This window comes from Chondromyces crocatus, from assembly GCF_001189295.1.
GTDB classification, from domain to species: domain Bacteria; phylum Myxococcota_A; class Polyangia; order Polyangiales; family Polyangiaceae; genus Chondromyces; species Chondromyces crocatus.
Genome location: NZ_CP012159.1, coordinates 6,852,485 through 6,910,155 on the forward strand (window position 1 = coordinate 6,852,485; position 57,671 = coordinate 6,910,155).

The 57,671-nt window shown below is 69.2% G+C and carries 45 protein-coding genes and 1 pseudogene (1 of these 46 cut by a window edge); 24 read left to right on the forward strand and 22 right to left on the reverse strand.

What is annotated here, in order from left to right:
* Window positions 1-52, forward strand: the 3' end of a protein-coding gene (locus tag CMC5_RS24980; protein ID WP_050432778.1) for a 1-acyl-sn-glycerol-3-phosphate acyltransferase. It extends 890 nt beyond the left edge of the window; only the last 52 of its 942 coding nucleotides appear in the window; its start codon lies off the left edge, out of view; the stop codon is at window positions 50-52.
* Here the strand turns inward: CMC5_RS24980 and CMC5_RS24985 are convergent.
* Window positions 18-1,310, reverse strand: a complete 1,293-nt coding sequence (locus tag CMC5_RS24985) for a DUF2341 domain-containing protein (protein ID WP_156338856.1) — start codon at window positions 1,308-1,310, stop codon at window positions 18-20. The two genes, CMC5_RS24980 and CMC5_RS24985, sit on opposite strands and share 35 nt — an antisense overlap.
* A 95-nt stretch (window positions 1,311-1,405) precedes the next feature.
* Between CMC5_RS24985 and CMC5_RS43015 the strand changes: the two genes are divergently transcribed.
* The 3 genes from CMC5_RS43015 to CMC5_RS46625 are packed head-to-tail and all read left to right on the forward strand — an operon-like array spanning window position 1,406 to window position 5,390.
* Window positions 1,406-3,046 (forward strand): serine/threonine-protein kinase, encoded by a 1,641-nt coding sequence (locus CMC5_RS43015; protein ID WP_050432780.1) that lies wholly within the window; start codon window positions 1,406-1,408, stop codon window positions 3,044-3,046.
* A complete protein-coding gene (locus CMC5_RS24995; protein WP_050432781.1) occupies window positions 3,043-4,203 on the forward strand; it encodes a hypothetical protein in 1,161 nt (386 codons plus the stop codon). Before CMC5_RS43015 ends, CMC5_RS24995 begins: the two co-directional genes overlap by 4 nt.
* Window positions 4,197-5,390 carry an NHL repeat-containing protein gene (locus tag CMC5_RS46625; RefSeq protein WP_050432782.1) on the forward strand — a complete coding sequence of 398 codons (1,194 nt, stop codon included), beginning with the start codon at window positions 4,197-4,199 and terminating at the stop codon, window positions 5,388-5,390. The genes CMC5_RS24995 and CMC5_RS46625 overlap by 7 nt, the downstream gene beginning before the upstream one ends.
* 150 nt (window positions 5,391-5,540) lie before the next feature.
* On the opposite strand, the gene CMC5_RS25005 is transcribed toward CMC5_RS46625, so the two are convergent.
* From CMC5_RS25005 to CMC5_RS25025, 4 genes are all read right to left on the reverse strand, one after another.
* Window positions 5,541-6,353, reverse strand: a complete 813-nt coding sequence (locus CMC5_RS25005; RefSeq protein WP_218920057.1) for a hypothetical protein — start codon at window positions 6,351-6,353, stop codon at window positions 5,541-5,543.
* A 15-nt stretch (window positions 6,354-6,368) separates the two neighbouring features.
* Window positions 6,369-7,127: a DUF2914 domain-containing protein gene (locus CMC5_RS25010; RefSeq protein WP_050432784.1), complete on the reverse strand. Its 759-nt coding sequence runs from the start codon at window positions 7,125-7,127 to the stop codon at window positions 6,369-6,371.
* Window positions 7,128-7,984: 857 nt separating this feature from the next.
* On the reverse strand, window positions 7,985-9,367 hold the full coding sequence (locus CMC5_RS25020; protein WP_050432786.1) for an OmpP1/FadL family transporter: 1,383 nt from the start codon (window positions 9,365-9,367) through the stop codon (window positions 7,985-7,987).
* Window positions 9,367-10,692 (reverse strand): OmpP1/FadL family transporter, encoded by a 1,326-nt coding sequence (locus CMC5_RS25025; protein WP_156338857.1) that lies wholly within the window; start codon window positions 10,690-10,692, stop codon window positions 9,367-9,369. Before CMC5_RS25025 ends, CMC5_RS25020 begins: the two co-directional genes overlap by 1 nt.
* Window positions 10,693-10,761: 69 nt before the next feature.
* On the opposite strand from CMC5_RS25025, the gene rlmN reads away from it, so the two are divergent.
* The 3 genes from rlmN to tatC are packed head-to-tail and all read left to right on the forward strand — an operon-like array spanning window position 10,762 to window position 13,532.
* Window positions 10,762-11,925 carry a 23S rRNA (adenine(2503)-C(2))-methyltransferase RlmN gene (gene rlmN, locus CMC5_RS25030; RefSeq protein WP_050432788.1) on the forward strand — a complete coding sequence of 388 codons (1,164 nt, stop codon included), beginning with the start codon at window positions 10,762-10,764 and terminating at the stop codon, window positions 11,923-11,925.
* Window positions 11,926-11,934: 9 nt separating this feature from the next.
* Window positions 11,935-12,531, forward strand: coding sequence for a Sec-independent protein translocase protein TatB (tatB, locus tag CMC5_RS25035; RefSeq protein WP_050432789.1), 597 nt, complete (start codon window positions 11,935-11,937; stop codon window positions 12,529-12,531).
* Window positions 12,532-12,545: 14 nt separating this feature from the next.
* Complete coding sequence (tatC, locus tag CMC5_RS25040; protein WP_245677737.1) at window positions 12,546-13,532, forward strand: twin-arginine translocase subunit TatC; 987 nt, start codon at window positions 12,546-12,548, stop codon at window positions 13,530-13,532.
* Window positions 13,533-13,835: 303 nt separating this feature from the next.
* Here tatC and CMC5_RS25045 read toward each other — a convergent pair whose 3' ends face one another.
* From CMC5_RS25045 to CMC5_RS43020, 5 genes are all read right to left on the reverse strand, one after another.
* Entirely contained in the window at window positions 13,836-14,792 is a 957-nt protein-coding gene (locus tag CMC5_RS25045; protein ID WP_050432790.1) for a prolipoprotein diacylglyceryl transferase, read from the reverse strand.
* Between the two features lies 1 nt (window position 14,793).
* A complete protein-coding gene (lspA, locus tag CMC5_RS25050; protein ID WP_063796345.1) occupies window positions 14,794-15,471 on the reverse strand; it encodes a signal peptidase II in 678 nt (225 codons plus the stop codon).
* 119 nt (window positions 15,472-15,590) lie between these two features.
* On the reverse strand, window positions 15,591-16,430 hold the full coding sequence (lspA, locus tag CMC5_RS25055) for a signal peptidase II (RefSeq protein ID WP_082362772.1): 840 nt from the start codon (window positions 16,428-16,430) through the stop codon (window positions 15,591-15,593).
* A gap of 92 nt (window positions 16,431-16,522) precedes the next feature.
* A complete protein-coding gene (locus CMC5_RS25060) occupies window positions 16,523-16,951 on the reverse strand; it encodes a hypothetical protein (protein ID WP_156338858.1) in 429 nt (142 codons plus the stop codon).
* 155 nt (window positions 16,952-17,106) lie between these two features.
* Window positions 17,107-17,385, reverse strand: a complete 279-nt coding sequence (locus CMC5_RS43020; RefSeq protein WP_218920059.1) for a DUF4398 domain-containing protein — start codon at window positions 17,383-17,385, stop codon at window positions 17,107-17,109.
* A 266-nt stretch (window positions 17,386-17,651) separates the two neighbouring features.
* Between CMC5_RS43020 and CMC5_RS25070 the strand changes: the two genes are divergently transcribed.
* From CMC5_RS25070 to CMC5_RS25105, 8 genes are all read left to right on the forward strand, one after another.
* The gene (locus CMC5_RS25070) at window positions 17,652-20,012 is read left to right on the forward strand and encodes a DEAD/DEAH box helicase (RefSeq protein WP_050432793.1); all 2,361 of its coding nucleotides are present in this window, start codon (window positions 17,652-17,654) and stop codon (window positions 20,010-20,012) included.
* Window positions 20,013-20,146: 134 nt separating this feature from the next.
* Window positions 20,147-20,677 carry a hypothetical protein gene (locus tag CMC5_RS46630; protein WP_179955478.1) on the forward strand — a complete coding sequence of 177 codons (531 nt, stop codon included), beginning with the start codon at window positions 20,147-20,149 and terminating at the stop codon, window positions 20,675-20,677.
* Window positions 20,678-20,998: 321 nt separating this feature from the next.
* The gene (locus CMC5_RS25080; protein ID WP_050432795.1) at window positions 20,999-22,291 is read left to right on the forward strand and encodes a monooxygenase; all 1,293 of its coding nucleotides are present in this window, start codon (window positions 20,999-21,001) and stop codon (window positions 22,289-22,291) included.
* Between the two features lie 68 nt (window positions 22,292-22,359).
* The gene (locus tag CMC5_RS25085; RefSeq protein WP_050432796.1) at window positions 22,360-23,514 is read left to right on the forward strand and encodes a trans-sulfuration enzyme family protein; all 1,155 of its coding nucleotides are present in this window, start codon (window positions 22,360-22,362) and stop codon (window positions 23,512-23,514) included.
* 10 nt (window positions 23,515-23,524) lie between these two features.
* A complete protein-coding gene (locus CMC5_RS25090) occupies window positions 23,525-24,235 on the forward strand; it encodes a hypothetical protein (RefSeq protein WP_050432797.1) in 711 nt (236 codons plus the stop codon).
* Window positions 24,232-25,359: a hypothetical protein gene (locus CMC5_RS25095; RefSeq protein ID WP_050432798.1), complete on the forward strand. Its 1,128-nt coding sequence runs from the start codon at window positions 24,232-24,234 to the stop codon at window positions 25,357-25,359. Before CMC5_RS25090 ends, CMC5_RS25095 begins: the two co-directional genes overlap by 4 nt.
* A 22-nt stretch (window positions 25,360-25,381) precedes the next feature.
* Entirely contained in the window at window positions 25,382-26,152 is a 771-nt protein-coding gene (locus CMC5_RS25100; protein WP_063796346.1) for a Uma2 family endonuclease, read from the forward strand.
* 8 nt (window positions 26,153-26,160) lie between these two features.
* Window positions 26,161-27,030 (forward strand): class I SAM-dependent methyltransferase, encoded by an 870-nt coding sequence (locus tag CMC5_RS25105; RefSeq protein WP_050432799.1) that lies wholly within the window; start codon window positions 26,161-26,163, stop codon window positions 27,028-27,030.
* Between the two features lie 872 nt (window positions 27,031-27,902).
* On the opposite strand, the gene CMC5_RS25110 is transcribed toward CMC5_RS25105, so the two are convergent.
* Together CMC5_RS25110 and CMC5_RS25115 are read right to left on the reverse strand one after the other, a co-directional pair.
* A complete protein-coding gene (locus CMC5_RS25110; RefSeq protein WP_169796651.1) occupies window positions 27,903-29,267 on the reverse strand; it encodes a GspE/PulE/PilB domain-containing protein in 1,365 nt (454 codons plus the stop codon).
* A gap of 59 nt (window positions 29,268-29,326) precedes the next feature.
* Window positions 29,327-29,626 (reverse strand): FtsB family cell division protein, encoded by a 300-nt coding sequence (locus CMC5_RS25115; protein ID WP_245677738.1) that lies wholly within the window; start codon window positions 29,624-29,626, stop codon window positions 29,327-29,329.
* A 244-nt stretch (window positions 29,627-29,870) separates the two neighbouring features.
* On the opposite strand from CMC5_RS25115, the gene CMC5_RS25120 reads away from it, so the two are divergent.
* From CMC5_RS25120 to nth, 4 genes and pseudogenes are all read left to right on the forward strand, one after another.
* The gene (locus CMC5_RS25120) at window positions 29,871-35,168 is read left to right on the forward strand and encodes a serine/threonine-protein kinase (RefSeq protein WP_050432801.1); all 5,298 of its coding nucleotides are present in this window, start codon (window positions 29,871-29,873) and stop codon (window positions 35,166-35,168) included.
* Window positions 35,169-35,436: 268 nt separating this feature from the next.
* Window positions 35,437-36,204: pseudogene (locus CMC5_RS47810) on the forward strand (histone H1-like repetitive region-containing protein); the annotation flags it as partial.
* Window positions 36,205-36,264: 60 nt separating this feature from the next.
* Window positions 36,265-37,536: a Fic family protein gene (locus tag CMC5_RS47815; protein ID WP_245678586.1), complete on the forward strand. Its 1,272-nt coding sequence runs from the start codon at window positions 36,265-36,267 to the stop codon at window positions 37,534-37,536.
* Window positions 37,537-37,579: 43 nt separating this feature from the next.
* On the forward strand, window positions 37,580-38,446 hold the full coding sequence (gene nth, locus CMC5_RS25130; protein WP_082362776.1) for an endonuclease III: 867 nt from the start codon (window positions 37,580-37,582) through the stop codon (window positions 38,444-38,446).
* Between the two features lie 68 nt (window positions 38,447-38,514).
* Here the strand turns inward: nth and CMC5_RS25135 are convergent, their stop codons facing one another.
* A complete protein-coding gene (locus CMC5_RS25135; RefSeq protein ID WP_082362777.1) occupies window positions 38,515-39,303 on the reverse strand; it encodes an arginyltransferase in 789 nt (262 codons plus the stop codon).
* 370 nt (window positions 39,304-39,673) lie between these two features.
* On the opposite strand from CMC5_RS25135, the gene yhbY reads away from it, so the two are divergent.
* Window positions 39,674-40,000: a ribosome assembly RNA-binding protein YhbY gene (gene yhbY / locus CMC5_RS25140; protein ID WP_050436115.1), complete on the forward strand. Its 327-nt coding sequence runs from the start codon at window positions 39,674-39,676 to the stop codon at window positions 39,998-40,000.
* Between the two features lie 17 nt (window positions 40,001-40,017).
* On the opposite strand, the gene CMC5_RS25145 is transcribed toward yhbY, so the two are convergent.
* Entirely contained in the window at window positions 40,018-43,803 is a 3,786-nt protein-coding gene (locus CMC5_RS25145) for an FAD-dependent oxidoreductase (RefSeq protein WP_050432802.1), read from the reverse strand.
* A 666-nt stretch (window positions 43,804-44,469) separates the two neighbouring features.
* On the opposite strand from CMC5_RS25145, the gene CMC5_RS25150 reads away from it, so the two are divergent.
* A complete protein-coding gene (locus CMC5_RS25150; RefSeq protein ID WP_156338859.1) occupies window positions 44,470-44,907 on the forward strand; it encodes an RNA polymerase sigma factor in 438 nt (145 codons plus the stop codon).
* Window positions 44,908-44,926: 19 nt separating this feature from the next.
* Here CMC5_RS25150 and accC read toward each other — a convergent pair whose 3' ends face one another.
* From accC to CMC5_RS25165, 3 genes are all read right to left on the reverse strand, one after another.
* Window positions 44,927-46,273 (reverse strand): acetyl-CoA carboxylase biotin carboxylase subunit, encoded by a 1,347-nt coding sequence (gene accC / locus CMC5_RS25155; protein ID WP_050432804.1) that lies wholly within the window; start codon window positions 46,271-46,273, stop codon window positions 44,927-44,929.
* A gap of 13 nt (window positions 46,274-46,286) precedes the next feature.
* On the reverse strand, window positions 46,287-46,751 hold the full coding sequence (accB, locus tag CMC5_RS25160; RefSeq protein ID WP_050436116.1) for an acetyl-CoA carboxylase biotin carboxyl carrier protein: 465 nt from the start codon (window positions 46,749-46,751) through the stop codon (window positions 46,287-46,289).
* A 356-nt stretch (window positions 46,752-47,107) separates the two neighbouring features.
* A complete protein-coding gene (locus CMC5_RS25165) occupies window positions 47,108-47,467 on the reverse strand; it encodes a roadblock/LC7 domain-containing protein (RefSeq protein WP_050432805.1) in 360 nt (119 codons plus the stop codon).
* A 419-nt stretch (window positions 47,468-47,886) separates the two neighbouring features.
* On the opposite strand from CMC5_RS25165, the gene CMC5_RS25170 reads away from it, so the two are divergent.
* The gene (locus CMC5_RS25170; protein WP_050436117.1) at window positions 47,887-49,731 is read left to right on the forward strand and encodes an aconitase family protein; all 1,845 of its coding nucleotides are present in this window, start codon (window positions 47,887-47,889) and stop codon (window positions 49,729-49,731) included.
* A 133-nt stretch (window positions 49,732-49,864) separates the two neighbouring features.
* On the opposite strand, the gene CMC5_RS25175 is transcribed toward CMC5_RS25170, so the two are convergent.
* Together CMC5_RS25175 and CMC5_RS25180 are read right to left on the reverse strand one after the other, a co-directional pair.
* Complete coding sequence (locus CMC5_RS25175) at window positions 49,865-51,952, reverse strand: hypothetical protein (RefSeq protein WP_050436118.1); 2,088 nt, start codon at window positions 51,950-51,952, stop codon at window positions 49,865-49,867.
* A gap of 39 nt (window positions 51,953-51,991) precedes the next feature.
* Complete coding sequence (locus tag CMC5_RS25180; protein WP_245677739.1) at window positions 51,992-53,092, reverse strand: hypothetical protein; 1,101 nt, start codon at window positions 53,090-53,092, stop codon at window positions 51,992-51,994.
* Between the two features lie 78 nt (window positions 53,093-53,170).
* On the opposite strand from CMC5_RS25180, the gene CMC5_RS25185 reads away from it, so the two are divergent.
* Together CMC5_RS25185 and CMC5_RS25190 are read left to right on the forward strand one after the other, a co-directional pair.
* Window positions 53,171-54,595 carry a sulfatase family protein gene (locus CMC5_RS25185; RefSeq protein WP_050432806.1) on the forward strand — a complete coding sequence of 475 codons (1,425 nt, stop codon included), beginning with the start codon at window positions 53,171-53,173 and terminating at the stop codon, window positions 54,593-54,595.
* Between the two features lie 233 nt (window positions 54,596-54,828).
* The gene (locus CMC5_RS25190; protein WP_050432807.1) at window positions 54,829-55,131 is read left to right on the forward strand and encodes a hypothetical protein; all 303 of its coding nucleotides are present in this window, start codon (window positions 54,829-54,831) and stop codon (window positions 55,129-55,131) included.
* Window positions 55,132-55,236: 105 nt separating this feature from the next.
* Here the strand turns inward: CMC5_RS25190 and CMC5_RS25195 are convergent, their stop codons facing one another.
* The 3 genes from CMC5_RS25195 to CMC5_RS25205 form a co-directional block, all read right to left on the reverse strand.
* On the reverse strand, window positions 55,237-56,298 hold the full coding sequence (locus tag CMC5_RS25195; RefSeq protein WP_050432808.1) for a hypothetical protein: 1,062 nt from the start codon (window positions 56,296-56,298) through the stop codon (window positions 55,237-55,239).
* Window positions 56,295-56,672: a hypothetical protein gene (locus tag CMC5_RS25200; protein WP_050432809.1), complete on the reverse strand. Its 378-nt coding sequence runs from the start codon at window positions 56,670-56,672 to the stop codon at window positions 56,295-56,297. The genes CMC5_RS25195 and CMC5_RS25200 overlap by 4 nt, the downstream gene beginning before the upstream one ends.
* A 98-nt stretch (window positions 56,673-56,770) precedes the next feature.
* Complete coding sequence (locus tag CMC5_RS25205) at window positions 56,771-57,490, reverse strand: hypothetical protein (protein ID WP_050432810.1); 720 nt, start codon at window positions 57,488-57,490, stop codon at window positions 56,771-56,773.
* Between the last annotated feature and the right edge of the window lie 181 nt (window positions 57,491-57,671).

Consider the following 57,671-nt stretch of genomic DNA (forward strand, 5'->3'; position numbering starts at 1 on the left):
GCGCCGGGAGATGGGGATCAGGGCGCTGGGCGCTGCTCCACGGGGCCGCTGAGGGTGGCCATCTGGGCGCGCATGGAGCGGTACTGCGCCAGGATCCAGCCGGCGCTGCGCGCTGCGTTCGCGATACGGATCTCGTCGAGCTGACCGTTGAAGCGATCCACGGGGCCGAACGCTGCACCGATCCAGCCGGTCTGGGCTTCGGCATTCAGGCCCTGATTGATTCCAGTCCGCTCATTTCTGAGCACACCATCGACGTACAGACGCATGAACCCGGCATTCCGGTCGATCACCAGGGTGGCGTAATGCCACTGGTTGTCGCGCACCATGCCGGGGCTGACGCCGGTGGAATGGAGTTCGTAGGGTGTTTTCTGCCCAGGGCCACAGCCATTCGCCGCCGCGGTGAAGGTACCGGTGACGCCAGCAGGAGCGTCTCTCAACTCCAGCGCCCAGCCACGACACGCATTCTCTTGATTGATGAGGGTGATCACGCCGGTCGCGTTGGTTTGAAACCAGGCCTCGATGGTCCGGGTTGCACCTTGAAAAGCGCTGATCCCGTTGATGTTCTCCAGGATGAGGTGCTGGTTGGTGCCGTTGAACGACATCGCGCGCGCCATGGGACCATTCGTGGTGGTCGGCCCGCCGTTCTCGAGCGCATTGTAGACGCCCCGGCTGTCACGCAATTCATTGTCCTCTTTGAAGTGGTAGACGCCCAGGAACCCCGCCCAGACCTCGGGAGGAGCCTGCACGTTGGCGGCGCTGTCGTTGCCGTAATACAGCCAGATGCGGCTTTGCCCCGGCTCGATGCGGGGCACCCGAACCCAGAGCACCGCCGACTCGTCGCTGTCGAGGTCGTCGTCCCACTGCTCGATCTCGTACGGAAGGGCAGCTTGCTGGCCCTCCACGACGAAGCGCAGATCGCGCCCGTCCTCACGCACCTGCCCGAGCGAGCTGATCGCCTGCGCGCTGATGCGCACCATCAGCGGGAACTCCTCCAGCACCTCGTTGCCCGTGTGGTTGATCTCGATGCGCACCCGCCGTGCGTAGGCGTTGTCCCACCACGGCACCACCGGCCCACCACCGGCGCCCCCCGTCCCACCCTCGCCTCCCACGCCACCTGCGCCACCCGCACCACCAGGCGCATCCTCGCCGCCCGTTCCAGGCTCTCCTGCGCCGCTGCCAGCACCGGATCCACCGCCCCCTGAAGCGCTCGTACTCGTTCCGCCGCTCGCTGACGGTCCTTCGCCTTCCACCGACAGCACGCAAGCAACCAGGAGGGGTAGAGGAAGCAAAAGCCAGGTGCGCGTTTTCACGATCCCGATCTTAACGCAGCTCCGTGCTCTCGGGGTCCAGCAGGTCGGCGTGCTCTGGAAAACCTCACCTGTTCAGGTAGTCTCCGGGCATCACCGTGCCCCTTCCGCTCACCCCGCTGGCCCAACCCGGAGATCTCGTTGCCGGGAAGTACCGCATCGAGCGCATGGTCGCCGTGGGCGGGATGGGCGTGGTCATGGCCGCCCGTCACGAGGATCTCGGGCAGCCGGTGGCCATCAAGCTCCTGCGTCAGGAGTCGCTCTCGAACGCCGAGGCGGTGGCGCGGTTCCTGCGCGAAGCGCGCACGGCAGCGAGGCTGTCCGGGGAGCACATCTGCCGGGTCTTCGACGTGGGAACGACCGGCGAGGGCATCCCGTTCATGGTCATGGAGTACCTGAACGGGCAGGACTTGCAGCAGGTGCTGGAGCGAGAAGGTCCGCTGCCGGTGCGCGATGCAGTCACGTACGTGCTGCAGACGCTGGAGGCGGTGGCCGAGGCGCACGCGGCGGGGGTCATCCACCGGGATCTCAAGCCGTCGAACCTGTTCCTGTCGACGCGAAGCGATGGGTCGCGGAGCATCAAGGTGCTCGATTTCGGCATCTCGCGCGGCCAGGGGCTCGACGCGCCGACGGACGGGCAGCCGCTGACCCACACGCGACAGGTGATGGGATCGCCTGGGTACATGTCGCCAGAGCAGATGACGCGGCCGCGCACGGTCGATGGTCGGAGCGACATCTGGTCGATTGGCGTGGTGCTGTACGCGCTGCTGACCGGGGAGCAGCCGTTCCTCGGAGAGACGGTGGCGGCGGTGATGGCGAGCATCCTCCACGAGCCGGTGCCCAAGGTGCGGGCGAAGCGGAGCGAGGTCCCCGCGGGGCTGGAGCGGGTGATCGAGCGGTGTCTCAACCGGGATCTGAGCGCGCGGTTCACGAGCGTGGCGCAGGTGGCGCGCGCGCTGGCATCCTTCGGGCCGGAGCACGCGAAGCTGTCGGTGGAGCGGGTGGAGAGCGTGCTGGCTGCGGCGAGTCCAGCAGGGCTGACGCTGCTGCGCATGGCCGAGACGAAGACGGATGACTCGGAGGCGTTGCCGAGCGCGGCGTGGTCGGGGGCCGTGCTGAGCGATCGCTCGCGGAAGCGGGTGCTGGTCGTGCTGGGGGCAGCGGGTGCGCTGGCGGCTGCGCTGGCAGTCGGGGTGTGGCTGGGGGGGCGGCAGCCGCGCGGGACCGAGGCGGCGTTCGGGAATGAGGTGGCCACGGACAAGGCGGCGTCGGGCCAGGGTGAGGAGGCCGAGGCGAGGCCCGCCCATGCTGGCGGGGTTCGAGGAGACAGCGCGCCAGGGATGGAGAGTGCCACGGACGACGCGCCGCCTCGCGCTGGCGTGCCCACGGTCCCCGAGCCCGAGCGCGAGGTGGCGGACGGCGCCGAGCCGACGACGCAGCGCGGGAGCGCCGCGGGCGGGGCGACAGACGACAGCGTCCAGGGCTCGCCCACGAAGGAGCCGCTCGCTGGAGAAAAAGGCCCGGGAGAGGGGGTCGTGGTGGGCGTGGGATCGGCGGCGCCAGGCACGACGACGGCGGCGCCTGCGCTCGGTCCGAGCACGTCGAGCACGCCGAGCGCGCCGCAATTGACGGCGCCGGGGACGACGGCGGTGAAGCCCCCCGGGGCAGGTTCCACGTCGACGAAGCGGCCGGTCACCGCGCCGAAGAACGAGGCGGAGTTCTTGATGGAGCGCAAGTGACCCTCCCGCGATGGCGCCACGCCGCCGTGGCGCTGGTCGCGCTTTCGCTGCGGGCGTCTGTGGGGTTTGCGCAGGCGCCAGCGCCCTCGCCCCCTGCACCGGCAGGTCCGTCTCCAGGGGTGACGTCCCGGGCCCCTTCGCCAGCCGACAAGGCGCTCGCCGAGGCGCTGTTCCTCGATGGTCGCAAGCTGATGGATGCTGGCGATCCGAAGGCGGCGTGTCCGAAGTTCGAGGAGAGCCACCGGCTCGACCCGTCCGGAGGGACGCTGCTCAACCTCGCCGTGTGCCACCACAAGGAGGGGAAGACGGCGAGCGCCTGGGTGGAGTTCAAGGAAGCGGCGTCGATGTCCGAGGACGCCGGCAAGCCCGACAGGGCGGCCTTCGCACGACAGCGCGCGACGGAGCTGGAGGCAGAGCTGTCCCACCTGGTGCTCACGCTGATCGCTCCTACGAGCGGGCTGAAGATCCACCTGGACGGGGCGGCGCTGAGCGCGGCGGCCACGATCGGGACGGGCATCCCGGTCGATCCCGGAGAGCACCAGCTCGAGGCGAGGGCGACCGGCAAGAAGACCTGGTCCGAGCGGGTGCTCATCGAGCCAGGACCGAGCACACGCGCGGTGACCATCCCCGCGCTCGAGGACGAACCGGTGGCCTCGCGCCCCTCGGGTGCGCAACGCGCCACGCCACGACCCCCCACCGAGGCGCGCGGAGGCCAAGGGCGCGCTGGAGGCGTGGGCGCTGAGGGAGATGGGAAGCTCGGCGTCCCGGACCCGGGGAACGGGGGGAGACCGGGAGGCACTGACGTGGGCTTGATGCGGACGCTGGGCTTCGTCGCCGGGGGCGTCGGTCTGGTCGGGGTGAGCGTGGGCTCGGTCTTCGGCTTGATGACGTTCAGTCACGCCGCCGAGGCCGGCAAGGGATGCATGGCAGGCGATGTGGTCTGCGGCGAGACGCGGCAGCAGGCCTACGCGCGAGGGCGCACGACGGGGCTGATCTCGACCGTGGGCTTCGGGGCGGGCGTGCTGGGGGTGGGCGCGGGGGTGGCGTTGCTGGTGGTGTCCAGCCGCTCCGCGTCGGCCAACAAGAGCGGGGGGCTGTGGGTGACGCCCGAGATCGGCGCCGGGGGAGCTCACATGACGCTGGGGGGCCGGTGGTGAAGTGGCGGCTGGAGCTCGCGCTGGTGCTCGCCACGCCCGTGATGAGCGCGTGGGGGTGCGCCTTGCTCGCGGGGCTGGAGGAGCCGCCGGTGGTGCATGCGACGACCGGCGTGGGCGCAGGTGGTGGCGGGGCCGCCGGAGAAGGCGGCACGGGAGGCGGCACGGGGGGCCACACGGACGACGGGGGCGCTGGAGGGACGGCGGGGGAAGGCGGCATGGGAGGCTCGGGCGGTGCGCCGTGCGTGCCCGTGACGTTCAGCGTCGTGGAGGCGATCCCGGACACGGACACGCGGCGGCCCATCGCGATCACGGGCGATGCGACGGCGCTGTACTGGGTCGACGAGGGCGAAGGGAGTGACGAGCCGGCGATCCGCAAGCTGGACCGTGCAACCGGCCTGGCCAGCACGCTGGCCGTGACGACGCCGAAGCGCCCCGCGGCCACCATCGTGCTCGACGATCTGTACGTCTACTGGGCCGACAGCGAGCAAGAACCGCCGTGCAGCGGGAACCCGCCTCCGGCGCGGGACCGTGTGATGCGGGTGCTCAAGACGGGCGGGGGCGGGCCGCTCCCCGTCTGGGTGAACTGTGGTCGCGCGGAACAGCTCGCGCTCCTGGGGTCGAAGCTGCACTGGACGCGGCCGTCATCCCATCAGGTGCGGCGCAGCAACAAGGACGGGACGGGAGTCATCGAGTTCCTCCACGACGATCCCTCCGATCTCGATGAGCCCTTCAGCATGGCGCTGGACGACACGCACATCTACTGGAGCGACGTGTTCACCGGGAAGATCATGATCCGCGCGCATGACGTGAACACGTTGACCGAGTTCGCGGACGCGCCGGTGAATGCCAGCATTCTCAAGGAGAGCTGGGTCGCGCTCGACGACACCGCCGTCTTCTGGTCGAGCAGCGAAGGGATTTACCGGAAAAGCAAGGGGCCGCAGGCGAGCACGCCCACCCGGATCGCACCAGCCAACGTGGCGGCTACGGTTCGAGGGCTCGCACTCCACGAGGACACCGTGTACTTCACGGAATCCATCAACGGCGCCGTCTGGCAAGTCTGCAAGGGGGGTGGCCAGCCGCAGTCCATCGTCGCTGGCCAGAGCCAGCCCCGTGGGATCTTCGCGGATGGGACTGGCGTCTACTGGGTCAACCGCGGCAACGGCACGTTGATGCGTGCGCTGAGGTAGGGTGGTCCCCTCAACGCCCCCGTCGAGCAGCGCCCATCCCCCTGATCCCCGGCCCATTGCCGCGTGCTTCGACGCAGCCCACCCGCTCCCATCCCCCGATCTTCAGCGCGCGCAGCGCATCCAGCCGCCCGTCCGCGCGCCCCCTCCCCGTCAGTCCACCTGCAGGTGGTAGTGCGGCGGCTTCGTCTCTTCCAGCGCCGACACCCCGTCCACCTCGAGCACCGAATCCAGCAGCGCCCGCTTCTCGTTCGCGCTCATGTCCCGGTTCCGCACGTCGACGGCGCCGGCCCGGAGATGCGCCGAGATGTACACCCCGCTCTCCACCTGCCGCCGGATCACTTCGCCCATCGCTGCGACCACCGAGCCTTCCGACCTCGATGCCGCACGACCTTCCTCGTACGCCCGCTGGATCTCGCGAAGCGCGCCCTTGTTCCGGTACAGACCGGCCACGTCCGCGCCCAGCTTGAACAGATCGTACATCGCGTCGGCTTGCGACAGCGCGTCACGCACCCCGCTCGTGATCACCAGTTCCTTGCCGGTGCGGCGATGGTAGCTCTCGGCGATCCTCACCACCTTCTCCTTCACCGGCGCCGGCAACGAGACCCCGGGGAGTAAAGACAGGTGCGCTGAGCTTCCCTCCTCGGCCTGCGAACCCGCGAGCGGCACCACCGGTGAAAGCGAGGGGCTCGGCAAGAGCGCAGGCGCGAAAGGCGCCTCCGGGCCGGCGACGGGCGGCAGCAGGGGTGCCTGCTCGGAGCGGCCTCGCAGCGCGCTCAGGTTCGGCCCCATGGCCACGCCTCTCGCAGCCGCAGCTCCCTTCCCAGGGGCAGCCAGTGCCCCGTGGATGCCGGGTTCCAGCGTGCTGGAGCAGCCAGCCGCCAGGATCCCGGCCAGCGCCGCCAGCGAGAGCCGGAGCCGCCGCGAGGCGAGGCCCGACCTCACCACGTGCTCGTTCGTCCTCATCGACGCCATCTCACCTCACCTCGTCACCGTGAACGATGTCCGCCCCAGCACCGCGCCCGTCGCGTCGGTGATCACCACACCCCAGGTCCCCGGCGTGCGCACGCGGCGCGTGGACGCCCAGGTGCGCCACCGTCGCTCGGCTCCGACGTCGAGCTTGATCTTCGGCGAGCCGCTGCCACTCGGCGGTGTGAAGGTCACGAAGATCTCGCCGGCCGCGCGCGCGTCGTTCGTGAGCTCGACGAACACGTGGAGCTTCTCGGCGTCGCTCAGCGTGAACGAGCGCGCGACGCCCACCGGCTCGCGCCCTGCCACCGTGCGGGCCACCTGGAGGCGAGCCAGCTTGTACGGCACTGCAGCGACGTCGGCATGCTCGGCGCTGCCATCACCCGGTTCAGCGGCGTTCTCGGCCGCAGCGCGCTCTGCGGAGGCCGAGCGCCGGCGGCGCTGAGGCGTCCGGGCGACGGCGCGTCGCTTGCCCGACTCGCTGGCTTCGGCAGCCTCTCCCTCGCTCGCAGCGAGATCGTCGATCACCGGAGCGGCAGGGTCATCGTGGGTGTCGGGCCGGGCCTTGGGATCCGGCATCGGCTTCGCGGGCGCCTGTGTCGGCCCTTCACCGGGTCGGTTGTCTGCGCCGCGGTTGAGCGCCGCCGGCTCCTCCCGCGCGATGTCTTCTGACGCTTTTTCGAGGGCATTGCAGCCGAGCGCCGCTCCGCCGCAAGCGACGACGAACAGCGCCCGCGCCAGCGCGCCCCGTGTGTTCCGAAGGGGTTCCACAGGTGCGGTGGTGCCACGAAAGAGCGGGGCGAGTGAAATTAGTGGCGGCTTGTCAATGCCAGAGAAGCCGGATCATGGCTGGACCCGCTCAACCGACACGAAAGATCGCTCCTGGAGGAAACACAGGCAGCGTGCGCACGGGGGGTGCGCCGAAAGGGAGGGCAGCGGCTGGGGTGCTCAGCGCGGCAGAGGGCGCCGCGGTGTGGTGCGGCGGACGCTCTGAGCGCGCTCTTCCGTGGCAGAGGAGCTGAAGACCCCGGCTTTGGTGCCATCGTCGATGTTGAGGATCAGCAGACCCCCGTTGGCGCCCCTCGACGTCGTCGGCCGGCATGCACCTTGGCTCCCACGCGCCGGCCGCTCCGGGTTCTGAGCTGCGCTCTGTCTCATCGCCGATTCCCTTTCAGAAGCACCAGGGTTCGCGACCCTGCCTCGACCCCGCGGGCTCGGCTCCACCCACATCGGTTCATCGAACCGACACCAGGGTAAGCTCGGGGGTGGGCATGCTGCAGATTAGTCATGCGTCCGCAAAATTGTCACCGGCAAATCGCGGAGCATGATCACTTTGTTCCCTGGTCCTGTCGTGACGCTGGTTGGTTACCGCGCGGTGGGTCGCTCCAACCGCCGGGCGGGTGTTCTTACGCTGCTCACCCAGGGCCGCAAGCGTACCTTGCACCGAGGGTCGCGCAACCGTGACGGAAGCGGATGAGGCGGGCGGCAGCTGCGGGCCGCCCAGACAGGCCCGGATCATCAGGGGCGGTCCCGTGTGTCAGCCGGCCGGACGGGGTCCATCCAGCACCGCAGTCGGTTCGGCCAGAAGAAAATGACCGGGAGTGTGGAATGGATTGCAGTCCCACCGCTCAGAACGCCGCGGTGAGCGTGCCTCCGCCGCTCACCATGGTCCCGCGTGCCCGGTAATCGCCTACGAAATCGGCGGCGCTCGCCTTCTCGATGATGCGCTCGGGCAAGAGGGATAGCTGCGCGTGGAGATCGAGCTTCAGGGCACCTGGCAACACCTCGCCTGGGTGGTTCCACCAGACGCCGGCGCCGATCGAGAACGTGTGCCGATCGGTGTCCACGTAGTTGGTGACGCCGGTCTGCGGAGGGATGGGGGATCGCTCGTAGAGGTAGCCGACACGGAGGGGCACCTCCAGGGCGCGACGCGGTGTGGTCTCACCAGCGACGTCGCGAAGGGGTCCGGCCGCCGCCCAGAGGTACTCCACGCCGAGGCGCGGCACGATGCGGTCGACGAAATCGAGCGGGATGGGCACCGTCGGTCGGGGATCGTCCGGCAGATCGATGTCGAGGCCAGGGGGCGTCTCGGCGTCGAGGTGGGCGCGCGTTTTCGCCACGGGACTCTCGTAGGCCGACCAGTTCACCCAGGTCAGGTCGAGGTTGATCTTCAGCCGCTGGATGCGCTGGAAGCTCAGGCCCAGGACGAGCTGCTGCGGCAGGAAGCCGTCGATGGTGCGGGACTCCAGCTCGTACGCGAGCGGCACCTCGATGCCGGCGAAGTCGACGATCCCGTTCAGATTGGCGTCGATCGCCAGGGGAAGCTGCGCCTGACCGCGGTAGGTGAGGCCGATGAACCCCAGGTCCCCGGCCCGGGCGCGCACGCCGAGCTGGGGATAGCGGATGGTGGTGAGGTCGGCGTCGACCTCGTGGGTCAGCTTCGACTCGTAGGGCGAGAGCACGTTGGCGCGTCCCTTCACCTTGAAGCCGCCGCGCGTGGACGCGAGGAACGCGAGCCCACCGCCCACCTCGAGCCAGGGGAGCGGTCGGATGGCCAGGTTCGCGGCGAGGAACAGGATCGAGAGGCGATCGTCGTACAGCTCCCAGCGCGGCGTCTCCTGCCGGAGCGCCTTGATCCTGGAGAGGCCATCGTCGGGCAGGAACGTGGACAGGCCGAACGCGAAGGGGATCCCCGCCAGCGTTCCGGGAGCGACCAGGCCTCCGGAGAGGCCATGCACGTCGCGCGTGCCGCTGGGCTGATCGTTCATGCGCAGGTCGTTCGACGAGTACGCATAGCCGAGGGAAATCGACAGCCCGGGCGCCCCCACGAGGCCCGCCGGGTTGTAGTAGCCCGCGGAGAAATCGACGGCGTCGGCCGCGACGGCGCCGCCCATGGCCGCCCCCCGCGAGCCGAAGCCGTACGTGCCTGGCGCATGCGCAGAAGCACGGCTCGGCGCGAGCAGCATCGCGCTCGTGCCGGCGAGCAACGCGAGGAGCCCAGCGCGCCGCATCAGAACGCCACCCCCGCGGTCAGCCCGCCGGCGATGATCACGCCGCTGGTCTCGACGGACGGCGCGCCCGGGTTCGAGGCGGGCACGTCGGCCACCTTGTCGTGCGAGCGCGGGAGGAGCAGGTGCGCTTGCCCGAACAGATCGAGGTCGACGGGGCCGGCAGAGAGGCCGTACCCGAGGGTGAGCGCCAGGCGGTGGCTGTCGAAGAGGTTCGCCTCACCCGTCTGCGCAGGCGCTGGCGAGGGCTCGAAGAACGCGCCGCCTCGCAGCTTCGTGGTGACGCTGCGGCTCAGCGCGTGGCTGTGCTCCACCCCGGCGCGCACCACCACCGTGTCACTGTACCCAGGATCGAGGGGGACGAGCGGATCGCAGGGCTTCGAGAACGGCTCACCGCTGTCCGGATCGGTCTCGGGGCAGCGGACGGTGGCTTCGTTGGGCCCGGGGTAGCCCGACCAGCGTTTGTAGGTGGCGCCGAGGGCCAGCCGGAAGGGGCCGACGGTGCGCGCCGCCTCCAGGGCGAGCTGGAGCGGGTCGTACTGGGCGATCCCCGAGATGTTCAACGGGGGCACGGTGATCGCGCCGAGATCGCGGACGGTGATCACCACGTTGAAGCGCCCCACGAGCTCGCCCCGGAACGTCGCGCCGAAGCGCCAGGGTCCGCGCTCGTAGCTGGCGCCGATCACGGGCGCGTAGCTCGCCACGAGCGAGTTCTCGACGACCGTGCCCACCCGGCCGGAGGCGTCCGTTGCCACCAGCACCGAGCCGCTGAGCGCCGCCAGTGCGGCGAAGCCGCCGCCGATCCGGATCCCGTGACCGATGTCCACGCCCAGACCAACTTGCACCGCCACGGACTGCACCCGATCGGCCATCAAGAACTGCGGTCGCTCGGGATCGAGGATCCGGCCGCGCACCACGATGTCGAAGGGGGTGAAGAAGCCCAGACCCAGCGTGACGCGATCCTTCAGGAAGCCACCGAACGGGATGGGCAGGGTCGCGCCGATGACGCCACCGCGCAGCGGTCCGTACGGGAGCCGACCCAGGGCCGCGTTGGCCCCGCCGGATGCAGGCTCGGCCCGCAGGTCGAAGATCGCGCTCGTCATGCCCACCGTGAGCCGACGCTCGTGGGTCGCGGAGAGCAGCGCAGGGTTGCCGTAGACGGCCTCGTAGCCCTCGGCGACGGCCGCGCCAGTCGCGCCCATCGCCTGGGTGCGGGCACCATAGCCGAGCACATCCTGAGGCGAGGCGAGCGCTGCGGCGGGAGCGGTCAGGATCAGCGCTGCCATCGCGGCAGCAGCCAGGCCCCCTTCCCTCCCCTCGCCCCTCATCCAGCCGCGACCCTAGACCGGACGGCGCTGCCGCGCTAGTAGTGCGGCGAATCCGAGCCGAACTTGGCCATGGCCGAAGCGCCCCTCCCCCCGCCGACGGCCTTGCAAGGCCTCACCCCCGACGAACTCGCCGACGCCTGCGGGATCGAGATCGCCGACGCGCGCCGCATCGTCTCCCTCGCCCACCGTCGGGGTGAGCTGCCCGAGCGCGCCCCCGCCACGATCCGCCGCGCCGCCCTCGATGCGGTCCGCGCCCGCTGCCACCTGCCCACCCTGGAGGTCGTGGAGCGAACGCCGAGCGCGGTGGACCCGTTCGTGAAGTACGCCTTCCGCCTGCACGACGGCGCGGTCATCGAGACGGTCCGCATCCCGCTGGAGAAGACCGGCCGCTTCGCCGTGTGCGTCAGTTCCCAGGCGGGCTGCGCCCTCGCCTGTGCGTTCTGCGCCACGGGCCGCATGGGGCTCACCCGCAACCTCGAGACCTGGGAGATCGTCGAGCAGATCCGCATCGTGCGGCGCGATCTGGAGGCGGAGCACCCGGGCGCCCGGGTTCACGGTGTCGTTTTCCAGGGCATGGGCGAACCGCTCGCCAACGCGGACCGCGTCTTCCGCGCCATCCGCGTGCTCTGCGAGCCGAGCGCTCAGGCCATCGACCGCCGGAACATCACCGTCTGCACCGCCGGCCTCCCGGCGGGCATCCGAAGGCTCGCCCAGGAGGCCCCCGGCGCACGGCTCGGCGTCTCCCTGGGCTCGGTCCGGCCGGGTGCGCGCCGCGCGCTCATGCCCATCGACAATGTCCACCCCCTCGGCGAGGTCCTCGCCGCAGCGGGCGAGCACGCGCGCGCGACGGGCTACGCCCCCATGTGGGCCTATACCTTGCTCGCTGGCCAGAACGACGCCGACGAGGACGCCGCCCACCTCGCCGCGCTGGTGAAAGATTTCGCTCAGGCTCACGGCATCACGCCGCGCCTCAGCCTCATCCCCTTCAACTCCATCGGCGACGACGCCCTGCGCCGCTCGGACCGCCTGGAGGCCTTCCGCACCGTGCTCTTCGGTGCCGGAGTCGGGTCGATCGTCCGCTACTCCGGCGGTGGCGACGTCGGCGCGGCGTGCGGCCAGCTCGCCCGCAGCGGCGCCCCCAGACGAGGGGCCCGCGCGCCTGGGCCCCCTGGAGCGCCCGTTGCTGCCGGGGGGGCGAGGGTCTCGATGGATCCCAGCGTCCCGTCGCGCTAACTTGCGCCCGTGTTCGGCTTCAGTTTCGGCGAGATCCTGGTGCTCGTCATCGTGGGCATCGTCGTCGTGGGTCCGCGCAAGCTCCCCCAGATGATGCGCACCCTCGGCCAGTGGGTCTCCAAGATCCGCCGGATGAGCACCGATCTCCGCGCGCAGAGCGGCATCGACGACCTCATCCGACAGGAAGGCCTGGAGCGCGAGCTGCGCGAGCTGCGCTCCTTGTCGCGGGTGAACGTCATCGAGACGCTGGTCAACCCGGTGAGCGGTGCGGCGACGGCCGGGGCCGTGGCGAGCGCGGCCCCCCGGCTGCCCACCCCGGCTGCCCCCCCGATCCACGACGCCACCACGTACGAAGACGACGACGACGAAGACGACGGCATCAAGCCGATCCGCGAGCGGGAGTACCCCGCCCTCGGCTGCGATGCCTACGGCGCCTTCCCGGACGACGCCGAGCCGTACACCGGCGCGTTCGGTGAGGCATCACCGCCTGCCCCTGCAGCGCCGCCTCTCCAGGCCGACGCGGGCACCGCGGCGACGACGGACGAGAATGCCGCTGCGGCGCCCACCCCCAGCACCACCGCCGCACCGGACAGGGCAACGACGTGAGCGAGGATCGCAGCGTGCCGACCACGACCAAGCCTTCCGGCGCCACGAGCCCCCCGAAGATCGTCCCCGCCCAGGGGACCCAGCCCGCCACACCGCCGCTCGGCGGCGCGCCCAAGGTCGCCGCGCTGCCCGCCGTGGCGCAGCGCCCTGCCCCGAAGGCTCCCGAGGAGAACGAAGAGGACGACGCCGACGGCGACAAGCCCATGAGCTTCTGGGAGCACATGGACGAGCTGCGATCGCGCCTCGTCCGGAGCCTCATCGCGTTCTTCGTCGCCACGCTGGTGACGTGGAACTACCACCAGGAGCTGATGCACCTGCTCTCCACGCCCTTCAAGGTCGCGTGGGCCGAGCAAGGGCTCCCTGGTGAGGGCACGCTGCACTTCGGCGCGCCTGCCGTCCCCTTCGCCGTCTACTTCAAGCTCTCGATGATCGGCGGCGCGCTCGTCGTCTCGCCCTACCTCTTCTACCAGCTCTGGTCGTTCATCGCCCCGGGCCTGTATGCACGCGAGAAGAAGTTCGTCATCCCCTTCGTCGCCTCGTCCACGATCCTCTTCGTCGGCGGCGCCGTCTTCGCCTACTACACGGCCGTCCCCCTCTCCCTCAGCTTCTTTCTCGGCCTCTCCGGTCAGCTCGGCGAAGGTGGCATCACCATCACCCCCACCGTGATGATGGGTGATTACGTCGAGTACATCGGCCTGATCCTCCTCGGGTTCGGCCTCGTCTTCGAGCTGCCGCTCCTGCTGCTCTTCCTCTCCATCGCTGGCGTGGTGAACTACCTGCACCTCCTCCGCTTCGGCCGGTGGTTCGTGCTCGTGGCCTTCATCGTCGCCGCGATCCTGACGCCGCCCGAAGTCATCAGCCAGCTCGTGATGGCCGGACCGATGTGCGTCCTCTATCTCCTGTCGATCGGCCTCGTGTACCTCTTCGGCAAGCCGCCGACCGAGGAACAGAAAGCCGAGTACCGAGCCGCACGCGAGCGGGACAAGGCCAAGGCGACCTAGCCCCGCGCCCCCTGAACCAGGGGCCCATCGGCCCCAGCGGGTGGAGCTTCTCGGTCACGTCAGCCTCTTGGCGCCAGCCCCTCGGCACCGTTCGCATCGCGGCTCCACGCCGTGGCGCACGATGGACGCGGCGCACACCCACCTCAGCGCTCCTCGATGAGCGTCACCAGCCCGAACTCGAACGACACGCCTTCACACGGCAACCGCGCACACGGCAGCCGCGCACACGGACGGCTCCTCGCGGCTTTTGACGTGACGGCCGCCGCGTCGAGCAACGGCCTCAGAACGTCGATGCGGTGGGGGTCAGGCTGCTGCGGTGGCGACGCGAGCCTCTCGCTTCGCGGACAGGCGCCGGTGGATCAGCAGCGCCACCCCGACGAGCCCCAGCCCGATGAGCTGCGACGTCGACAGCCCGAGGAGACCTCCACGATCGTCGGCCCGCAAGAACTCCAGCGCGAACCGCCCCAGCGCGTACAGCGCCAGGAACGTCACGAACACCTGGCCGTCGTACCGCTTCCGCCCGTGAACCCACAGCAGGCACACCGCCGCGATGGCGAACGACACCGCTGACTCGTAGATCTGCGTCGGGTGCACCGGGTGCGACGGCAACCGCGCCGCAGAGAGCTCCTGGAGCTTCCACTGCGCCTCGCTCGCGGGGCTCCCCGGGGGGAACGAGAGCCCGAACGGCCCCTCGGTCCGCAGCCCGAAGCAGCACCCGGCCAGGAGGCAGCCCATCCGACCGAAGCCCAGGCCGAGCGGGATGGCGAAGCCTGCCATGTCGGCCGCTTTCCAGAACGGGAACCTGTCCCGCTTGAGCAGCCACCACGCCGCCGCGGACGCCCCGATGAACCCGCCGTAGTACGTCAACCCGCCCGCCCAGAACTTCGCCCAGGCGAAGCAGTCCCGGTTCGTCGGGTGACACACCCCCTTCACCTCGTCCCATACGCCGGGATAGCGCGTCGACCCGCAGACCGCGCGCTCCAGCTTCCAGTCGACCAGCGAAGGATCCGTGCAGAGGTGGACGTAGTCCCAGAAGTACCCGTCCGCGATCACGTGGAGCAAGCGCCCACCGATCACGCCGGCCAGGATGCAAGCCAGCCCCAGATCGACCACCACGTCGGGATCCTTCCCGATCCGCCGCGCCCACATCGCCCCGATCGCCGTGGCGAGCAGGAACCCCGAGACGAGCAACAGGAAGTAGGCGGGGAAGCCGACTTCCCCCCACTCGATGGTGTCGATCCGGAACAGCTCGGGGCGCATCTCAGCCTTCGTCCGCCGACGGCTTCTGCTCCACGGCCACCCCGGCCGGCGCTCCCGGCGCTCCCGGCGCATCCGCGCGCGGCTCCGTCGCCTGCGCCGAGGTCTCCGTCGTGCGGTGCTTCCGCGCGATGAACATGTCGATGAACATCAGCGCCACACCGACAACGATGGCGATGTCCGCCACGTTGAACGTCGGCCAGGTGTATGTCTTCGTCACGTGGATCTGGATGAAATCGACCACGATCCCGTGACGGATCCGGTCGGCCAGGTTCCCCAGCGCGCCGCCGAGCACCAGCGGGAGGCCCCACTTCAGCGTCCACTGCCAGGGCTCCGTCTTCCGGTACAGCGAGACGATGAACGCCACCGCGGCCACCGAGATCAGGACGAAGAACGGCCGGCGCAGCGACTCGTGCTCGTCCTGGAGCAGACCGAACGCGCCGCCTGGGTTCTCCGCGTAGATCAGGTTGAAGTGCCCCTTGAGCACCTCGATCTTCCGCTCCACGAACGGTCTCGGCGGTCCGAGCCGGAACCTCGCCCACTCCTTGGTGCCGAGGTCGGCCACCAGGGTGACGGCAGAGAGGATGATCAGGAACAGGTATCCCGGGTGCCGGGGCGCGGGGCGGGTCGCCCCCCCGGCGTCGGCCTTCTGGGGCTCTCGCGGCGTCGCGTCGTCGGACATTGGAAGGCTCGTTCAGTACGACAAACTCGACGGCGGCGCCAGGCACGCCCGCAGCACAACGCACCCGACCGCGAAAGCGGGGCCCCTGGGCCGCGACGGGAGCCTCCGGGCGGCAGGCCCTACGCGGCGGCCGGGGGCTCTGGCGGCGCCTCCCGCTCGACCGTCCCGGAGGCCCTCTCGGTGCTCACGACGGCAGGACTCGGGCTCCCTTGCCCGGCCGCCCCCTCCAGCGCCGGTTCCGGGGCCAGCACTGGCTGTGCCGCCGCTTCCTCGGCGCGTGCGCGCCGGGTCGCGGTGAACATGTTGAGCCCCATCAGCACGACGCCCACCACGATCGCCACGTCGGCGACGTTGAAGGTCGGCCAGTGATGCTCACGCCCACCGCGCGAGACGTACACATCGATGAAATCGATCACCCAGCCGAAGCGCATCCGATCGACCAGGTTGCCGATCGCGCCGCCCAGGGCGAGCGGCAGCCCCCACTTCATCGCCGTCTGGCTGCGGTGGACGCGCCGGTAAATCGCCAGAATGAACACGATCGCCGCGGCCGAGACGAACAGGAAGAACGGCCTCCGCAGCCCCTCGGGCAAGCTCCGGGCGAAGCTCCAGGCCCCGCCGGGGTTCTGCGCGAAGATGAAGTCGACGTAGTTCTCGATGACCGTGATGCTCTTGCCCACGGGTCGTCGGCCGTCGGCCCCGGCGAGCTGCGCCTGGGCCCACGCCTTGGTCGCGAGATCCGCGACGGCGGAGAGCCCAGCGACGATCACGAGGAACAGCGTCGACGCCCGCTCCCCCGGCGGAAGCTCGTCGTCGTCCAGCCCCCCGACCTCGGACTCACCGACCGACGAAGCTCCAGGGAGCAGGCCGGCAGGGCCCGCAGGCGCGCTCGGCTCGGCCGTGAAGTGGAGAGCGCCACCTGGCCTCTCGGCGCTCTCGCGCACATCGGGCTCCGTCGACATATCCCGCGCGTTGTACGCGAAGGGAGCAGTCAGAGCAAACGTGGGCCGCTCGCGCGCACCCTTCCGTCGTGGCTCATCTCCGTCGCGCTCGACTAGCGGGGCGGGATCATGCCCGGCAGCTCCACGTCCTGCTGTCCCGGAGCAGGCACCTCGATACGCCCAGGGGGCTCCTGGATCTCCGGTGTTCGCCCTGGAAGCCCAACATCAGGCTTCGCGGGTGGGATCACCTCGGGCGTGCGTCCAGGCAGCTTCTCGGGCTTCGCGGGTGGGATCACCTCGGGCTTGGGATGAGGCGGGCGTTCCACCTCCGGCTTGGGCGCGCCAGGCGGCTCCTCCACTTCCGGCTTTTCCGGCGATCCCGGCGGAACGGCGGGCTCCTCGATCTCCGGCTTCGGCTTCGTCGGCTGCACCTCGGGCTCGTGCGGTACCGGCTGCACCTCGGGCGTCGTCTGCCCAGGCCCGGTGCCTCCCGGGTTCGGATCGGTGCTCGACGCCACGGCAACGGCTGCTCGTTCTCCCATGATTTCTCCTGTGGCCTCGACAGTGGCCAGCTCCGACGCCTCGAGAGGCGTCATCTCCCCGCGCATCCAGTCGCGCGCCTGCAGAGCTTGGATGGCAGAGCGCCTCGTTCCGTCTCGCGCGCTCCGCTCGGTGACACCGCCTGCGTCACCGCGGCTCAGCGCCCTTGCTGCCCCATCACGGGCTTGCTCTGCGGCGCCTGCTTCAGATCCCACTGCTCCTGTTCCCGCTGCGCACGCGCGATCTGGAGCGATCGCTGCGCATCCTGCTTGGCGTGACGGAGCACCGCCGTCGCCTGCTTGTCGTCCCCCTCTTCCAGCAGCTTCCTCGCCTGGTAGAGCTGCTCGCGCGCCATCCGGAGGTGCAACGCCGCGCGCTCCGACTGCGCGGCGCCGGCTTCCTCGGCCAGCCCGATCGCCGATTTGGTCTCCGTCATCTGCTGAGACGCCAACCTCGCCGTGCTGCTCATGCAGCCGGCGAGCCCTGCGACCAGCACGACCCCCGCTGCGAGTATGCCCCTCATGGTCCCTCTCCCGGTGGTTCTGGCCCTCGGTGGGCCCTCGATGCGGCCCTGCTGAGCGCAAGCGAGACGCCGCACACGGCACCACCCACGCTGAAGCAACCCCCGCACCAGCCCCCCTGATCCCCAGCGATCCGCCCACCTTGAGGACGCACCGGACATCTGTTTAGTATCCCGCCCCCATGCCTGCGCCCCCCTGGAAGGTGGAGACCGGTGTCGACGCCGTGATCCACCGCTGGCTCGCGTCCGGCGCGGTCCGACCGTGCTTCACCGCCGACCGCGAGCTACCGCCTGTCGAGCCCCACCACGCCCCCTTCCCGGACGACCTCTCCCCTGCCCTGCGCGGCGCGCTCGAAGCCCGCGGCATCCAGCAGCTCTACGCCCACCAGGCCCAGGCCATCGCCGCGGCGCGCGCAGGCCGCCACGTCGTCGTCGCCACCCCGACCGCCAGCGGCAAGAGCCTCTGCTTCCATCTGCCGGTGCTCGAAGCCATCACCCGCGACCCGGGCGCGAGCGCCATCTACCTCTACCCGACCAAGGCTCTTTCCCGGGACCAGGAGGCGGGCGTCCACGCCCTCATCCGCGAGGCGGGCCTCAGCATCCCTGCCGTGGTCTACGACGGCGACACCCCTGGCGACGCCCGGCGCGCTGCCCGCGAGCGCAGCCCCATCGTCATGACCAACCCGGACATGCTCCACGCCGGGATCCTCCCGCACCACGCCCACTGGGCCCGCACCTTCCAGAAGCTCAAGTACGTCATCCTCGACGAGCTCCACACGTACCGCGGCGTCTTCGGCTCCAACGTCGCCCACGTCCTCGCGCGCCTCCAGCGCATCGCCGCCTTCCACGGCTCGACGCCCGCCTTCCTCTGCGCCACCGCCACCATCGGCAACCCCCGCGAGCACGCCGCCCGCATGCTCGGCGTGCCCGAAGGGGACCTCGAGATCGTCACCGAGTCCGGCGCCCCCCGCGGCGAACGCCGCTTCTTCCTCTTCAACCCCCCCGTGGTGAACGAAGAACTCGGCATCCGCGCCAGCACCCCCAAGAGCGCCGTCCGTCTCGCCGCCGATCTCGCCCGCGCCCGCGTCCCCACCATCATCTTCGGCCAGTCCCGCAACAGCGTGGAGATCATGCTCAAGTACCTCCGCGAGGAGGTCGGCAAGGAGGTCGGCGAGGACGCCATCATGGCCTACCGCGGCGGCTACCTCCCCGAGACCCGGCGCCGCGTCGAGCGCGGCCTGCGCGATGGCGAGATCCTCTGCGTCGTCGCTACCAGCGCCCTCGAGCTGGGCATCGACATCGGGGATCTCGACGCCGTGATCTGCGCCGGCTACCCCGGATCCATCGCCGAGACCTGGCAGCGCTTCGGCCGCGCCGGCCGCCGCGGCGAGCGCAGCGTCGCCGTGCTCTGCGCCTCCAGCGCGCCGGTCGACCAGTACCTCGCCAGAAACCCCGAGCTGCTCCTCGACAGCCACGCCGAGAGCGCGCGCATCGATCCCGGCAACACCGAGATCCTCATCCAGCACCTCAAGTGCGCCGCCTTCGAGCTCCCGTTCCTCATGGGCGAGCGCTACGCCGTCCTCGCCCCGGAGGACACCACCGCCGCCCTCCGCTTCCTCGTCGATCACGGCGTCGTCCACGAGTCCGGCGACCGCTTCCACTGGGCCACCGACGCCTACCCCGCCAACCACGTCAGCTTGCGCGCCATCGGCTGGGACAACTTCGTCATCATCGACAAGGCCCACGGCCGCACCATCGCCGAGCTGGACTGGCGATCGACGCCCACCATGCTGCACGAGCAGGCCATCTACCAGCACGACGGCGAGCAGTACCAGGTGGAGCGCCTCGACTACGAGAACCACAAGGCGTACGTCACCCGCGTCGTCCCCGACTACTTCACCCAGGCGATGACCAACCGGAAGGTCGCCGTGCTCGACGAGAGCGCGAGCGCCTCGCTCGGCCGCGCCCAGGCCGCATGGGGCGAGGTGAGCATCGTGGAGAAGATCGTCGGCTACAAGAAGATCAAGTTCTACACCCACGAGAACGCCGGCTATGGCGACGTGCGCCTCCCCGACATCCAGAAGCACACCACCTCGTTCTGGCTCACCGTCCCCGAGGCCCTCTGCGAAGCACTCGGCATGGGCCGCCCCGCCGCCATCGAGGGGCTCCGCGGCATCGCGCGGGCCCTGGAGACCGTCTCCACCATCGCCCTCATGTGCGACCCGCGCGACATCGGACAGACCCTCGGTGACGCCGAAGGCGCAGGCCAGAACGGCGACCGCCCCCCGACTGGCGGCCACGGCCCGCAGCCCGGCTACGACCCGACCCTCTTCCTCTTCGACAACGCGCCCGGCGGCATCGGCCTCGCCGAGCGCATCTACGAGCGCCGCGAAGAGCTGCTCGCCCGCGCCCGCAAGCTCCTCACGGGCTGCGGCTGCGCCGCGGGTTGCCCTCTGTGCGTCGGCGCCGTGGAGCAGACGGCAGGTGCCGTGCGCAAGAACGCGACGCTCGGCTTGATCGCCCTCATCCTGCACCAGGCCTGACCCGCCGACCCCAGGCGCGGCGCCCCCTCTCCAGAACCCGGACACCAGCGCGCCGCCCCCTGCCGCAAGATGGACACCAGGCGCAGCGCCATGCCATCGTCCGTCGCACAGCTTGGTCAAAGGAGACGATGTCGATGAAGCTCTGGTTCGGACTCGCCGTGCTCACCCTGGGGTTCGCTGCGGCGTGCGATGACGGCGGCGACGGTGGCAGCGGCGGCAACGGCGGCAACGGCGGATCGAGCACCCCGCCGACCGGGTGCAACGCCGACCCCTGGAGCTGTCCCGCAGGGCAGACCTGCTGGCCCGACCAGACCGGCTCGTTCCAGTGCCTGAACAGCGGCCCAGGCGCCCTCGGCGCGTCGTGCCAGCTCTACAAGGGCCAGCCCACCTGCGGTGATGGCCTCGTGTGCTTGATGCTCGTGGGCCAGGCCGAGGGGATCTGCACCACCTACTGCGACCCCGCCGATCCCGCGCGGGCTTGCTCCGACGACGCCATCTGCGGACAGATCCAGCTCCAGGAGAGCGGCGAGCAGTTCCGTGCGTGCGTACCGCAGGGCGGAGGAGGTGGCGCAGGGGGCACCGGCGGTGCCGGCGCAGGTGGCGCGGGCGGTGATGGCGGCGATGGCGGCATGGGCGGCGACGGCGGTGGTGACGGATCCATGTGAGCCGAGCTGACGGCCACCCGAAGGTGGCGGTCGCATACCTCGCGCCCTCGCCCCCACGCCGCCCCTCCCCCACGACCTGTCTCTTCGCACCACCCCGCCCGCACTGCGTCCAGCGCATCAGCCCTGCGTCCAGCGCACGGCGATGTGTCCAGTCGCCTGCAAGTTCTTCAGCCACGCCCCATCTCGCAGATCATCCAGCGACGCACCGCTTCAGCCCGCCGGACACGGCCTCGCCGAACGCCGCATCGGACCCACCTGCGCCACGAAGCGTGGCACCATGACGGCACGTCACCTTCCTGAGGGGGCGAAGGAGGAACGGGAATGCTCGGATGGCGTGTCACGATCACCTTCGCAGCGGCCTTGCCGCTCGCGCTCCTCGCGAACGGCTGCAGCGACGACGGCGAGACGTCGACGGGTGGCAACGGGACCACCACGACCGGCACCACATCGACGGATCCTCCGGGCAATGCGCCGACTTATTACAAAGACGTCGCGCCCATCCTCATGGACAACTGCGCGAGCTGTCATCGCGCCGAAGGCATCGCCCCCTTCTCGTTCTTGACCTACGAGGACGCGAAGATCGCCGCGTACTCCATCCGCAACACGACGGAGCAGCGGCTCATGCCCCCCTTCGTCCTCGACAACACCGGGGACTGCAACACGTACAGCGACGCCCGCTGGCTCACCGACGAGCAGATCAAGACCATCGGCGACTGGGTCGAGGCCGAGATGCCCGAGGGCGATCCCGCAGACGGCCCCGAGATCCCGCCGCCTCCCGTCGGCCTCGATCGCGTCGACGTCACCTTCGACATGGGCGTCGAGTACACCCCCGATGCGTCCCTCACCGACGACTACCGCTGCTTCATCATCGATCCACAGCTCGCCAACGACGCCTACATGATCGCGTCGGAAGTGATCCCTGGCGACCAGCGTGTCGTGCACCACGCCATCCTTTACGCACTCGACGACGAGAGTGCCGAGCAGGCTGCCGCCGACAAGGACAACCAGGACAACCGCCCTGGCTACCCCTGCTTCGGCGGCGCGGGCGTCAACGCCCGGTGGCTGGTCGGCTGGGCCCCGGGCGGCCGGGCGACGACGTACCCCGAGGGCACCGGCATCAAGCTGGAAGCCGGTCGCAAGGCCGTGCTCCAGGTGCATTACAACCTCTCCAACGGCCCCATGCCCGACCGCACCCGCGTCGATCTCAAGCTCGCGCCGAGCGTCGACAAGGAGGCCGCCGTCACCCCCCTGCCCGCGCTGAACCTCAACCTCCCGCCAGGTCAGGAGCGCGCCGAGGCCAGCTTCCAGTTCACGCTCCCCGCGCAGACGCCCGAGATCACCATCTACGGCGTGGGTCCCCACATGCACACCCTCGGCAAGACGATGGACGTCTCGGCCGTGCGCGGCGACGACGAGACCTGCCTCGCCCGCGTCACCAACTGGAACTTCCACTGGCAGAGCAACTCGTTCTACACGACCCCGATCCGCGTTCGTGGTGGCGACACCCTCAAGATCACCTGCGGGTTCGACACCACCCGCCGCACGGAACCCACCACCTGGGGTGAAGGCACCGAGGACGAGATGTGCATCGCGTTCCTCTACATGACGCGGTAGTCCCGATGACGCGGTAGTCCCGCCGAGACCATTTCCCTCCGCACGCGGGCTGGCGTACGGCTCGCTCCATGAGCGAACCCGACGATCGCCTCGAGACGCGGCTCATCCACGCCGGTGAGCCGCAGCCACGCTTCGGCGGCGCCGTGGCCATGCCCGTCTTCCAGTCGTCGACCTTCGCGATCGACGGCGACGCGGGCTACCACGATCTCCGCTACATCCGGCTGAACAACACCCCCAACCACCTCGCCCTCGCGGAGAAGCTCGCTGCAATCGAGGGGGCCGACGCCGCGCTGGTCACGTCGAGCGGCATGGCCGCGGTCTCCACCACCCTGCTCTCCCTCCTCGGCGCGGGCGGCCACCTCCTCGCCCAGCGCGAGCTCTACGGCGGCACGCACGGCTTCATCACCCGCGACCTCCCCCGCCTCGGCATCACGCACACCTTCATCGACGCCGGCGACCCGAGCACCTGGGCCGCCGCCTTGCAGCCCAGCACCCGCGTGCTCTACGTCGAGGCCATCTCCAACCCCCTGGTCCGCATCGGCGATCTCGCCGCGGCCGCGACCTTCGCGCGCCAGCACGGTCTCGTGTCCATCATCGACGCCACCTTCGCCACCCCGGTCAACCTCCGCCCGCTCACGCTCGGTTTCGACCTCGTCCTCCACAGCGCCACCAAGTACCTGAACGGCCACACCGACATCGTCGCGGGCGCCGTCGTCGGACGCGCCGCGCTGATCGAGACGATCAAGCACCTGCTCGATCACCTGGGCGGTTCGCTCGATCCCCACGCCTGCTTCCTGCTCCACCGCGGCCTCAAAACGCTGGCGCTCCGCGTCCGCCACCAGAGCGCGTCGGCCCTCGCCCTGGCCCGCTGGCTCGAGCGCCACCCGGCCGTCGCCGCCGTCCACTACCCCGGCCTGGAGACCCACCCCGACCACACCCGCGCCCGCGCCTGGTTCTCGGGCTTCGGCGGGGTGCTCAGCTTCGAGCTGCGTGGCGGCGTCGAGGCAGCGGATCGCCTCATCGCGCGCACGCGCTTGATGACCCACGCGCCGAGCCTCGGCGGCCCGGAGACCCTGCTCACCCGACCGGCCACCGCCTCCCACGCCGGCCTCACTCCCGACGAGCGTCAGCGCACCGGTGTCACCGAGGGCCTCCTCCGCCTCTGCGTCGGACTCGAAGCGACCGAGGATCTCATCGCGGATCTCGAACGGGGCTTGGAGTAACCTCCCGCGCATGTCTTTGACCGGCGCCCTGCGCGCCCGCATCCCGGAGCGGTGGATCCAGCGATGGCCCACGATCCGCGCGGTGCTCGTCACGTACCACGTGATCGCCGTCTTCGTTCTCGCGTTCCCCACGCCCGGCGGCGTGATGCAGCGCTCGTCGTGGGAGAACCCCACCACGCAGAACGAGTTCCGTCTGTGGACCGAGCGGCTCCGGAACTTCGGGATGGAGATCACCCAGAAGGAACTCGAGACCGAACTCTGGGATTTCGCCGAGCGTTACCTCGACGTCCGCCGCACCACCGACGCCCCGTTCCGCCCTTACGCGGAGTACCTGGGTGTCCGTCAGAGCTGGCGCCTGTTCGTCGCCCCGCAGCGCTACCCGGTGCGCGTCGAGGTCTCCATCCGCGAGGGGGGCACCTGGCGCCTGATCTACCAGAGCCGCTCTTCCGAGCACACCTGGCGCGCCACGCAGCTCAACCGCTACCGCTTGCGCCGCGCCATGTTCCAGACGGCGTGGGAGCGCGAGCGCGCTGCGTTCAAGACCTTCTGTGACTGGATCGCCGACCAGGCCGCGGCCGACTTCCCCGAGGCCACCGAGGTGATGGTGCGCCAGCTCCGCTACCGCACCCCTGCCCCCGCCGAGGCGCGCGCCGGCGAGACCATCCTCGAGCCCACCTACCTCTCGCGAGAGGTCCGCAAGCTCAAGGAGCACCGCAAGTGAGCCGCATCGCCGCCATCTGGAAGGCGTGGGTGCGCCTGCTCGACCGACGCGAGCCAGGGGACACCATCGCCCTCTTCCGCATCGCCGTCGCCGTGGTGATCCTCTCCTCGCTCGGCGAGGCCATCGCGTACGACCTCGTCGACGCGGTCTGGGTCGACCGGCAGTGGGGTGGCTACCGCTCGCTCGGGAATGGCCCCTACCTGATCGCGCTCCTTGGCGGCCCGCGGCCCGACGTCGTGTGGAGCGTCCTCATCGCGACCGTCGTCCTCGCCGTGCTGCTCGGTGTCGGCCTCGGCGGACGCGTCACCTCGTTCCTCTGCCTCCAGGGCTACATCGCGCTCCACCGCCTCAACCACAATTCGAGCGGCTCCTCCGACATCCTCGTCACCAACGCCCTCTGGCTGCTCACCCTCGCGCGCTCGACGGCCACGCTCTCCCTCGACTGCCGCATCCGCACCGGCAAGTTCCGCTCCGACGAAGCGATCAGCGCCTTCCCCCGCTACCTCGCCATCGCGCAGCTCGTCACCGTGTACACCACGACGGGCCTGCAGAAGGTGAGCGTGTACTGGTTCCCCGCGGGCTACTACTCGGCGCTCTACTACATCCTCCAGCAGCCCGCCTGGCAGCGCTTCGACATGGCGTGGGCGGCGAAGTTCTACCCGGTCACCCAGCTCGCCACCGCGGTCACCTGGCTCTGGGAGGTCACGGCGCCACTGCTGCTCCTGGTCTTCTACTACCGCTACACCGCCGATCGCGGCGGCCGGATGCGGCGATGGATGAACCGCTTCGACCTGCGCAAGCCGTGGGTGCTCACCGGCATCATGCTCCACCTCGGCATCCTGATCGCCATGGACGTGGGGCACTTCTCGACGATCACCATGTGCTTCTACCTGTGCCTGTGGCAGCCCGAGGAGCTACGCGAGGGGGCGCGCTGGGTGCGCGCGAAGCTCGGACTGCGTGACGCAGTCCGGGCGACGAGCACGACGCGCGAGGAGAAGCAGATGGAGAGCACGGCGCCCGACGAAGCGCACGCGGAGACCGCGACGAGAGACGACGAGCAGAACGGCACCGACCGACCGGAGCCGGGGCAGCAGGTGGAAGGGACTGCCATCCCGTCCCGATGATGGTACTGTTGGGTTCGTTACCATGTCGGGGGCCGCAGCAAAGCAGATCGAAGACGACCCGACAGTCTACCCCATCGAGGACGACGTGGGCGAAGGGTCTTTGCAGCGCTTCATCTCCGAACTGCTGCGAGGCCTCATCGCTCAGTGGCTGGCCTCTCGCGGCCAGGTAGCGTTCGTGGGGGCGGACCAGTTCTTCTACTGGGAACAGTACAACCCCTCCGAAGGAATCGCGCCGGACGTCTACGTGTTGCTCGGCGTGTCTCCGAGCACGCGCGTTAGCGCCTGGAAGGTCTGGGAGACGCAGCAACGACCGTCCTTCGCGTTCGAGGTCGTCTCGCACGACGTCCAGAAGGACCATCTCGGTGCGCCCGCCAAGTATGGCCGCCTCGGCGTCGAGGAGCTGATCGTGTTCGACCCCGATCACCGCGACAGCAGCTCCCGCGTACGCTGGCAGGTGTTCCGCCGCTCGCCTCGGGGTTTCTTGCGGGTGGAGGCCACCAGCGCCGATCGGGTCCACTCCGAAGCCCTCGGCTGCTGGCTGCGCGTCGTGGGCGAAGAGGGGAATACGCGCGTACGCCTCGCCATCGGCCCCGACGGTGACGAACTCTTGCCCACGGACGCCGAAGCGCGGACGGTCGCGGAAGCGAAGCAGCACCGGCTCGAAGATGCGCTCGAAGCAGAACGGCGTGCCCGGGTGGCGCTGGAGATCGAGCTGGCTCGGCTGAGGTTCGAACGCGATCCGACGCCGCCGCCTGCATCCACCGACCGTGAGGTACCGCGGAAGACGTGGTAAGCCGCGGCATGCGCGTGCCGCGACACTTCCTCGCCGCCCTCCTCACCACCGCGATCACCACGATCGCCGCGTGTACGCCGACAGGGCGACCGGAGCCCCCCTTGGTGGACGCGGCACCGCCGGCCACCACGACGACGGCCGAGCCCACCGTGAGCACTCCCGCCACGGCACCAGCACGCGTCGAGCAGGTCACGATCACCCCCGCCGTCCGCGCCGCCGTCGACGCTGCCGACCGCAGCGCCACCGATCGCGCCCTCGACCCGGGACGTCATCCCGCCGAGACCCTCTCGTTCCTCGGCATCACCCCTTCCGCCAAGGTCGCCGAGCTGGGCGCAGGTGGCGGCTACACCGCGGAGCTTCTCGCCCGCATCGTGGGCCCCTCGGGCACCGTCTACGGCCAGAACTCGGCCTTCATCCTGGAGCGCTTCGCCGAAGCGCCGTGGAGCGAACGCCTCACCAAGCCCCTGATGAAGCCCGTGGTTCGCGTGGATCGACCGTTCGACGATCCCCTGCCCCCCGAGGCGAAGGAGCTCGACGCCGTGCTCATGCTGTTCTTCTACCACGACACCTTCTGGATGGGCGTCGACCGGGACGCCATGAACCGCGCCGTGTTTCGTGCCCTGAAACCAGGTGGTGTCTACGGCATCCTCGATCACAGCGGTCGCCCCGGCACGGGCACGAGCGAAGTGAAGACCCTCCACCGCATCGAAGAGCAGGTCGTGCGCGAAGAGATCGAGCGCGCCGGCTTCAAGCTCGCCGCAGAGGCCACCTTCCTCCGCAACCCGGACGACCCCCGCGACTGGAACGCCTCCCCCTCCGCCGCCGGCGAGAAGCGAGGCCAGAGCGATCGTTTCGTCCTCAAATTCGTGAAGCCCTGAGCCCCCTCGGTCCGCCCACCCCTCCCCCGCGCCTTCCGCTCGTCCCCGAGCCCCCGACCAGCGCCCGCCCCCAGCACGACCCCCATCATCGACCCCGCCCCCTCCACCTCGGGCGCCGGAGCCATCACGCCCAGCGAAGCTCCCTCCACCTCGACCCCAGCCCCCGAGCCGTCATCTCCACGAAGCTTCCCCCAACGGCACCAGCAGAGAGGGGTGGCAACGCTCCCCACCCTCGATACTGCACCAGCAACGACGCCCAGGAACGCTCCCCACCCTCGATACTGCACCAGCAAACGTCAGGGGGAACGCTCCCCACCCTCGATACTGCACCAGCAACGACGCCCAGGAACGCTCCCCACCCTCGATACTGCACCAGTAAAGGCCAGGGGGAACGCTCCCCACCCTCGATACTGCACCAGCAAAGGCCAGGGGGAACGCTCCCCATCCTCGATACTGCACCAGTAAAGGTCAGGGGGAACGCTCCCCACCCTCGATACCGCACCAGTAAAGGTCAGGGGGAACGCTCCGACCACCGTCCTCTTCGCCCTCGACCGCCACGAACGGCTCTCCCCTCGACCCGACCCAGCGCGACCCCCTCCTTCCTTTCCCCGTCGACCACCACGAACGGATCCCTCTCGACCAAGCGCCACTCGACCGCACATCCCCCCCATCTCCCCTTTTCTCTCTCTCCCTCCCTCCCTCTCCCCCCCTCCTCACTTCTCTCTCTTCCCTTTCCCCCGACGCCACCAAGAGCCGGGCGGCAAAGCGTCGCGAGCGCCCTGCCGCTAGGGAGGCCGACCGAAGAATCCTCTCGGATTTCGAGGAAGGCCGACCGACGCGGCAGGGCGCGCAGCAGCTTTGCCGCCCGGCTCTTAGAGGCGGGCGGCGAGAATGCGGGTGAGCGCGTCGCCGACGGCGCGGGCCAGCTCGTCCATGCTGCGCGTGCCGGTCATGGAGTGGGAGAGCTCGTCGGCGACGAGGACCAGGACGGGGCGTCCGGCGACGCGGACGGCGACGGCGGCGACGTCGGGACTGGCGCTGCCCATCACGGCAAGCAGGGGCGCGTGCACGGGGTTCCCCGGGATGGGGCCGAGGTACGTGCCCGTGGCGTTCGCGGTCGCCAGCAGGCTGGGGCTCGACATGGCGATGGCAACCTCGCGGAATGCGACCTCGTCGCCGAAGGTCGGGGTGCAGGTGTAGCCCTGGAACATGCCGCGCTTCACGGCGAAGAGTGCGGCACGAGCGGCCACGTGACGCAGACCTTCGAGGGCGAGGGCGACGATCTCGTCGCGGCTGCGCGCGCCGTCGATGGCGGCAAGGATCTGGTCGAGGTCGGCGAAGGGGCCGGAGGACGCGGGAGGCAGGATGGTGTCGTCGTGGGCGCTGAAGCGCGCTTGCAAAGCCCCGTCGGAGAGCGGCTCCAGGCGAGGGACGTGCAGCCGGCCCTGCGGCAAGGTCACCGGGGCACGATCGCCCGAGGGCTCGTGGACGGGGGCGTCTTCGGCGGCGGCACCGGGGGGGGTCGAGGGAAAGGAGATGGCGGGGCCCAGCTCGCCGTCGTCGGCCTCGGTGCGACCAGGACCGCGCAGCGTCGACGGGGCGACCAGACGCGTCTCGGAGCGCTCTTGTCCCTGGGCTCGCGGCGAGGTGACGCCGGCCGCTGGTGCCTGGCCGGGGTAGACGTGCGGAGCGCGGCGGACCAGCGGGATGGGGAGCTCCTCCGAAGGGGGCGGGGGGATGGTCGACTGGGGGGAGCCGTGCGGTGAAGGGGGGGTCACGCGCCGCGGCCTGAGCCGCGTGCTCGGGGCTTGCCGCTCATCGAGTTCGAGGGTCCGGATCGCCTCCTCGATGGCGGCCATCGGGGCGCGCACCAGCCGGACGGGCATGCCGAGATGGAAGCCGAACTCTGCGCCGACGTGCCGATCGAGCGGGTCCGAGGTGGCGACGTCGGCCGCGCCGGTGGTCGTGTCCACCCGCGTGGGGACGGCGCCCAGGCGGCGGCACATCGCCTTGGGTAGCCGCGCGAACAGCTCGCGCGAACCGATCACCTGCCGCAGCGCGAGGCCGGCCCGGCGATCCAGCTCGGCTTCCAGGGCCTGCTCGGTGATGGCGCCCCGATCCACGAGCGCTCGCGCAAAAGGGATCCCCCGGACAACCGAGAGGAACAGCGCTGCTTCCACCTCCGCCGCCGGCAGCACCCCCGCTTCGATGAGGAGCCGGCCCAGGTCGATCGACACGGGCTGGACCATACCAGAAGCGCAGGCCGCGCGCGGTGGCTACCGGCGGCTCACGGAGGTCAGCGGCTCTTGGAGAACTGGAACACGACCTCGTTCTGGCGGATGAGGCCCAGGTTGTCGCGCGCGATGCGCTCGACGGCAGCGGGGTCGTCGCGGAGGCGCGCGACCCGGCCCCGCAGGGCCTCGATGTCGCGGGACAGCTCCGCGTTCTCTTCCTCCACCTGGGAGAGTTCCCGCTCCAGCGAGCGGAGCCGAGGGAGGCCCTGGGGAGCGAAGATCATCACGGGCGCGCCCACCACGGCGACGACCAGCATGGCCACTGGGAGCACCCGCTCGATCCATCCCACGAGGTGACGCACGGGCCCTCCGTCCCACGGGGGCCGTGGGGCTGTCAACTTTCTCACCTCCCACCGTCTCGCACCGCAGGGGCGAGCCTTGACGCGATGGGCTGCGTAGGGGACAAGCACCTACTTGACCCCTCCGACCCCCCTTTCGGGCCGACCCCGTACGCCGCTAGCATGCGGCCGCCCCGACCCCGGGGGTCGTCGGTCACGGCGCCCCGACGGGCGCCGCCGATGACGGGGTTGGCTGCCGAGGAGATCCATGTCCATCGATATCGTGCGAGGCGAGCTCGAGCGCCTCTTCTCCCTCGAAGAAATGATGTCGCTGTCGACCGAGCTTCTGGGTATCGACCCGGGCGAGATCGGGGGAAGCGCGTCCAAGGCCTCGTTCGCGAGGGCGCTGACGGATCGCTGCGTCGAGCTCGATGCGGTCGATGCCTTGCTCGATGCGGTGACCGCGTCCAGGGGGAGCGTGGATGCGCGCGTGCGCGAGCTGGGGGCGCGCGGCATCAGCTTGCCGGAGGAGCTCGCGGAGGGCGCGACGTTCGGTGACTTCACGATCGTGAAGAAGATCGGCGAGGGCCCGCGCGGCATCGTGTACGCCGCGAAGCGGGGCGACAGCGAGCGCGTGTTGAAGGTGATCAGCCGTGACGCCTCGCAGGGCCCGCGGGCGTCGCGACGGTTCGTGACGCACGTGCGGCTCGCGGCGCGGGTGCAGCACGAGAACTTGCCGTCGGGGCTCGAGGCGGGCTTCGTCGACGCGCGGCCGTGGGTGGCGTACGAGCCGGTCGAGGGGCAGCCGCTCGGCGCGCGGATCGCGAAGACCGGGCCGCTGCACTTCAACGAGGCGCGGGCGTTCCTGCGGGGCATCCTCGGGGGCCTCGCGGCGCTGCACGAGGCGCGGCTGTCGCACGGCGCGGTGCGGATCGAGAACGTGATCCTCGCTCCGGGCAAGGATGGTCAGCCGCGGCCGGTGCTGGTGGACGTGGGCGGTGATCGGTTGCGCGGTGGCTGGCAGAGCCGGCGGATCGCGCGGTCGTCGAGCCCGGAGCAGCTCCGCGGTCAGGTGGCGGACCTCGCGGGCGACATCTACGCCTTCGGCGTCCTCCTCTTCGAGGTGCTCGCGGGCAAGTCGCCGTTCCAGGGGTCGAGCGCCGTGGAGATCGGCATCGCGCACCTCACCCAGGCCGCGCCCTCGCTCGGGGTGACGGCGCCGAAGGGCTGGGTTCCAAAGGAGCTCGACGAGCTGGTGCACCGCCTCCTGCTGAAGACGGCGGAGAACCGGCCGAAGAACGCGCGCGCGGTGCTGGAGACGCTGGAGGAGCTGGGGCGACCCACGGCCGAGGGGCCGAAGAAGACGATCACCGACGAGCAGTTCGACGATCGGGTGGCGCTGCTCCTCGCGGATCCGGGGGACGCGGACGTGGCGATGGCGGTCGAGGCCGCGGTCGAGCAGGGCGCGGAGCCGGCGAAGGTGGCCGAGGCCTTCGTGATGGCGGCGGACCAGTTCGAGGAGTCGGAAGACGTCAACGCCGAGAAGATCCGCGAGGGCAAGAAGTCGCTGCTGTTCCGCGCGGCGCGCATCTACGAGAGCGGCAAGGAGCACGCGAAGTCCGAGGAGATGTACGCGGCGATCCTGGCGCTGGATCCCGAGGACGACATCGCGTTCACGGCGCTGGAGGAGCTGCGCAAGACGCTGGGCAAGCACGAGGAGCTCGTGGAGATGCTCCTCGAGCGCAGCGAGAAGGCGACGGAGAACAGCGAGCGCGCCCGGGCCCTGAACGAGATCGGGCACCTCTACGTGCGCGAGCTGGAGGACAAGGACCAGGGCGTGTTCGCCTTCGCGCAGGCGCTCTCGCAGGCGCCCGAGAACGACGAGTACGCAGTCGATCTGGAGCGCGCGGCGGGCAGCGACATGAAGATCTGGGCCGAGGCGCTCCAGATCCTGAGCCAGGCAACGACGAGCGAGGAGATGTCGAGCGACGGCAAGCTGGCGCTCTTCAACCGCCTGGGGCCCTGGTACGCCGAGAAGATCGCGCGGCCGGACATGGGGCTGCCTTGCTTCCAGTTCGTACTGAGCCTGGATCCGGCGAACGATCGCGCGCTGGAGGGCGTCGCGCAGCTCTACCGCCGCGCGCAGCAGTGGCAGGAGCTGGGGCAGGTGCTGCTGAGCCGCGCCGACCGGGCGCCGACGCCGGCAGCAGCGCGGGACATGCGCGCGGAGGCGGCAGAGCTGCTGGAGACACGGCTGAACGAGCCGCAGAAGGCGCGGGATCTGTACGACCAGATCTTCACCGAGGATCCGGGGCACACGCGGGCCGCCGACGCGCTGCTGGGGCTCTACCGGCGCGCGGAGGATCACCTGGGCACGGCGCGCATCCTGGAGCAGCGCGCCGAGGCGCTACGGGGTGAAGAGCGGGTCGAGGTGATGTGCAAGCTGGCCGAGCTCTACGAGGACCAGCTCAACGACATGGCCGAGGCGACGCGGCGGTACGAGGCGGCGCTGGAGGTGGACGCGCGTGCGCTCACGGCGCTGCGCGGCCTGGACCGCATCTACAACCGGACCGGCCGGTACAAGGAGCTGCTCGTCAACCTGGAGCGCCAGGTCGCGGTCGCGGCCACGCCGCGGCAGCGCATCAACCTGTACGAGCGCATGGCGGGCATCTACGACGAGGAATTCCTCGATCACCAGATGGCTTCCGAGGCGCTGGAGATCATCCTCAAGATCGATCCGGCGCACGAGGGATCGCTCACGGCGCTGACGCGCCATTACCGCGCGCTGAACCGCTGGGAGGACGTGGTGGAGCTGCACGATCGGCAGCTCGCGCTGGCCACGGACGACAAGCGCCGCGAGGAGCTCTTGCTCGCTTCGGGCCGGGTGCTGCTCGACCAGATCGGGTCGCCGGAGCGGGCGCGCAAGGCGTACGAGAAGGTGCTGGAGCTGAACCCGAACCACGCGGGGGCGCTGGAGTCGCTGGCGCACGTGCGGGCGGCGACGGGCGACGCGGCGGCGGCACTGACGGCGGTGGAGTCGCTGGCGGAGAAGGCGCAGGCGCCGGATGCGAAGGCCGAGCAGTGGATCCGCGCGGCGAAGATGCTGGAGGAGCGGGGCGATCGCGACGGCGCCATCGAGCGGTACAAGCGGGCGCTCGACGCGCAGCCGGACAACCAGGGGGCCCAGACGGCCCTGCGCGCCGCGTACCTGTCGCGCGGCGACGCCACCAGCGCCGTGGAGTTGATCAGCCGGATCATCGACGTCACCGAGGGCAACCTGGCCAAGGCTCGCCTCTACGGCGAGATGGCGGAGATCCTGAAGGACAAGCTGAGCGACGATACCCGGGCGGCCGAGGCCGCGACGAAGGCGGTGGATCTCGACCCGACCAGCGTGCTCGGCCTGCTGATCTCCGGCGACATCGCCTTCGAGGCGAACCGTCACCTGGAGGCGGCGAAGAGCTACGAGTCGCTGGCCGCGCGCGTGGACGTCATGCCGCAGGCCCAGGGCCTCAGGATGCTGCTCCGCTACGTCGACTCGCTGAGCAAGAGCGGCTCGACCAGCAAGGCCATCGGGACCGTGAAGACGCTGCTGACCCTGGCCCCGGACAACCCGGCGGCGATCGGTCGTGCGGCGAAGGTGAACCTGGACGCTGGCAAGGCCAAGGAGGCGGCGGCGCTCTACACGGACCTGATCAAGCGCTTCAGCGACGACCTGTCCACGAGCGACCGTGCGGACGCGCTGATTCACCTCGGCCAGGCGCGGCTCGACTCGGGCGACGCCGACGGGGCCATCGAGCCGCTGACCGAGGCGGCGGACCTGGTGCCGGAGTCTCCCCTCCCCTTGCGGCTGCTCGGGAAGGTCTACGAGGCGAAGGGCAACTGGGAAGAGGTGGTGCGGCAGCGGACGCGGCACCTCGACATGGTGGTCGGCGAGGAGCGGAGCGCCATGCTCCTCGAGATCGGCGACATCGTGGCCACCCAGCTCAACGACCGCACGCGGGCGGCGAAGAGCTACGTGGCGGCGCTCGACGAGCGGCCCGACGACCGGAAGATCCTCACCAAGCTGATGCAGCTCTACAGTGAGGAGAAAGACTGGGGCAAGCTGGTCGAGGTCGTGCTGAAGCTGGCGTCGAAGGTCGACGACCGAAAGCAGAAGGCGAAGTACCTCCACACGGCGGCCATCGTCAGCTCACGGCAGATGGGCGACCTGGACCGGGCGGTCGCGTTCTACGACGAGGTGCTCGACCTCGATCCGTCGCTGGTCAAGGCGCTGGAAGAGGCGATCGAGCTGCGCGGCGAGAAGGGCGACCACGAGGGGGTGGAGCGCTTGCTCAACGTCCAGCTCGAGCGGGCCACCGAGGCGGGCGACAAGGACAAGATGCTCGCGACCTTCGACAAGCTCGGCTACCTGTACAAGGACCGGCTGGACCTGACGACGGAGGCCATCGACGCCTTCGAGGCCGCGCAGACGCTCGACCCGGACAACGAGGTGCGCAACGACCTGCTCGCGGCGATCTACGCGAGCGACCCGGCGCAGTTCCTCGACAAGGCCGTGGCGGCGCAGCTCCCCATCCTGCGGCGCAGTCCGTACAAGCCGGACTCATACAAGCTGCTGCGAAAGCTCTACACCGAGGCGAAACGGGCCGACTCGTCCTTCTGCGTCTGCCAGGCCCTGGTGAGCCTCAACGCGGCGGAGCCGGACGAGGAGCGCTTCTTCCGGCGCCTGCGCCCGGAGAGCGTGGCCGCAGCCCAGGACCGGCTCAACGAGGACGACTGGGCGCGCCTGGTGATGCACACCGAGGCCGACCCGCTCCTCACCTCGGTGTTCAGCGTCATCGAGCCGGCGGTGCTGCGCAAGAACGGCCAGGCACTGGAGGTGCTGGGCTACCAGCTCGCCTATGCGGTGGACCTGGTGCGTCACCCCTATCCGATGTCGCAGACCATCTATTACGCCTGCGGCGTGCTGGGGATGGATCCCCCGGTCACCTTCCAGAACCCCAATGACGGGGGCGGGGTGAATTTCCTCCACGCCCACACCCCGGCCATCGTGCTCGGGGCGGCGGCGCTGGCCATGGATCTGCCCACCCAGGCGGCTGCGTTCATCGCAGCGCGTCATCTCACCTATTATCGGCCGGGCCTCTACCTCCGGCACCTGGTCCCCACGGGGACGGGTCTCCGGGCGTGGCTGTTCGCCGCCATCAAGCTGATCTCCCCCACCTTCCCCATCTCCAAGGACCTGGAGGGGCCGGTGCGGGACAACCTGGCGGTGCTGGAGCCGACCATCGTCGGGCCGGCGCGCGACCAGCTCGCAAGCGCGGTGAGCAAGCTGCTCCAGGCGGGCGCCATCGATCTGAAGCGCTGGGTGTCCGGGGTCGATCTGACCGCGGATCGCGCCGGTTTCTTGCTATCGAACGACCTGGAACTCGCCCAGGAGATGATCAAAGCCTCGGACGAGGCGAGCGCCGCGCTGCCGCACAAGGACCGCTTGAAGGAGCTGCTCCTCTATTCGGTGAGCGAGGAGTACTTCGCGCTCCGGCGGCGGATCGGCATCAACATCGATAGCTGAGGGGCCGCGTCGCGGCGCAGGAACGACCTGGATGGATCCGCCCGGATCCATCCCTCATTGGCGTCAAAGCGGCAATCTGCGCGCTGTATCGGTTGACGGACAAATCCCCAAATTGCTAGGCTGGCGCCGCATTGGACCCATTTGGGGTCAATGACAGTGCGTTTACGGCCGTCTACCACCTCCGAAACGGCGGTGGGCGGCGCAGACGCTCAAGTTTTCACCATAGCCCCGACGCCGAGCAGCTTCGCGTCCTTGTGAAAGCACGCCCATGGCGGCCAAGAAGACCCGAAAAGCGACCAGGAAGGCCACGAAGAAGGGGACCAGGGGCAGGGCGGCGAGCTCCTCCCGGCGGTCAGCGACCGCCGCGCGAGCAGGCAAGGCAAAGCCGGCCGCTCGTACGGCAGCGCGCAAGACGAAGCGCAAAACCGCGGCCAAGCGCACCACGGCGGCAAAATCGCGGCCGGCAGCGAAGCGCAAAGCGGTGAAGCGCCCGGCGCGCAAAGCCACGACCGGCCGACGAAAAGTGGCTGGAACGAAGAAGACGCCGCGGGCCCGTGCCATTACACGACGCGTGGCGGCAAAGAAGACGACGCGAAAGCCGGCAAAGAAGGCGCTGAAGAGGGCAGTGGCGCGGAAGGCAGCCCCGAAGAGGGCTGCGGGCCGCAAGACCACGGCCAGGAAGCCGGCCGCCAGGAAAGCCACGGGCCGCAAGACCACGGCCAGGAAGCCGGCCGCCAGGAAAGCCGCGGGCCGCAAGACCACGGCCAGGAAGCCGGCCGCCAGGAAAGCCGCGGGCCGCAAGTCCACGGCCAGGAAGCCGGCCGCCAGGAAGACGACCGCCAGGAAAGCCACTGCGCGCAAGACCATTACGCGCAAGGCTCCTGCCCGGAAGACGACCGCCAGGAAGCCGGCCGCCAGGAAAGCCGCGGGCCGCAAGACCACGGCCAGGAAGCCGGCGGCCCGAGGGCGCACGGCGGCGCGCAAGACGATTGCCACGAGGAGCCGCAAGACCACGGTCCGGAAGGCGCTCCCCGCCAGGACCCGCGCCAAGGCGGCCCAGGGGCGCACCGCGGCGCGCAAGGGGACGCGCACGCGGGTGGCCCAGACGAGGGCGGTCAAGGCGAAGAAGCCGGCACGCCAGGTCGCCAGGCGGGTGGTCCGGCGGCGGGCTCCGGTCGTGAAGGCGGTCGAGCCGCGGAAGGTGCTCCGCGCGCCGGCCGAGAAGCTCGAGCAGCTCGAGAAGCCCGAGAAGAAGAAGAAGCTGCGCTCGGAAGAGGGCGGCGAGCGGGTTCGCAAGGTGAGCGAGGCTCCCGCAGCGCCGAAGTCGGGCGAGCGGGTGGCCCTGGGCAGCGAGCGGCCGGAGAAGAGCAGCGAGCGGCCCGTGCGGCTGAAGGAGCGCTCGGCCAAGGGCTCGGACCAGGGCAGGAATGGTGAGGCCGGGGAGCGGAACAGCGACCGGCCTGCCAAGAATGGTGCCCGCTCGGCCCGTAACAGCGACCGGCCCGGGACGCGCGCGGGGCGGAGTTCGTCGCCCCCGGCGAGGACCCCGGTCCGGGAGGTGCCGCGGGTGGTGTCGCTGCCGCTGCCGATGCTCCCGCCCCAGCGCCGGGCGAGCATCGAGGAGCGCTCGCTGGTCATCGAGAAGCGGCTCGCGGCCCAGACGGACGAGTTCCGTAACCGCTACTATGAGAGCTTCGATATGTCGTGGATTTACCACGACAGCGCGCTCGAGGGCGTGGTCTACACCTACGAGGAGCTGACCACGGCGCTGCGGAACGAGACGCCTCCGGCCGACTCCAGCTTGCAGCCGACGTACGACGATATCCGTCGGCACAAGGAGGCAATCGCCTATGTGCGCGATTACGGCGCCCAGAAGCGGCTGCCCATAACGCTGGATTGTCTGCGGAAGATCTACCTCATCCTCCATCCGGAGGAGGGGGACATCAAGACGGTGAAGTACCGCAAGGACATCCCGCAGCACAGGCTGTACTTCCACGAGTACACGCCGCCGGACAAGATCGCTTACAAGGTCCGGCAGATCGCCGACTGGTTGAACGATCCGGAGACGCGCAAGACGCGCAATGGCATCCGCATCGCGGCGAGGGCGCACTACGACCTGCTGCGCGTGTACCCCTTCCCCGTGGACAGCGGAAAGGCGTCGCGGCTGTTCATGAACATCATCCTGCTGCGCGCAGGGTTGCCCCCGGCGATCATCCATTCGACCGAGCGGCAGCGTTATTACGAGGCGCTCAAGGGGTCGGCCACCACGGTGCTGCAGATGGTGCAGGAGGCCGTGGAGAACGCGCTGGCGAGCGTGGAGAAGCTGCTCGACGAGCACGAGTCCCGGAAGCGTGCCTTCGTCAGCTGAGGCCAGGGCTTCGTCCGCTGATGCCCGGCAAAGGGCTGCGCGCATGTACGAGCGCCTTCGGGCGCTCCACCCCGATGCGCACTGTGAACTGACCCACAAGTCGACGTTCGAGCTGCTCGTGGCCACGGTGCTGAGCGCGCAGACCACGGACGTGCTGGTCAACAAGGTGACCCCGCACCTGTTCGCGCGTTACCCCGACGCGCGGACGCTCGCGGCGGCAGCGCCAGCGGAGGTGGCCGCGCTGCTCCAGCGGCTGGGGATGGGGATGTACAACCAGAAGGGGAAGAACATCGTCGGGCTCTCGCAAGGGCTGGTCGCGCACCATGGGGGCGAGGTGCCGCGAACGCTGGCGGAGCTGACGGCGTTGCCCGGGGTGGGCCGGAAGACGGCGAACGTGGTCCTCGGGGTGGCCTTCGGGGCGCCCGAAGGGGTGGTGGTGGACACGCACGTGCAGCGGCTGTCGCAGCGGCTGGGGTGGACGGTGCGGAAGACGCCGGAGGAGATCGAGCGGGATCTCTGCGCGCTGTTTCCTCGAAGCGCGTGGGACATGCTGTCGCACACGCTCATCTTTCACGGGCGGCGTATCTGCCTGGCCCGCAAGCCGGCGTGCGCTGCCTGCGGGGTGAACGCGCTGTGTCCGAGCGCGTTCCACGCGGAGCAGGTGGGGAGGAAGACGCCACGGTCACGGGGTCAGGCGGTCGCGGCGGCCGGGGCGACCGAGGGGAAGGCGGCGACGAAGACCGTGAAGGGTGTGCAGGCGGGGAAGGTCGCGAAGGCCGCGAAGGGGGCCTCGGCGGCGACCGGCGGGAAGGCCACGAAGGGGTCATCGACGGCGACGGGTCGGAAGACCACGAAGGGATCGTCGACCGTGGCCAGGACCACGGTGGTGCGACGGCCAGGGACGCGCTGACGCCGGCGTTCGCGAGGCGGATGGGTCACGTCGACCTGCGAGGCCCCTCCCCTCCCCTCCCTGGTGGCTCAGGTCTCGCGGTCGAAGCGGGTCCAGCGACCGGCGATGAGGCGCTCGTGCGGTAGGTAGCCGCTCTTGTAGACCATGCGCGGGCAGTCGGCGATGTAGAGGCCGAGGTAGAGGTGGGGCAGGCCCCAGCGCTTGCACAGCTCGATCTGGGTGAGAATCGAGAAGACGCCTGGGCTCAGCGGCTCGTGCGCCGGGTCGAAGTAGGTGTACACGGCCGACAGGGAGCGCTCGCCCTGGTCGACCACGGAGACGCCCACGAGCCGATCTCCCATGCGGTAGCGGATCTCGAAGGTCTGGCAGCAGGTGTCGACGAGGAAGGCCTGGTAGCCGGCGGCGTCGAGATCGTCGTCGCCGCGCAGGAGGTTACGGCCGCGCTTGTGGCGGTTGTAGAGATCGACGCGATCCTGGGAGAGGGTGGGTGGGCCGACGTCGATGGAGAAGGTCTCGGCGCCCCGGCGCAGGACGCGGCGCTGGGTGCGGCCGGGGACGAACTCGTCGACGAGGATGCGGATGGGCTCGCAGGCGGCGCAGGAGGGGCACTGGGTGCGGTAGAGCAGACGGCCCTGGCGTCGGTTGCCCACTTCGAGTCGACGTTCGAACTCCGCTGGGGTGAGCCTCCGGATGGGCAGCCGCAGGGGCATGCGCGCCACGGGATCGGCCAGGTAAGGGCAGGCGCCCAGCTCGTCGTGAACGACGAGCTCTGGCGGCGACTCCAGCGCGTCGATCCGTACGCGCGAGAGGACGTCGATGTCCTGCTCTCCTCGAAGCCCTTCTCGCTCGCTCGACATGTCCACGGCGTTCCCCCCGAAGCGTGTTCGACGCTGATGGCAGCAAGGATCAAAACACGCCGAAAGCTCGCCGTCGTCAAGGGTCACAGGGCGTGACGACGCTGGGATGTGACCACCGCCGGGGCTGGTCGTCGCGCGGGAGGTGGTTGTGGAGGTGGATGTGGAGGGCGCAGCGTTCGGGGTCGGCAGGAGCTGGGTTTCGGCGTCGCGCGGAGATGGTGGCAGCGGGGCCGCGTCGCGGCTAGTAGAGCGGGCATCGGGTCTCGTACGTGATCGTCGGCTGCGCGAGGTGCGTGGCGCAGGGGATCGCGACCTCCCGAGAGCCCAGGGCCGCAGGCCCAGGGTGTCACGAGCAGTGAAAGGGCAGACCTTGAGCCTCACGGGAAAGCAGCGGCGTCATCTCCGGGCCCTCGGCCACCACCTGAACCCTCTGGTCCAGCTCGGCAAGGGGGGGCTCACCGAGAGCGTGACGAGCGCGGTCGGCGAGGCGCTGGAGCAGCACGAGCTGATCAAGATCCGCATCGGGACCGAGTGTCCCGACGATCGCGAGGATGTGGCCGAGAACCTCGCCGGGGCGCTGAAGGCCGAGGTGGCGCAGACGATGGGGCGGACCATCCTGCTCTACCGGCGGCACCCGAAGGAGCCGAAGATCACGCTGCCCGGCGCCGAGAAGGTGAAGGCAAAGAAGAGCGCGTAGGACGCGGGTACGCAGGACTAGACGCGCAGCAGGCCGGGAGTCGTGGCGAGGACCTGCTCGAACCAGGCGTTCGCCAGCTTCTCCTGCGCGGAGTTCAGCCGGAGGCGCGACGCGAGGTGGCGGAAGTCGACGCGATCGAGCGGCTGATCCTGGTTGTAGCAGGTGAAGACGACGGTCTCGGCGCCCGTCTCCGGGTCGACGTGCTTCTGGAGGCACTGGGCGCAGATCTCCTTCATCATGCACTGCATCGGTGAGTTGATGCTCGCGATGGCGTGGTGGCGCGGGTTGAGGTGCGGCGCGAGGGCGCCGTGGCGGGCTTCGCGGACGGCGTTCATCATCCGGTCGGAGCCGATGGCGATGATGCGGTTCACCTCGGAGAGGCGGGCAACCTCGCCGCCGAGGCGGCCCTCGGCGTAGGCCACCATGGCCTGCACGATGTTGCCCCGGAAGTGGCGATCGACGGGGCGACGCGGCGAGATCGCGGCGCCAGCGTCGGTGCACCACACGACCTGATCGGTGGCGATCTCGATCTCCTCTTGCTTGAAGAGGTCCTCGCCCATCCGGTAGCCGGCGAAGTAGATCACGCGGTCGCCTCGGGCGCGGAGGGCCTTGGCGATGGAGAACAGCACGGCGTTGCCCAGGCCGCCGCCAGCGAGGAGCAGGGTCTCGCGCTCGGGGATCTCGGTGGGGGTGCCGGTCGGGCCCATGACGACGACCTCTTCCCCAGGGCGGAGCGCCGCGATGAGGCGGCTGGAGACGCCCATCTCCAGGGCGATCATGGAGAGGAGGCCTTGCTCTTTGTCGACCCAGGCGCCGGTGAGGGCGAGGCCCTCCATGGTGAGGCGGGCGTCGCCGATGCGCGGGGAGCGGACCTCGTAATTCTGGAGCCGGTAGAACTGGCCCGGCTCGAACTTGCGGGCGGCGGCAGGAGCGCGCACCACCACCTCGATGATGGTCGGTGTGAGGCGCTCGACCCGCTCGACCACGGCGATGAACTCGTGGTCGAGGCGGGCGAAGAGGGCGCGTCGGCGGGCGTCGCGGGTGGCCTGAGGCTCCTGGTCCAGCCTGGCGAGATCGTGGCGGAACAAGGCCACGACGGAGGGGAAGGCGTCCTTCGCACTGGCCATCGCCTTGACCACGCTGCCCGCGTAGTGCGGGTGGTTGTCGCCGTAGAAGCTCACGGCGTGCTTGCCGTCGTTGTAGCTCGTGAAGAAGCCCCGCTCGGCCTCCGAGGGCTCGACGTGCAAGGCGCCCGCGTCGTCCACCCAGGCGCGGTGAGCCTGGAAGAACTGCTTCCAGCGGTCGAAGGTGAAGTGGCCGGGGTGCTCCTTCTCGAAAGTGACGTTGGGGCTCGTTCCAGCAGCGACGCAGACGGTGCGCGCGGGCAGGGTCACGTGCTCGCCCGTGTTCCGCCACTTGCCGTCGAGGAGGGCCTGGCGCTCGAAGACCATCGCAGAAACCGCGCCGTGCGCATCGAGGACGGCCTCGACGGGAGACATGTTCTCCACGTAGCGCACGCCCTCTTCGAGGGACTTGGCCACCTCTTCGTGGTTCAGCCGGTAGGCGGGAGAGTCGATGAGGCGCTTGCGGTACACGAGCGAGACGCCGCCCCAGGCGTCGAGCAGGGCCTGCAGCCTCGGAGGGCGGCCCTCGCGCTCGGCCCGCGCACGCTCGTCTCGCAGGGCGGCCGCGTGGCGCCGCTGCTCGAGGATGAACTCGCGTTCTTCCTCGTCGAAAAGCGCCATCACGGCGTCCTCACCGCGCGCTGCGACGAGGGCGTCCACCCGGGCCGCAGTCTTCTCGACCTGGACGAGGTAGTAGGCGAGAAGCTCGGTGCAGGTGTCGATCGCGGTCAGCCCGCCCCCGATCACCACCGCGGGCAAGCGCACCTGCAGGTTCGCCAGCGAGGAGCGCTTGTAAGCCCCCGAGAGCTGCAAGGCCATGAGGAAGTCGCTCGCCTTGCGGATGCCGCGCGCGAGGTTGTTCTTGAGCTGGATCAAGGTGGGCCGCCCGGCTCCGGCGGCGATGGCCACGTGGTCGAAGCCGAGCTTCCAGGCGTCGGCGACGTCGATCGTTCCCCCGAAGCGCACGCCCCCGTAGATGCGCAAACATCGCTGCCGAGCCAGGGTGATGTAGAGGACGGTGAGGAAGTTCTTGTCCCACCGCACGGTGATCCCGTATTCGCTCACGCCCCCGAACCCGAGGAGGACGCGCTCGTCCAGCTCGACGTAGAGCTTGGCGAAGTCGCGCACGGGGCGAGGAGGCCGGGTGTCGTCGCCGGTGAGCTCGACGGGGAGCGGCTCGATCTTGAGGCCGTCGATCGCTGCGACGGCGAAGCCTTCACGGGCGAGGTGATGCGCGAGCGTGTACCCGGCGGGCCCGAGGCCGACGACCATCACGCTCTTGCCGTTGTACGGCTTGGCCTGGGGTCGCTCGACGTCGAGGGGGTTCCAGCGGGTGAGCAGGCCGTAGATCTCGAGTCCCCAGGGGAGGCCGAGGACGTCGGTGAGCACGGCCGTCTCGATCTGCGGGATGTTGACCGGCTCCTGCTTCTGATAAACGCAGGCCTTCATGCAGTCGTTGCAGATGCGGTGACCCGTGCCAGGGAGCATCGGGTTGTCGATGCAGACGAGGGCGAGCGAGGCGATCGCGTCGCCGCCCTGGCGCATCAGGTGCATCTCGCTGATCTTCTCGCCGAGAGGGCAGCCGTGGAGGGGGACGCCGAGGGGGTTCGCCTTGATCGCGCCCGTCTTGTTGTCGCGCAGGCCCTTGGAGCAGGAGTCCTTGTCGCGGTCGTGGCAGAAGAGGCAATAGTCGACCTCGCTCTCGATCTCGCGCGGCGTGGCGCGTCGGTCGGTGAGCGCGAACCCGTCGCGCTCGCGGCGCTCGTGCTCGGGGCCGACGAACAGCTCGGGGAGCGCGTCGTCTTTGCGGCGAAGCTGGACGAGCTGCTGGTAGTCGAGGTTGTGAGGAGTCCTCAGGGTGGGCCAGTACCGGGCGGGATCGTGCTCGTCGGCGCGCCGCCGGGCGAGCCAGGCCTCGATGGCATCGAGCGCGAAGGCCGTGACGGCGGCGTCCTCGGCGTCGGTGGGCCGGGCGGCTTCCGTGGCGACCGAGGAGGCCGAGACCCTCTCCAGCGCGGGATCGGCAGCCAGCGCTGCACGCACGTGGGCGGCCCGCGCGTGGAGCGCATCGGTCCAGTGAGCCCCGCCAGCTTTCGCGGCCTTGCGGGCCACCTCGTCGACTTCGAGCAGCGAGAGCGCCGCGCGGGCGACGGCGAGTTCTTCCGCTGCGGCACCCCCCTCGAGCAAGGAGGGGGGCGCACCGAGGGCCGCGAGGACGCGGCGCGCGGCGTGCGCAGCTTCCACCGCCGTTCCCTGCCAGGCGCGCCCGGCGCTGGCCTTGAAGAGTCGCTTCTTGCTGAACTCCTTCTTGAACTGCCACAGCGCGCTCCGCTCCGCAGCGGCGTCGATCAAGGCCCCCAGAGCGCGGTCGACGCCGAAGAGGTGAGCGACGAAACGTGACAGGTGGGGAGCAGCACTCAGCAGGGCCTCGGACGTCTGCTCGGGCGGAACGACGGCTCCCCCCCGTACCGCGGTTCGGTAGGCATCGAACCGGGCGTAGGCCTCAGGGTCCTCTTGCCCGAAGGCGGCGTCGAAGCGCTCGCTCAGCTCGGCGAGCCGCGTCGGCTCGAACAGGTCGGGGTACGAGAAGCCGGCCACGCCGAGGACGAGCGCCTCCGGCTCGGACGTGGACTGCACCCAGGAGGAAAAATCAGATTGAAATCCAGAGGTTGCTTCCATGTCAGGATCGTCGGCGCGAGGCGCGTTGGGTGGTCGTTCGTGGTGTCTTCGAGGATCTGCCTTTCCCCCTCGCCAGCCGGGACGAAAGGTAGCACCGAGGAGGTGGGCCACGCTGCCTTTCGATGCAGGCGCGATGCACGGCTTCGCGCCGTCATGACGCCCCGCCGCGCATCACGAGCCAGTTGGCCTGTCCGCAGAGGGCATGAGCCGTATTGCGATGAGCTGCGGTGGTCCCCAGGTGAATGCAACCAATCGTCCTCGCAGGCTCATGATGGTTGGCGGCATTCGTCTTCGCGACGCGCTCAACACCTGTATTACGGCGGCAATGAGCCACGAATTCAGGCAAATCGCCCAACGGCCAATGCAACAATGCCGCATTCACCTCCCTATCAGCTCGACATGGCGTTATGACTGCGAGCCATAACGGCGGTTCGAGGATCCGGGTGAGAGCAGCGCAACGTCGCGACGTTGCCCTCAATCCGCCGCCTCAGACGTCGGTTTTCGTCCATTCGAAGAATCGATTCCGAAATGGTTCGTCGAGGCAATACGCAATCGAGTGTCGACCGGAAGCAGCGTGTTGAACCGCTACCGGCGCCTGTCCATCCCAGCCCCGAGGCGCTGCTGCTGCAGCGAGATGCCATTCAACTCACGGTCGTGGCGTGCGGCGTGCCCCAGCGGGAGGTCGAGGATGTCACCGCGGACTGCCTGGCCGCTGCCTGGGCCGCGATTCAGCGAGGAGATTTCCGGGTGCATGCCTGGGTGGACCCCGTGGAGGCGCTCCGCCGCTGGCTCTATGGCATTGCCTGGAGGCTCTCCGCGCACGAACGAGACCGAGCGCGGCATCGGCGCGAGGTGCTGGTCGATGCGCCCTGGGACTTCGCCCGTGAGGAACCAGCGCTCGACGCCGAGGCCCAGCTCCGCGCGCGGGTGATTCTGCGCGCCCTCGACGCCCTGCCAGAGACGCAGCGTGCGCTCTTGCTGGCCACCGCCGAGGGAGCGACGCCTTCCGAGCTTTCGGCTCCGCTGAGGGTCACACCGCGCGCCGTGCTGCACCAGCTGTCGCGAGCGCGGAGGGCGCTGCTCGTCGCCGCCAGGGTCGAGTGACCCCGGCCGGCCGTGCGAATCAGAAGCCGCGGGCGACCACGCGCTCGATGGTGCGGGTGGACATGCGGCCCTCGATGACCTCCGGATCCCGGAGGAGGGCTTGATGGAGCGGGATGTTGGTGCGGATGCCGCCGATGATGAACTCGTCGAGGGCGCAGCGCATCTTCGCGATGGCCTCCGCGCGGTTCGGGCCATGGGTGATCACCTTGGCGAGGAGCGCGTCGTAGGCGCTGGGGACTCGCCAGCCGCCGTAGACGCCAGAGTCCACCCGGACTCCGCCGCCACCCGGCGCGTGATACTCGGTGATGTGGCCAGGCCAGGGAGTGAACGTGCGCGGATCCTCGGCGTTGATGCGGCACTCGATGGCGTGGCCTCGGAAGCTCCAGGGTCGGGTGTCGGGGAGGCGCAGTCGCTCACCGGCAGCGGCCCGGATCTGCTGCTCGACCAGGTCGACGCCCGTCACCAGCTCCGTCACCGGGTGCTCGACCTGGAGACGGGTGTTCATCTCCATGAAGTAGAGTTCTCCGCCCTCATCCATCAGGAACTCGAGCGTGCCGAGCGTGGTGTAGCCCGTCTCCTTCATGGCACCACGAACGATGTCGCTCATGGTGATGCGCCGATCATTGGTCATCGAGGGGCTGGGGGCCTCTTCGATCACCTTCTGGTGTCGGCGCTGCAGCGAGCACTCGCGTTCACCGAGGGTCCACACCTGTCCGTGCTGATCGGCCAGCACCTGGAACTCGATGTGTCGCGGCTCCTCGATGAACCGCTCCAGGTAGATGTTCGGGTTCTTGAACGAGGCAGAGGCCTCGCGTGTGGCAGTGTCGAAGGCACGCGCGAGTTCGTCCTCCTCCCGGACCACGCGCATGCCGCGGCCCCCACCGCCACCCGCCGCCTTCAGGATGACCGGGTATCCGATCTGTGCAGCCTCGCGCGCAGCCTCTACCGCATCCTTGAGGACGCCAGTGCCGGGCAGGAGAGGCAGGCCGAAGCGACGGGCAGCAGCGCGCGCGGCGACCTTGTCTCCCCAGGTGCGCATCGCTTCGGGTGTGGGACCGATGAAGGTCAACCGACACTTGCGGCACACGTCCGCGAAGTGAGCGCTCTCCGAGAGGAAGCCGTAGCCGGGGTGGATGGCGTCAGCGCCCGTGACCTCGGCAGCGGCGATGATCTGAGGGATGTTGAGGTAGCTCTTCGCGGCATCGGTCGGACCGATGCACACGGCTTCGTCCGCAAAGCGGACGTGGAGGGCACCAGCATCCGCTTCGGAGTGGATGGCGACGGTACGGATGCCGAGAATGCGACTCGCGCGGATGATGCGCATCGCGATCTCGCCCCGGTTGGCGATGAGGATCTTCTTGAACACGAAGGCCCCGCCGTCAGGTCGGTCGTACTTTGAAGAGTCGCTGCCCGAACTCGACCGATTTACCGTTCTCGACGAGGATCTCGACGATGACGCCAGCCTGGTCGGCCTCGATCTCATTCATCAGCTTCATGGCCTCGATGATACAGAGCGCCTGGCCCTCGCGGATGGAGCTGCCGACCTCCACGAAGGGAGGCGCGTCCGGAGAGGGTGAGCGGTAAAATGTACCGACGAAGGGTGACGTGACGAAGGCCGTCTTCGCGTCGTCGGCTGCAGGTGCCGCAGGAGCGGCGACCGGGGCGGATGCGGTGGGGGCGGCTGGAGGGAGAGCTGGCGCGTACCCCCCTGCCAGGGGCTCGGCGACCACCCGACGAGCTCCGCGCACCAGGCGGATGCGGGCGTGCTCGTCCTCGAACTCGAACTCGCTCACATCCCGCTTTTCGAGGAGGCGGAGTAGCGCGCGGAGCTGATTGAAATCGATGTTCATGGCTAAGCGGACGTCGGCCGGGGACGTGCGGCGAGACGGGTTCCTCACCCCGCTTCGCCCGACCGTCGGGTGAGCACCCCCTGGGCCGAGGCGCCCCCCGTTCAAGCAGAGAGGCGCTTCACCTTCAATCTCTTTCTTCCAGCGCGGGCGAGGTCATCTCCCAGCGCGCGAACGAGCCGTCCACACAGAGCACGCTGACCCTGACCAGAGCCAGCATCACGCCCGTCGATCATCGACGAGCGTGGTCACGGCGTGGAGCGGACGACGTTCTCGCGGTCGGCCGAGACGGTCGAAGTGGTGACCAGAAACCTCGAGGCCCCTGGGTCCCTCGCCTCTGCCGGATCGCGCTGTCAGGACAGCTCTTTCAGGAGGAGCGGTACCTTGGTCCGGAGCATGTACCTCGCCTTGCCCATGTTCGCGTCGGGCGACATGGAAAAGGCCACGAAGTAAGCGTTGTTCACGACGCGGATCAGCGTCGTCACCTTCTCCGCCTGGATCGCGACCTCGGCCGTGGGGCCTGCCTCGAGCATCTCTGCTGCACGCTGGATCGACTTCAACACGACGCTGAACTCCGCGCCGATGGTGCTGATGTCGAACTCGGCGCCGTTTCGCGAGTAGCTGTCGACCGCGATGCCTTCGAAGTCCATGAGGAGTGTCGCGATCCCACCCTCGGTGTTCTCGACGATCTCCTTGAGCACGGCCTGGAACATGGCGCCGAGACTACCCAAGAGCGACGAGATTGGGAAAGGAACCGAACGAGGTGACGCCGCTCCCGTCTCCGGCAGGGGGTCGAAGCGCACCGGGAGGGGGGGTAGAAATGCGGAGGAGGAAGGCAAAGGTAGCAGCGACCTCCGGGGATCTTTGTCTCTTGCATCCGGACCTCAGCCGGGCGATTGCCGCACCAAGGGGCCGCTCCGCGCTGCATGCCTTGACCCTCGTCCCAGCGTGCGGCTAACGTGCATGCCGTCTCCCCGTCACCCGGCATGAGCACGGGCGGAGGGTGGACGATTCCTCCGGCAAGAAGGCGCGGAGGTTCGCGCGTCATCGCTGCCAATTCTTCATCGTTCCCAACGAAGAACAGGACGGCCCACTTTCTATGCGTGCGCGAGCAGGGGATCCCCCCCGCACGATGCCCCAGAAGATCCTCGCCGGGCGAGCGACGGATCCGCAGCTTCGGGGTGATCTGGTTCAGGTCAAGGTCGATCAGGTGATCCTGTCGAGAGCGCCGACCCGTGCGCTCTCGGAGGCCCTCGCAGCCGGCATGAAGAAATCGCCGGTCGAGGTCGCCGTCGCCTACGATGGTACCTGCATCACCGATGCCACCTCCATGGCAGACGCCGAGTCAGGCAGCGCGCAGAGCGTGTCGCCTGACTTTCCTGCCTACAATATCCCCATCGCCCGGCCTGGGATCGGTTTCCCCGCCCAGGTTCACCTCGAACGCTTCGCGGCCCCAGCGCGGCTGGCCCTCACCGACGATCCGCGGCTCGCCACGGTGGGCGGGATAGGGATGCTCTCTCTGGTCGTCTCGCCGAGCCAGCTCGGTCAGGCGCTCGCGACCGGCTCGGCATGGCTCAGGCCACCGCGCAGCGTCCAGGTCCACCTGTCGGGGAAGATCCGTCCCTTCGTCTGCGCGCGCGACGTGGCCTTGGAGCTGCTCCGCCGTGGGCTCGACGAGGTCGTGCGCCGGATCGAGGCCGAGTTCGGAGCGCCCGTGGTGCTGGAGTTCGCGGGACCGAGCGCTCGTCTGCTCTCGGTCGGTGACCGAGCCGTGCTCTGCGGGCTCGCGCCGCAGGTCGGAGCGGCCGCTGCGCTGTTCGTGAGCGATGAGAAGACCGAGGTCTTCCTGCGAGATCAGCGTCGGTCCAAGGCGCATCGCGCGCTCATCCCCGACCCGGGGGCCCCTTGTGAGGAGGTCGTCTCGCTGGATCTGGCGGCAGTCGACCCGCTGCTCCTCGACGAGGAGGGGGTGGTGCGCCCGGTACGCGATCTCGCCGGCAAACCCGTGGGTCAGGTGGTCCTCGGAGGGGACTCCGGGGCGACGTTGCGGGACATGCTCGCGGCTGCGCTACTCCTCAAGTCGAAGCGTGTCCCGTCGCGACTCGACCTGCTCGTGGCGCCTCCCTCGCGTCAGGTGCTCGAGGTGCTCGCCCAGTCGGGTGCCCTCGTCGATCTGGTCGCCACGGGCGCGCGGATCGTGGAACCGGATCATCGGGTGGTGAGCAGCGAGATCTACCCGCCTCCGAAGGGAACGCTGTCCCTGCGCACAGCCGACCCAGAGCCACGACGCCCTGGGACGCCATCCTTCGTCGTGGCTTCGGCGGAAACGCTCGCCTACGCGGTGGCCACGGGAACGGTCGGAGATCCTCGCTCGTTCAAGCGGCCAGTGCGTGTGACCGTCCCGCGAGCCCTGCCGACCGACGATGTGCTCATTCTCCGCGACAAGAAGGGTTCCGATCTCGCTTCCACGAAGAAGCCCCCCGCGCCGCCTCCAGCCCTCGGGTGGAAGAGCGCCGCCACACTCGACGTGCATGAAGGCATTCCGCGCGCGGCCGCCGCCCTCAGCCCCTCCGTGACGGGCCCGAGGTCGGCCGGAGATACGACGGCACGTCCTGGGTCAGACGCCGGGGTAGCGCTGCTCCTGTCGTCACTCGACGAGATCCGCATCGCTGTCGAGCGCGTCCGCGAGCTCGGCGCGGTCCGCGCCATCCTCTCGCCGTTCGTCCCGAGCACGGCGGTCAGCGTGTTCGCGAGCGAAGGAATCGCATCCTTCCGCATCTCGGCGGAGCAGCTCGAGACCATCAAGGCGCAGAAATCCCTGGCACTCCCTGCCCCGGCGCAGTGGGGCGACACGGTCGCTGCGACGCTCGGCGAGCAGAAGGTCGAGCTGACCTGGCTCGCCGTGGGCGCGGAACGCGCATGGACGCACGCCGGAACAGCCCGTGAGCCGGCCACCAGCGCCAAGCCCGCACGCTGACACCCGTTCTCCCCTATCCTGGGCCTGGCTCCCCTGCCCTGCTTCGACGTGGCTCCCGGTGAGATCCCCGGGGGAGGCGCTCAGCGCTCCCCTCGGATGACCTCTCACTGCGGAGACTGGGATTCTCGGTTCCTCACGGTATGGCGCGCACCGGACTCGGTGGTCGCACCATCTTGATGGCCCGGGTCAGATCCCTGAAGCGGACCTCCAGCTCGTTGATCTGCATCTCCAGCACGATCAAGCGCTTCGTGATCTCGTCGAGCCGGGCCGACGATTTCGCCAGCCGATTGGTCAGATCACGTCGCAGATCCTCAGCCGCTTTGTTCTTCTCGATCGCACGCAGGTTACGCCGCAGCTCTTCGCTCTGCTGGGAGAGCCTCGCCTGCTCGTCCTGGAGAGCGTTTCGCTCGTCCACGGCGGGACGCAGTTTCCCTCTGATCTCCCATGCCTGTCCGAGGGACTGGACCACCGCTGCCTCGGCACGCGGGTCCTTCAAGTAGGCCTTCACAGCGTCATCTGCCAGCTGACTCAGCCAGTCGACGCGCTGGTTGTAGGTCCTGCGTTCGTCCACATCGAGCACGGCGGTCCCGCGCGCTGGCACCGAGATCGGTATCAACGCGCTGCCCGTACCCAGGTTGTCCTCGGTGTCCTTCGGGGGATTGTGGAGCCGGGTCCCGTGGAGCCGCGGGTGCTTGACCAGCGTCTTCGCCGCCGCATCGCTCCCGTTGCGGATCGCGTACTTCGTGTGGATCACCCAGTCGCGCTCGATTTCGATCTCTCCTGACTCGATCTTCGCCAGACGCGCTCCTTCCGAGCTCTCCTGGCGGTTCGTGTCCACGGCCAGGCTGCGCTCCAGGGCGAATGGCACGGTGGTCGTTGCTCCAGGCGGGAGGGGGTCGACCATGCCCTGACCGAGGAATGCGCCAGCTTCGAACACGGCGATCGGGCCTCGTTCGAGCAAGCCATTCGTCTCGTTCTTGAAGCGAGCGACGCGGAACGGATGGCTGGACGAGTCAGGGACGCCTCCATCCGGCGCGAACAGGAAGATGGACTCCCCGGAGACTTCCCGGGCGAGGAGCAGCACCATCGTCGCGCTCTTGTCGGGAACATCGACGGGGAATGGCAGATCGTACCGCGTGTTTCCCCCCTCCATCGCCACTGCGGCCAGGGCGCTCATGTTGCGGGGAGCTGCTGGCATCGCCTGCTGGGATGCCCCTGCATCATAGGCGTGCTGGGGTGCCATCTTCATGGACGGGCTCGGCGCCCGCGGAGGCTCTCGCCGCGCCCGATCTTCGGCCTTCTTTTGCGACTCGGCCAGCCCACGACCGTAAGCCCCGGTCGCAGCCCTACCAGGCCTCATCGGGGCCCCTCCGCTCATGTCGTCCCCCTCGGCCATCTCCTCGTCCTCGAGCATGGGCTCCGGCGGCGGCGCGGGCGGCGGCGGTGGTGGCGTGGCTTGCGCGAGAGAGGTCTCACTGGTGGGCACAGATGCGATCACTTCGCCTCGATCCGTGACCACGGGACGCTCGGGGATGGCGGGCTGATCGAGCGTGGCCTGGAACGCCAGCGGCGCACCGGCGACCAGGGTCAGGCGGACGTTCTTCCAGTCCTCACCCGAGAGGTTCTGCACGATCCCCCACGCTTGGAGATGCGCCGTCTTTGCTCCGCTCGCCTCTTTCTGCCCAGGAGACGACGCCTGCGCGCTGGTCCCGCTCCCTTTCAGCACCAGGCGGTACGAGGGACGCCACACGGGCGTCTCCGCCACATAGCCCACGACGAGATCATGCTCACGGCCATCCAGGGTGAGCTTCACTGTCTCCAGGCGATCCTTCTTGCGCGGTCCGCCATCGCGGGGAGGCGGTGGCTTGAGCAGCACCTCGAAGCGCGGATCCGGCGCCGCATCGTCTCCGTCGTCCCCCGGCTCGGCCACCTCGACGGGAAACGACGCACTGCGGACGCTGCTCCCTCCGGCCTCCATCACGGCGAGCGTCGCCAGGAAGTCACCGACCTTCTCCTTGCGTACCCGGAACGTCACCTGCTCCGCGTCGACGCGCCCCTCGCGCTCGAAGTAGGCGACACCGTTACGGTAGATCACCACCCGTCGGAGCCCCAGCCCGGTCGCCTCGACATCGGGTCCTCGCGCGCACCCTGCGCCGAGCGTCAGCGCCGCGAGCGCCACCAGACCGCGCCCCGCGCGCGCAAGTCCATATCCTCTCGTCATGAAAGCCATCCTCGTCATCGGTTGTCACGTCAAGCGGTGTCAGCCAGCCTGCGGCGTCGCCGACACGACGCGCCAGTCAGGAGGCAGGTCGAGGAATCCCTCGTTGCACAGAAGCTCGTACATCCCATCGCAGAGTTCTCCGCAGATCATGCTGAAGACCTGCGGGTCAGTGATGAACTGCACCGTCTCATCACGATCGGAGCCCGCCGTATCCGCCAGGCGCGCCACGAGCGGATCCTCGACGGCTCCGACCAGACGCACCATGATCGCGCGCTCCATCGCCGCCCGGAACCGCGGGAACGCCTCCTCGGCGATCTTGTAACTGTATGCTCGTCCTTCCTGCGTCTGCCCTCGCTCCACGACCTCTGCAGAGATCGCGCCGACTTCGGCCGACAGCACGCGCCGCATCACGTCGACGAGCACGGTGTTGAACGCCCCGACAATCCGCCGCAGCTCCGTGGAGCGGCGGGAAAGGAAGGCGTCCTGCATGTCCTTCGAGATCTTCGCGAGCAGCTCGAAGGAGCGCTCGCGCACCTCGTCCGAGGCAAAATCGAACCCACCAAGCTCCGCTTGCAAGCGGTTCCGATACCGCGCGAGCAAGTAGAAGATCGCCTGTTCTCCGTGATGGATCACCTTCATGCCGCCATCGCGGCCGCGCGTCTTGCCGTGTAGCTCCGATTGAAAGAACAGGCGTGCGAGCTTGCGGTGGATCCGTTTCAAGCGCCCCTCCACCAGCAACGAGAGGCTGCCCGCGGGAAACACCCGCCCGAGCAGCCGACGCAACGTGCGCTCGTGGGCAGCTCGGATGGCCTCTCGGTCTCCCGAGGCGCGCTCCTGCGCGGCAGCTTGGAGCCGGTGGAGCTGTTCCACCACCGTGGCCGTCACCTCGTCCAGCTCGGGGTTGGTGGCCAGGTCGGCCCGGTAGTGGACGATGCGGGCCTGGAGCTGCTCCTCCAGAAGCCCCAGCGCCATCTCTGTGATGTGCTGCTTGAGCGCCTGGCTGACGTGCTCGCCCACGCCTGGCGGCGGAGGCGCGATGGTCTCCGTGGCGGCACGAGTCGCACCGGCCGTGCCTTCAGCGCCCCCCGCTCGGGCGCCATCGGGCGGCGGACGCGGTGCTTTCACAGCGAAACCGCTCATGGGGGGCGCCAGCATACCGGAAGTCGACCGCGCTGTACGCTTTTGGCGCTATCGCCCAACTCGGGGTAAGACGGCCCCATGCGTACGGCCCTATCGTCCAGGTTCCTGATCGGCGCGCTCGCGCTCGCTGCCTTCTCGGCAGGCTGCTCGCGCGAAGGCACGAGCGGGCAGCCGACCGGCCCCTCGACCACGAGCCCTGCCGCGGCCCCCGAGGCGTCCGACCCCAGCTCCCAGCCCTCTGCCACCGCTGCTCCGAACGCCTCCACCACGGCATCTGCCGCCGCAGCAGCAGCGCCTGCCACGAGCCCCGGGGGCGCGCCTGGGAAGCTCAATGTGCTGCTCATTTCCATCGACAGCATGCGCGCCGACATGCCGTGGGCCGGCTATCCCCGTGACATCGCACCGAACCTCACCAGGTTCGCGAAGGAAGCCGTCAGCTACTCACGCCATTACGCGGTCTCTTCCTACACCGCCATGAGCATCGGCGGGCTGCTCGCTGGCCGCTATCCGAGCGAGCTTCAGCGAAGCGGCTACTTCTTCAGCGCGTATCCCGACGAGGAGCTGTTCTTCCCGGAGATCCTGCAGAAGGCTGGCGTGCGCACGATGAGCGCGCAGGCGCACTTCTACTTCAACAAGAACAAGGCCGGCTTCCACCAGGGCTTCGACATCTGGGACATCACGCCGGGGATCTCGGCGGACAACACCACCGATCGCAACATCACGAGCCCCCAGCACCTCGAGCTCGCGCAGAAGCACCTCTCGGACAAGGCGAACACCGAGGGCACCTTCTTCGCGTTCTATCACTTCCTCGATCCGCACGACATGTACATGCAGCACGAGGGCATCGAGAGCTTCGGGAAGAAGGCCCGCGATCTCTACGACGGCGAGATGAAGTTCACCGATCTGCACGTCGGCAAGCTCATCGATTTCGTCCGAGCACAGGAGTGGGGCAAGCGCACCGCCATCGTCATCACCGCCGATCACGGCGAGGCATTCGGAGAGCACAAGATGTATCGCCACGGCTTCGAGCTGTGGGACGTGCTCACCCACGTCCCGCTCCTCATCCATGCCCCCGGGATCACGCCACGCCGCATCGATACGCCGCGCAGTTCCATCGATCTCGCTCCCACCATCCTCGAGCTCTCCGGCACCCCGACCGACACCAAGTTCCAGGGCCAGAGCCTGGTCCCCGAGCTGTACGGCAAGGAGCCCGAGGCCCGCGACGTGATCCTCGATCTCCCTCGCACCAGCGACAACGACCGAAAGCGTGCGCTGATCCACGATCGCTACAAGATCATCGCCTACGGCGACGATGACGCCTTTGCCGTCTACGATCTCGTCGACGATCCCGGCGAGACCAAGGATCTCCAGCGGGACAAGGACAAGAAGGACGTCGTCGAGCAGATGAAGGCTCGCTACAAGGAGCGCTCGACGAACATCATCGATGTCTGCCCGAAGATGCGCGAGAAGCTCAAAGGACGGAAGAAGTCGAAGCCTTGCTGAGGCCGTTCCGGCAGCGCCCGCTTCCATGATCGGGTGAAACACCGATTGAGCATTGAGAGAATCCAGGTGGCCGTACTCAGGAGAGCCGGAGAGGGAGAATCAGGAGATGACGGCACGGTCATTCTCCCCGGCCACCTGCCTCGTCCGACGAGACGTCGTCCCCGTGCACGACGGAGAGCAGGCGTCCCCTTCCGGGATGGCTCAGCACTGCCGCGTGAGATAGCCTACGGGCCATGACGAGCACCGGCCTCCCCTGGACGCTCTTGCTCCTGTCCGTCGCAGCCACGACGACAGCGAGCGGGTGCGCAGAAAGCGACAGCGAAGATCTCCCGCCGCCTCGCGGAGGCGTCATGGACGCGCCCATGGGCGGCGCAGAGCCGCCCGGCAGCGGCGATACGAGCACCGACACGGACCCTGACGTCGATACCGGCGCCGGTGGAGCCGGTGGCGCGCTGGGCGCCGGCGGCTCCACCGGCGCCGGTGTTGGCGGCACGGGTGCTGGTGCTGGCCCAGGCCTCGGTGGTGGGCTCCCCTGAGCGGCGCCTCGCGCATCCGGTCGTGAGGCCGCAGATCGCTCCGCTCTGGCCACACGAACGCTGACGGCGTCTCACGAGAGACGATTCATGCGGGAACGATCCTGCCTACCGCCGCGGGTCAGCGCTGTCCGCGGCGGATGACACCTGCGCAGGTCTGCTCAGGGGCGTGATCAGGATCCGATCGTCATCCCCAGCTTCGATGGCGGCGCGCACGTCGAGCGCGACTCCCCCGCATCCGAGCGCAAGGACGACGGGGGCAACAGGCTCTCTCCGACACGTGGGCTCTTCACTCACCTTCGCCGAAAAGGCCCTCCGCGCCATCGTGACGGCCAGGGAAATCCCGCTCACCCGAGCTGCTGCGTCCCCCGCGTCGATGGCGCGGACCGAGCGCGCTTCTTCGAGCCGCGTGAACATCTCCGGTCCCCCCACTGTCGCTTCGATGGGTCTCCCAGCGGCATCCTGGACCACCGCAACCTCCAGCGTCAGCTCCCGCTCCTCGCCCCCCACTCCCCCGGACACGCTGTAAGGCAAGCTCAGGAGCTTGGCACACCGCCGAACTCCCGCCGGTGCGTTGGGACCCGACGAGGGCCCGTCACCGGTCTCTTCGATCGAGCGACAGGCGGGCCAGGGCAGCGCCAGACTGAAGGGCACGAGCACGGACGCCGGTGCCTGGCTCATGGGAGCCCCTCCCCAGAGACGCGGATCCAGCAACCGATCGAGCCACAGCTCCACCTCACGCACAGCACGCTCCCGCAGCGCTTGCTGCGCATCGATGCGCGCCTCGGTCTCTTCGCCCGATGCAACGTCATCAGGTGCTCGCGCGATCTCCAGCTTCGCCAGCGCGACGCGCGCTCGCGCGGAGAAAGCCCCGTCCGGTAGGGCGCCCAGATAAGCTCGGAGCCCGGCGGCGCTCCCTTGTTTCACCTCGAAGTAGACCGGCTCGGCGCGCTGAAGCCAGCTCTTCACCTCACCAGCGAACGCTCCCTCCGGATAGCGCTTCAGGTAGTCGGATGCGGCCGACAGCCTCGCCTCGAGCGAAGGCTCCGTTCGATGTGCCCGGTACGCCGCATATTCCTGGGGACTCGCCACGAACCGCGCCCCCTCGACGCATCCACCGAGTGCTGCGGCGAGCGCCACGCAGAGCGCGGATCGCAGCGCCGACGTCATCGAGGCCCCTCTGAGAGCGGGCAAAAATTGCACTCGGTCGGCGTCGTGGCGCCCTGGTCAGCCATGTATTCCTCGTATGCCCCGCAGCTCGCCGCATAGAGCGCGTTCAGACACACCTCACCATCGTGCGCGAGGGGATAGCACCCCACAGGGAAGGCAACCCCATCGAGCGTGGGCGCGCACGCTCTCGCGCATGCTTCCGAGAGGATCCCACATGCCGTACATCGGTCGCAGTCCAGCTGCGCTTTGATCGCAAAGAACTTGAACGCATCCAGGTCCTCCGGTGTCTGCCCGCAGCTACCAATGTCCCCCACCACGGGCGCCGCGACGAACAAGCCGAGGAGCAGTGCGAGCCGCACGATGTCTCGGGTCACCGTGCGTGCGACAGGCCGGCGTTCACCGTGCCTCGGCGTCCTCGCCTGTCGAGCCGGTGTGGCTCCCGCCGATGCTCGCGCGTGCGTCCGTGCCTTCATCATGGCAAGATCTCGTAGTCGATCATCAACCCGAGCTGAGCCGACACGACGGGGTACACGGTGTACTGCTTCTCCCAGGTAGCAGCGCCATAGAACAGGTTGCCGATCAGCTCCCCCATCAAGGCGATCCTGGACGTCAAGAAATAGCCAGCCCCGACCCCGAGCTCACCACCGAGGTTCGTGTCTGGCGTGATGAGCAGTGAAGCTCCGAGTCGCCCGTAGGCGAGCACTCGCCCAGGGCCGCGATAAGCGATCATGTAGGTCGGCGAAAAAGACTGCTGCGCCACCCCCATCAGACCGATCGAAAACCGCAGCGAGGCGCCATGCTGCAAGCCATCTGCAGGACCGAGCATCGCCGCCACACCGAAATCCAGGTACGGCGCGGTGAGTGACAGCGACTCTCCCGTCGCGCCGAGCTGCGTCTGCAACCTGTAGGGGTTGTTGAGCCGGAGCCCTTGCCCCAAGGCAATGGTCCCCAGGACTCGCCCTGCCAAGCCAGGCTCACGTGAGAGTGGTCGATAGGCCGCTGCACGGGTGGCGTCGACTTGCCCCATCGCGGCCTCGTCTCCCTGCGCGCTCCCCGGCGAATTCCCGCTCTCCGCGCGAAGCTCGCTCTCTCTGGTGAGGGTCTGCGGTGCCGGAGACTGTGCCCACGCGGAGCAGGTCAGACTGACGAGAGGCACCAAGCCGCCCACCGCGAGCGCGATCTGTCCTCTCATGCTCCCGCCTTTTACCCCGACGCGGGGCCTTTCCGCACGATCAAACCCCACCGGCCACGGGAGCGGAACCTGCATTACCCCTGCTCGTGAGCCAACGACGCACATCAACCAACAAGCAAGCATCTCCCTGGGCGTCGGGCACCTCGGCCGAACAGGCCGGTTCCCCCTCCAGGTCAACCCT

What these genes read in the sequence shown, in the direction of transcription:
- CMC5_RS25085 (WP_050432796.1), top strand. Translation starts at nt 22,360, where the DNA reads ATGAGCGAACCCGACGATCGCCTCGAGACGCGGCTCATCCACGCCGGT.
- CMC5_RS25025 (WP_156338857.1), bottom strand. Translation starts at nt 10,692, where the DNA reads ATGAGGGGCGAGGGGAGGGAAGGGGGCCTGGCTGCTGCCGCGATGGCA.
- CMC5_RS25175 (WP_050436118.1), bottom strand. Translation starts at nt 51,952, where the DNA reads ATGACGAGAGGATATGGACTTGCGCGCGCGGGGCGCGGTCTGGTGGCG.
- CMC5_RS25135 (WP_082362777.1), bottom strand. Translation starts at nt 39,303, where the DNA reads ATGTCGAGCGAGCGAGAAGGGCTTCGAGGAGAGCAGGACATCGACGTC.
- CMC5_RS25190 (WP_050432807.1), top strand. Translation starts at nt 54,829, where the DNA reads ATGACGAGCACCGGCCTCCCCTGGACGCTCTTGCTCCTGTCCGTCGCA.
- CMC5_RS25020 (WP_050432786.1), bottom strand. Translation starts at nt 9,367, where the DNA reads ATGCGGCGCGCTGGGCTCCTCGCGTTGCTCGCCGGCACGAGCGCGATG.
- nth (WP_082362776.1), top strand. Translation starts at nt 37,580, where the DNA reads ATGTACGAGCGCCTTCGGGCGCTCCACCCCGATGCGCACTGTGAACTG.
- CMC5_RS25180 (WP_245677739.1), bottom strand. Translation starts at nt 53,092, where the DNA reads ATGAGCGGTTTCGCTGTGAAAGCACCGCGTCCGCCGCCCGATGGCGCC.
- CMC5_RS25185 (WP_050432806.1), top strand. Translation starts at nt 53,171, where the DNA reads ATGCGTACGGCCCTATCGTCCAGGTTCCTGATCGGCGCGCTCGCGCTC.
- CMC5_RS25060 (WP_156338858.1), bottom strand. Translation starts at nt 16,951, where the DNA reads ATGGGAGAACGAGCAGCCGTTGCCGTGGCGTCGAGCACCGATCCGAAC.
- CMC5_RS25090 (WP_050432797.1), top strand. Translation starts at nt 23,525, where the DNA reads ATGTCTTTGACCGGCGCCCTGCGCGCCCGCATCCCGGAGCGGTGGATC.
- CMC5_RS43020 (WP_218920059.1), bottom strand. Translation starts at nt 17,385, where the DNA reads ATGACGGAGACCAAATCGGCGATCGGGCTGGCCGAGGAAGCCGGCGCC.
- lspA (WP_063796345.1), bottom strand. Translation starts at nt 15,471, where the DNA reads ATGTCCGACGACGCGACGCCGCGAGAGCCCCAGAAGGCCGACGCCGGG.
- CMC5_RS25170 (WP_050436117.1), top strand. Translation starts at nt 47,887, where the DNA reads ATGCCCCAGAAGATCCTCGCCGGGCGAGCGACGGATCCGCAGCTTCGG.
- CMC5_RS25195 (WP_050432808.1), bottom strand. Translation starts at nt 56,298, where the DNA reads ATGACGTCGGCGCTGCGATCCGCGCTCTGCGTGGCGCTCGCCGCAGCA.
- CMC5_RS25105 (WP_050432799.1), top strand. Translation starts at nt 26,161, where the DNA reads ATGCGCGTGCCGCGACACTTCCTCGCCGCCCTCCTCACCACCGCGATC.
- CMC5_RS25165 (WP_050432805.1), bottom strand. Translation starts at nt 47,467, where the DNA reads ATGTTCCAGGCCGTGCTCAAGGAGATCGTCGAGAACACCGAGGGTGGG.
- CMC5_RS25205 (WP_050432810.1), bottom strand. Translation starts at nt 57,490, where the DNA reads ATGAGAGGACAGATCGCGCTCGCGGTGGGCGGCTTGGTGCCTCTCGTC.
- CMC5_RS46630 (WP_179955478.1), top strand. Translation starts at nt 20,147, where the DNA reads ATGAAGCTCTGGTTCGGACTCGCCGTGCTCACCCTGGGGTTCGCTGCG.
- CMC5_RS25070 (WP_050432793.1), top strand. Translation starts at nt 17,652, where the DNA reads ATGCCTGCGCCCCCCTGGAAGGTGGAGACCGGTGTCGACGCCGTGATC.
- rlmN (WP_050432788.1), top strand. Translation starts at nt 10,762, where the DNA reads ATGGCCGAAGCGCCCCTCCCCCCGCCGACGGCCTTGCAAGGCCTCACC.
- CMC5_RS25145 (WP_050432802.1), bottom strand. Translation starts at nt 43,803, where the DNA reads ATGGAAGCAACCTCTGGATTTCAATCTGATTTTTCCTCCTGGGTGCAG.
- CMC5_RS25100 (WP_063796346.1), top strand. Translation starts at nt 25,382, where the DNA reads ATGTCGGGGGCCGCAGCAAAGCAGATCGAAGACGACCCGACAGTCTAC.
- CMC5_RS25120 (WP_050432801.1), top strand. Translation starts at nt 29,871, where the DNA reads ATGTCCATCGATATCGTGCGAGGCGAGCTCGAGCGCCTCTTCTCCCTC.
- CMC5_RS25045 (WP_050432790.1), bottom strand. Translation starts at nt 14,792, where the DNA reads ATGCGCCCCGAGCTGTTCCGGATCGACACCATCGAGTGGGGGGAAGTC.
- CMC5_RS25080 (WP_050432795.1), top strand. Translation starts at nt 20,999, where the DNA reads ATGCTCGGATGGCGTGTCACGATCACCTTCGCAGCGGCCTTGCCGCTC.
- lspA (WP_082362772.1), bottom strand. Translation starts at nt 16,430, where the DNA reads ATGTCGACGGAGCCCGATGTGCGCGAGAGCGCCGAGAGGCCAGGTGGC.
- CMC5_RS25005 (WP_218920057.1), bottom strand. Translation starts at nt 6,353, where the DNA reads ATGAGGACGAACGAGCACGTGGTGAGGTCGGGCCTCGCCTCGCGGCGG.